General features: G+C 43.3%; 47 protein-coding genes and 2 pseudogenes. 29 read left to right on the top strand and 20 right to left on the bottom strand.

Annotation, left to right across the window (positions count from 1 at the left end; translation table 11 throughout):
• Positions 1-924: 924 nt before the first annotated feature.
• The 3 genes from H140_RS0108885 to H140_RS0108875 all read right to left on the bottom strand — a co-directional run bounded on the left by H140_RS0108885 (position 925) and on the right by H140_RS0108875 (position 4,023).
• The gene (locus H140_RS0108885; protein ID WP_026348976.1) at positions 925-1,566 is read right to left on the bottom strand and encodes a MarC family protein; all 642 of its coding nucleotides are present in this window, start codon (positions 1,564-1,566) and stop codon (positions 925-927) included.
• A gap of 278 nt (positions 1,567-1,844) precedes the next feature.
• Positions 1,845-2,705 carry a carboxylating nicotinate-nucleotide diphosphorylase gene (gene nadC, locus H140_RS0108880; protein WP_019673307.1) on the bottom strand — a complete coding sequence of 287 codons (861 nt, stop codon included), beginning with the start codon at positions 2,703-2,705 and terminating at the stop codon, positions 1,845-1,847.
• 259 nt (positions 2,706-2,964) lie between these two features.
• The gene (locus H140_RS0108875) at positions 2,965-4,023 is read right to left on the bottom strand and encodes an NUDIX hydrolase (protein WP_019673306.1); all 1,059 of its coding nucleotides are present in this window, start codon (positions 4,021-4,023) and stop codon (positions 2,965-2,967) included.
• A 316-nt stretch (positions 4,024-4,339) separates the two neighbouring features.
• On the opposite strand from H140_RS0108875, the gene nadA reads away from it, so the two are divergent.
• From nadA to H140_RS0108860, 3 genes are all read left to right on the top strand, one after another.
• Positions 4,340-5,524 carry a quinolinate synthase NadA gene (gene nadA / locus H140_RS0108870; RefSeq protein WP_019673305.1) on the top strand — a complete coding sequence of 395 codons (1,185 nt, stop codon included), beginning with the start codon at positions 4,340-4,342 and terminating at the stop codon, positions 5,522-5,524.
• A 248-nt stretch (positions 5,525-5,772) separates the two neighbouring features.
• Positions 5,773-7,500 carry an L-aspartate oxidase gene (gene nadB / locus H140_RS0108865; protein WP_019673304.1) on the top strand — a complete coding sequence of 576 codons (1,728 nt, stop codon included), beginning with the start codon at positions 5,773-5,775 and terminating at the stop codon, positions 7,498-7,500.
• A 537-nt stretch (positions 7,501-8,037) separates the two neighbouring features.
• Positions 8,038-8,955, top strand: coding sequence for a LysO family transporter (locus tag H140_RS0108860; RefSeq protein ID WP_019673303.1), 918 nt, complete (start codon positions 8,038-8,040; stop codon positions 8,953-8,955).
• A 6-nt stretch (positions 8,956-8,961) separates the two neighbouring features.
• On the opposite strand, the gene H140_RS15195 is transcribed toward H140_RS0108860, so the two are convergent.
• From H140_RS15195 to H140_RS0108845, 3 genes are all read right to left on the bottom strand, one after another.
• Entirely contained in the window at positions 8,962-9,705 is a 744-nt protein-coding gene (locus H140_RS15195; protein ID WP_019673302.1) for a PIN domain-containing protein, read from the bottom strand.
• A gap of 78 nt (positions 9,706-9,783) precedes the next feature.
• A complete protein-coding gene (locus H140_RS0108850) occupies positions 9,784-11,052 on the bottom strand; it encodes an FAD-dependent monooxygenase (RefSeq protein ID WP_019673301.1) in 1,269 nt (422 codons plus the stop codon).
• A 140-nt stretch (positions 11,053-11,192) separates the two neighbouring features.
• Positions 11,193-12,626 (bottom strand): UbiH/UbiF/VisC/COQ6 family ubiquinone biosynthesis hydroxylase, encoded by a 1,434-nt coding sequence (locus H140_RS0108845; protein ID WP_019673300.1) that lies wholly within the window; start codon positions 12,624-12,626, stop codon positions 11,193-11,195.
• Positions 12,627-13,163: 537 nt separating this feature from the next.
• On the opposite strand from H140_RS0108845, the gene H140_RS0108840 reads away from it, so the two are divergent.
• From H140_RS0108840 to H140_RS0108825, 4 genes are all read left to right on the top strand, one after another.
• Positions 13,164-14,279, top strand: coding sequence for a PhoH family protein (locus H140_RS0108840; protein WP_019673299.1), 1,116 nt, complete (start codon positions 13,164-13,166; stop codon positions 14,277-14,279).
• 336 nt (positions 14,280-14,615) lie between these two features.
• Entirely contained in the window at positions 14,616-15,170 is a 555-nt protein-coding gene (gene ybeY / locus H140_RS0108835; RefSeq protein ID WP_019673298.1) for an rRNA maturation RNase YbeY, read from the top strand.
• Positions 15,171-15,407: 237 nt separating this feature from the next.
• A complete protein-coding gene (locus tag H140_RS0108830) occupies positions 15,408-15,836 on the top strand; it encodes an Hsp20/alpha crystallin family protein (RefSeq protein WP_019673297.1) in 429 nt (142 codons plus the stop codon).
• A 129-nt stretch (positions 15,837-15,965) separates the two neighbouring features.
• Entirely contained in the window at positions 15,966-17,525 is a 1,560-nt protein-coding gene (locus H140_RS0108825; protein ID WP_019673296.1) for a lytic murein transglycosylase, read from the top strand.
• A 191-nt stretch (positions 17,526-17,716) separates the two neighbouring features.
• Here the strand turns inward: H140_RS0108825 and H140_RS0108820 are convergent, their stop codons facing one another.
• The 3 genes from H140_RS0108820 to fumC form a co-directional block, all read right to left on the bottom strand.
• Positions 17,717-18,640 carry a lysozyme inhibitor LprI family protein gene (locus tag H140_RS0108820; protein WP_019673295.1) on the bottom strand — a complete coding sequence of 308 codons (924 nt, stop codon included), beginning with the start codon at positions 18,638-18,640 and terminating at the stop codon, positions 17,717-17,719.
• Between the two features lie 270 nt (positions 18,641-18,910).
• The gene (locus H140_RS0108815; protein ID WP_019673294.1) at positions 18,911-19,351 is read right to left on the bottom strand and encodes an ACP-like domain-containing protein; all 441 of its coding nucleotides are present in this window, start codon (positions 19,349-19,351) and stop codon (positions 18,911-18,913) included.
• 414 nt (positions 19,352-19,765) lie between these two features.
• Positions 19,766-21,154 carry a class II fumarate hydratase gene (gene fumC / locus H140_RS0108810; protein ID WP_019673293.1) on the bottom strand — a complete coding sequence of 463 codons (1,389 nt, stop codon included), beginning with the start codon at positions 21,152-21,154 and terminating at the stop codon, positions 19,766-19,768.
• Positions 21,155-21,390: 236 nt separating this feature from the next.
• On the opposite strand from fumC, the gene H140_RS0108805 reads away from it, so the two are divergent.
• The 3 genes from H140_RS0108805 to H140_RS0108795 are packed head-to-tail and all read left to right on the top strand — an operon-like array spanning position 21,391 to position 22,811.
• Positions 21,391-22,020 (top strand): 5-formyltetrahydrofolate cyclo-ligase, encoded by a 630-nt coding sequence (locus H140_RS0108805; protein ID WP_019673292.1) that lies wholly within the window; start codon positions 21,391-21,393, stop codon positions 22,018-22,020.
• Positions 22,021-22,029: 9 nt separating this feature from the next.
• Positions 22,030-22,356 (top strand): hypothetical protein, encoded by a 327-nt coding sequence (locus H140_RS0108800; protein ID WP_019673291.1) that lies wholly within the window; start codon positions 22,030-22,032, stop codon positions 22,354-22,356.
• Positions 22,357-22,379: 23 nt separating this feature from the next.
• Positions 22,380-22,811 carry a hypothetical protein gene (locus H140_RS0108795; RefSeq protein ID WP_019673290.1) on the top strand — a complete coding sequence of 144 codons (432 nt, stop codon included), beginning with the start codon at positions 22,380-22,382 and terminating at the stop codon, positions 22,809-22,811.
• Between the two features lie 82 nt (positions 22,812-22,893).
• On the opposite strand, the gene H140_RS0108790 is transcribed toward H140_RS0108795, so the two are convergent.
• A complete protein-coding gene (locus H140_RS0108790; protein WP_019673289.1) occupies positions 22,894-24,357 on the bottom strand; it encodes a Na+/H+ antiporter family protein in 1,464 nt (487 codons plus the stop codon).
• Between the two features lie 273 nt (positions 24,358-24,630).
• Here H140_RS0108790 and H140_RS16505 point away from each other — a divergent pair.
• The 7 genes and pseudogenes from H140_RS16505 to H140_RS0108755 form a co-directional block, all read left to right on the top strand.
• Positions 24,631-25,266: pseudogene (locus tag H140_RS16505) on the top strand (LON peptidase substrate-binding domain-containing protein); the annotation flags it as partial.
• 65 nt (positions 25,267-25,331) lie between these two features.
• A pseudogene (locus tag H140_RS16500) lies at positions 25,332-26,189 on the top strand (S16 family serine protease); the annotation flags it as partial.
• A gap of 629 nt (positions 26,190-26,818) precedes the next feature.
• The gene (locus H140_RS0108775; protein WP_019673288.1) at positions 26,819-27,367 is read left to right on the top strand and encodes a superoxide dismutase family protein; all 549 of its coding nucleotides are present in this window, start codon (positions 26,819-26,821) and stop codon (positions 27,365-27,367) included.
• Positions 27,368-27,978: 611 nt separating this feature from the next.
• On the top strand, positions 27,979-29,034 hold the full coding sequence (gene recA / locus H140_RS0108770; RefSeq protein WP_019673287.1) for a recombinase RecA: 1,056 nt from the start codon (positions 27,979-27,981) through the stop codon (positions 29,032-29,034).
• Between the two features lie 166 nt (positions 29,035-29,200).
• Complete coding sequence (locus H140_RS0108765; RefSeq protein ID WP_019673286.1) at positions 29,201-30,373, top strand: regulatory protein RecX; 1,173 nt, start codon at positions 29,201-29,203, stop codon at positions 30,371-30,373.
• Between the two features lie 152 nt (positions 30,374-30,525).
• Positions 30,526-32,280 carry an Hsp70 family protein gene (locus tag H140_RS0108760; RefSeq protein WP_019673285.1) on the top strand — a complete coding sequence of 585 codons (1,755 nt, stop codon included), beginning with the start codon at positions 30,526-30,528 and terminating at the stop codon, positions 32,278-32,280.
• A 51-nt stretch (positions 32,281-32,331) separates the two neighbouring features.
• Positions 32,332-34,197 (top strand): J domain-containing protein, encoded by a 1,866-nt coding sequence (locus H140_RS0108755; protein WP_019673284.1) that lies wholly within the window; start codon positions 32,332-32,334, stop codon positions 34,195-34,197.
• Between the two features lie 13 nt (positions 34,198-34,210).
• Here H140_RS0108755 and H140_RS0108750 read toward each other — a convergent pair whose 3' ends face one another.
• Positions 34,211-34,780, bottom strand: coding sequence for a GNAT family N-acetyltransferase (locus tag H140_RS0108750; RefSeq protein ID WP_019673283.1), 570 nt, complete (start codon positions 34,778-34,780; stop codon positions 34,211-34,213).
• 180 nt (positions 34,781-34,960) lie between these two features.
• Between H140_RS0108750 and truD the strand changes: the two genes are divergently transcribed.
• Complete coding sequence (gene truD / locus H140_RS0108745) at positions 34,961-36,178, top strand: tRNA pseudouridine(13) synthase TruD (protein ID WP_019673282.1); 1,218 nt, start codon at positions 34,961-34,963, stop codon at positions 36,176-36,178.
• Between the two features lie 94 nt (positions 36,179-36,272).
• On the opposite strand, the gene H140_RS0108740 is transcribed toward truD, so the two are convergent.
• Entirely contained in the window at positions 36,273-37,265 is a 993-nt protein-coding gene (locus H140_RS0108740; protein WP_019673281.1) for a PHP domain-containing protein, read from the bottom strand.
• Positions 37,266-37,539: 274 nt separating this feature from the next.
• Here H140_RS0108740 and ispZ point away from each other — a divergent pair, with 274 nt between their 5' ends.
• The 4 genes from ispZ to mnmC all read left to right on the top strand — a co-directional run bounded on the left by ispZ (position 37,540) and on the right by mnmC (position 41,464).
• Positions 37,540-38,097 (top strand): septation protein IspZ, encoded by a 558-nt coding sequence (gene ispZ / locus H140_RS0108735; RefSeq protein ID WP_019673280.1) that lies wholly within the window; start codon positions 37,540-37,542, stop codon positions 38,095-38,097.
• 74 nt (positions 38,098-38,171) lie between these two features.
• The gene (locus H140_RS0108730) at positions 38,172-38,462 is read left to right on the top strand and encodes a YciI family protein (protein ID WP_019673279.1); all 291 of its coding nucleotides are present in this window, start codon (positions 38,172-38,174) and stop codon (positions 38,460-38,462) included.
• Between the two features lie 51 nt (positions 38,463-38,513).
• Positions 38,514-39,059 (top strand): hypothetical protein, encoded by a 546-nt coding sequence (locus H140_RS16250; protein ID WP_019673278.1) that lies wholly within the window; start codon positions 38,514-38,516, stop codon positions 39,057-39,059.
• Positions 39,060-39,184: 125 nt separating this feature from the next.
• Positions 39,185-41,464, top strand: a complete 2,280-nt coding sequence (mnmC, locus tag H140_RS0108720; RefSeq protein ID WP_019673277.1) for an FAD-dependent 5-carboxymethylaminomethyl-2-thiouridine(34) oxidoreductase MnmC — start codon at positions 39,185-39,187, stop codon at positions 41,462-41,464.
• A 283-nt stretch (positions 41,465-41,747) separates the two neighbouring features.
• Here the strand turns inward: mnmC and H140_RS0108715 are convergent, their stop codons facing one another.
• The 3 genes from H140_RS0108715 to H140_RS15895 form a co-directional block, all read right to left on the bottom strand.
• On the bottom strand, positions 41,748-42,554 hold the full coding sequence (locus H140_RS0108715; protein WP_019673276.1) for a tRNA threonylcarbamoyladenosine dehydratase: 807 nt from the start codon (positions 42,552-42,554) through the stop codon (positions 41,748-41,750).
• Positions 42,555-42,609: 55 nt separating this feature from the next.
• The gene (locus H140_RS0108710; protein WP_019673275.1) at positions 42,610-43,512 is read right to left on the bottom strand and encodes a TatD family hydrolase; all 903 of its coding nucleotides are present in this window, start codon (positions 43,510-43,512) and stop codon (positions 42,610-42,612) included.
• A gap of 78 nt (positions 43,513-43,590) precedes the next feature.
• Complete coding sequence (locus H140_RS15895) at positions 43,591-43,761, bottom strand: hypothetical protein (protein ID WP_019673274.1); 171 nt, start codon at positions 43,759-43,761, stop codon at positions 43,591-43,593.
• Positions 43,762-43,941: 180 nt separating this feature from the next.
• On the opposite strand from H140_RS15895, the gene H140_RS0108700 reads away from it, so the two are divergent.
• Positions 43,942-45,381 carry a pyridoxal phosphate-dependent decarboxylase family protein gene (locus H140_RS0108700; protein WP_019673273.1) on the top strand — a complete coding sequence of 480 codons (1,440 nt, stop codon included), beginning with the start codon at positions 43,942-43,944 and terminating at the stop codon, positions 45,379-45,381.
• A 160-nt stretch (positions 45,382-45,541) separates the two neighbouring features.
• Here H140_RS0108700 and ssb read toward each other — a convergent pair whose 3' ends face one another.
• Both ssb and H140_RS0108690 read right to left on the bottom strand, forming a co-directional pair.
• Positions 45,542-46,135 (bottom strand): single-stranded DNA-binding protein, encoded by a 594-nt coding sequence (ssb, locus tag H140_RS0108695; RefSeq protein WP_019673272.1) that lies wholly within the window; start codon positions 46,133-46,135, stop codon positions 45,542-45,544.
• Between the two features lie 221 nt (positions 46,136-46,356).
• Positions 46,357-47,721, bottom strand: a complete 1,365-nt coding sequence (locus H140_RS0108690) for an MFS transporter (RefSeq protein ID WP_019673271.1) — start codon at positions 47,719-47,721, stop codon at positions 46,357-46,359.
• A gap of 315 nt (positions 47,722-48,036) precedes the next feature.
• On the opposite strand from H140_RS0108690, the gene uvrA reads away from it, so the two are divergent.
• Together uvrA and H140_RS0108680 are read left to right on the top strand one after the other, a co-directional pair.
• On the top strand, positions 48,037-51,015 hold the full coding sequence (gene uvrA / locus H140_RS0108685; RefSeq protein ID WP_019673270.1) for an excinuclease ABC subunit UvrA: 2,979 nt from the start codon (positions 48,037-48,039) through the stop codon (positions 51,013-51,015).
• Positions 51,016-51,136: 121 nt separating this feature from the next.
• Positions 51,137-52,438 (top strand): IS4 family transposase, encoded by a 1,302-nt coding sequence (locus tag H140_RS0108680; protein WP_019673269.1) that lies wholly within the window; start codon positions 51,137-51,139, stop codon positions 52,436-52,438.
• Positions 52,439-52,608: 170 nt separating this feature from the next.
• On the opposite strand, the gene H140_RS15890 is transcribed toward H140_RS0108680, so the two are convergent.
• The 3 genes from H140_RS15890 to H140_RS0108665 form a co-directional block, all read right to left on the bottom strand.
• Positions 52,609-52,782, bottom strand: coding sequence for a hypothetical protein (locus H140_RS15890; protein WP_019673268.1), 174 nt, complete (start codon positions 52,780-52,782; stop codon positions 52,609-52,611).
• 50 nt (positions 52,783-52,832) lie between these two features.
• Positions 52,833-53,234: a hypothetical protein gene (locus H140_RS16125; protein ID WP_019673267.1), complete on the bottom strand. Its 402-nt coding sequence runs from the start codon at positions 53,232-53,234 to the stop codon at positions 52,833-52,835.
• A gap of 149 nt (positions 53,235-53,383) precedes the next feature.
• Positions 53,384-53,548, bottom strand: coding sequence for a type II toxin-antitoxin system HicA family toxin (locus tag H140_RS0108665; protein WP_228127167.1), 165 nt, complete (start codon positions 53,546-53,548; stop codon positions 53,384-53,386).
• Between the two features lie 622 nt (positions 53,549-54,170).
• Between H140_RS0108665 and H140_RS0108655 the strand changes: the two genes are divergently transcribed.
• From H140_RS0108655 to H140_RS0108645, 4 genes are all read left to right on the top strand, one after another.
• Positions 54,171-55,853 carry a hypothetical protein gene (locus H140_RS0108655; protein WP_019673265.1) on the top strand — a complete coding sequence of 561 codons (1,683 nt, stop codon included), beginning with the start codon at positions 54,171-54,173 and terminating at the stop codon, positions 55,851-55,853.
• Between the two features lie 224 nt (positions 55,854-56,077).
• Entirely contained in the window at positions 56,078-56,986 is a 909-nt protein-coding gene (locus tag H140_RS14320) for an NAD(P)-binding domain-containing protein (RefSeq protein WP_019673264.1), read from the top strand.
• A 74-nt stretch (positions 56,987-57,060) separates the two neighbouring features.
• Positions 57,061-57,357: a hypothetical protein gene (locus H140_RS14315; RefSeq protein ID WP_019673263.1), complete on the top strand. Its 297-nt coding sequence runs from the start codon at positions 57,061-57,063 to the stop codon at positions 57,355-57,357.
• 104 nt (positions 57,358-57,461) lie between these two features.
• The coding region (locus tag H140_RS0108645) for a helix-turn-helix domain-containing protein (protein WP_019673262.1) at positions 57,462-57,671 on the top strand (210 nt) is incomplete at its 3' end.

Genomic DNA, 57,671 nt, shown 5'->3' with positions numbered 1-57,671 from the left:
TTTCCTGTACCTACGCCAACACTACCTCCAATGCTACGTTGTTCATTAGTAGCAGTGTTGGTGATATCTTGGGTCGTTAAGGTGTCGGTGGTGAAGTTAAGGGTGCCACTGCTTTGATTGCCCTCACTATCGGTTTGGATATTGGCGATAATACCGCCTATGTTGGTGGTGTCGCCTGCTTTGAAGGATTGCTTATCACCTCTATCGATGATGCCGCTTAATTCAGCTGCGGTAACGCTTTGTGAGCTACCATTGGCTTTGTTGGCGCCTAGGCTGCCACCTGTAGGTGTACCACCTGATAGATTAATGCCTATGTTAGCCCCTGAGCTGTTGTTACTGCTTTTACTGGTGTCTTGTACGGTTTCAATGTGAAGTTTATTTGTGGTATAGCTACCCGAATTAGCACCGCTTATGTCAATAACCCCACCCTTTAAGGTGGTTGTATTGGCATGACCGCTTAGACTGTCAACATTGAGGTTGGTATTAACTTGCGTAGTACTACTACCTTGAGAGCTGCTGTTTTGAGTGCTTAAACCTAAGCTTACATTGCCTGCGGTATTGATGCTGGCTGTTTGAGCGTTGGTTTTGCTATTGCTTGAGCTGGTAGTGGTGTTGGTACCTGATTTGAGGGTTAAACTGATTAGATCATCGACATTTAAGTTACCAAGATTGCCTGAAGCACCTTTAAAGGTAGCGTCATCACTGACTAAAGTGGTGTTGGCAGCTTGTAGTTGAGTACCTTAACACTTCCCTGCGCTGGCCATTGGGCTTCAGTTTTAAAATACTGGTTGCTTAACGGGGTAGGTTTGGTTGTTGACGCAAGCTTAGCCAATAGTCGCTGCGCCAGTGGCTGGCTAAGATAGACGTGGATAGCGGGATTGGCTTCATACCTATTGGGTATTTGAAGCCTTGATGAGTTACCAGTTATAGTAATTGTGGGAAGATGGTACGCAAGCCGCTCACCAAAATTTCGATAGAAACCGCAGCTAGAAGCATCCCCATGATTCGACTAATAATATTTAGGCCTGTATCACCTAGGATACGGCTGATACGGGCGGCGGCTGTTAATGCTAAGTAACAAAACACTGAAATCATCAGGCCAGCGATAATAATCGCCAGCTTTTGATGCCAGTCAGTGACTTGTGCTGAATAAATGATAACTGTGGATATGCCACCTGGACCAACCATCATCGGAATAGCTAAAGGCACGACCGCTGCCGCTGTGCTACCGATGCTCTCAACGCTGTCGTCAAAGTCAACGTTTTCTTGATCGGGTTTGACTGGGTTGCCCTCACCATTCATCATATTGATGGCAATTAATAGTACCAAGATGCCGCCTGCAACTTGGAACGAGCCTATGGAAATACCCAAGGCACGTAATAGCAGCTCGCCTGCAAGCGTAAAGAATAAGACCGTAATAAAGACAGTCAAACTACTAATACGTGCAAATCGACGCCTGTCGGCACTACTATAACCACGGGTTAAATCTAAAAAAAGCGTTAATGCGCTAAAGGGATTGATTAGCACCAAAAAAGCTAGGATGATTTTGACAATTTGGGTGTCCATATCCATAACGGGCGCCTCAGTTTGCAAACGGGGGGGCGATTTTAACACAATCGCTAGATACATCCCAATTTTTAGTGATTCAGTAGCAAGACAAGGTGTCAATTTTTATTTAGGATCAATGTTTATAGGACTTACGCAAAAATACGATTTCAAGGCTTTAAAAGCGACTGGTTATTATTTATGGAGCGTCTGTCTCTACCTTCAGAGGATTCATAAATGATTACCAGTTGCCATAATATCTACTCGCACCTAGCTCCTAATTTATCTAGGGTTAATGTTTATGCAGAAAAATCCATCCCAATATCTAGTGCCGTAGTGCTGTGGGTCAGATAACCCATAGCGATATAGTCCACACCAGTTTTGGCCACTGCAAGTACGCTATCTGGGGTGATGCCACCTGATGCTTCGGTTTTTATACGACCATTAGGGTGATTGTGGCACATAGCTACTGCTTGACGCAAGGTGTCTGGATGCATATTGTCTAATAAAATTAATTCCGCACCAGCATCAAGCGCTTGTTGCAGTTGCTCCAAAGTATCCACTTCTATCTCAATTGGAATTAAATGCCCAGCCAACTGCTTTGCTTGAGCAATTGCACTGGGGATGTTGCCTGCTATTGCAATATGATTGTCTTTAATCAAAATAGCATCATCCAATCCCAAGCGATGGTTGCGACCACCGCCACAGCGTACGGCATACTTTTGGATGGTGCGCAAACCAGGAATGGTCTTACGTGTGCAGGTGATTTGTGTGGGATAGTCAGCTACCAAATCTACGACCTTGCGTGTGGCGGTTGCGATACCGCTAAGATGGGTCATAAAATTCAATGCGGTGCGCTCTGCTGTTAATAGATTGCGCGCATTACCACTAATGGTTGCCAATACTTGACCTTTGGATACCCAAGCGCCATCATGCGTATCGGCGCTAAACTCGATGGATGCATCCACCTGTGCAAATGCCAACCTTGCCAAGTCCAGTCCACAAACCACCCCATCGTCACGAACGGTTAATGTCAGTGTCGCTTGTTTGTCTACTGGGATAGTCGCTTGCGAGGTGACATCACCACGTCTTCCTAAGTCCTCAAGTAAGGCCGCTTGAACCAAGGGGATAAGCAGTACATCATTTAGCGCTGGCTCCATAATTTCCTTATCCTCATCCCTAGACTTAGCCAAGTCCGATGATGTTGTGCGCTGTACGGTAGAGGTGATTGACATAAAGTGTCCCTTTTTTATCGGTCATCAATGTTGTAAAGAATATCAATGTTGTAAAAACCATCAATATTAAATAGGATGGGTATGAAATATAACAGCTATTTAATACTCAAGTTGAGCATAAATATAACCAACAAATAAAGTATTGGCAATAAAAAACCCATATAATCTTTATGAAAACTCAGCGTTACGCCCTATTACTCTTGGGTAGCTTGCTGTCCATTAACAAACTTTGTAACTCAATATCGAAGCGGAAGCGATAAAGCTTAGCGGGTCGCCCTCGTCCTGTTTGCCGACTATTGCCTGTTGGCTCCAGCAAATTTTGACTTTCAAGCAGTCGTCTAAAGTTTTGCTTGTGTAGTGGTACGCCTGATAAAGCTTCCACACTTTGTTGCAACTGCAATAAAGTAAACTCTTCTGGCATCAAGCCAAAAATCAGCGGACGATACTCAATCTTAGCTCGCAAGCGTGATATGGCAGTGGCAATCACCCGCCTATGATCATAGTACATGGGCTCACCGATAACTTGTTGCCAATGTTCAGGTAGTTTTGTGGCATTGTAAAAAGGTGACTCAGGTATCAATCCCGCCTCATACAGCATTTCATAACGCAATAGCGCATGCTCTGCTACCCACTTGGTAAACATCTCATTGGTACTTTGTCTATGGTTACCCTCATTTAACACCATATCTCGAAACGCTATGTCTTGCTCCCAATCTCCACCCCAACATAGATATATACGCTGTAAACGCTTTTTTACTTCCGTTTTATTTACAGCTGCATACGCCCACTGTTTTAGTTGCTCGCCAATTTGCATACTGTATTGCTTGGCAACTTTATCTGAGTAATCCTCCCAAGGAAAATAATCATACCAATCTCGCCATAGCGCAGTTCGGCTCTGGGTGCTATTTGCTTCTGATAATGATGACTCCGCATGAGACTCTTGTACCAAGCCCATATAGCTCACATAAACCAGCGCATGACCCTCTTTATTACGTCGGTTGGTATCAACAAAAGTATAAAGCTGCTCAATATAACCCAAAGGCTGCTGTGTCTGTTCTTCTACCCATTGTCGCACACCTGCTTGTAAGGAGCGATGCAGCGGCATTAAAGGCCCATTGGGCAATAACTTGCCTTCTGCTACCGTTAATACTCGGGCTTTGTTGGCAGTAATAGCAATCAACACCGCAACTACTTCAGTAGTGCCGCTACCTTGGCTATGGGCGTGGGAAAACGACAGGCTCATGACTCTCATTAATAGATTTAAAGGACAGCCTTAGTATAACGTTTAATGATTATAATTACACGAGGTCTGCACCTTGGGCTCTACATTTTTATCGAACAATGCCGTTAGTAGTATGCAACATACTCTCCCACCTAGCTACCCTCATACCTAATTAAAAGCATCCTCTGTGTTATTACAGCGCTGTAACAATTTATGTAAAAAAAATGTTGTAATTATGCTCAAAATGAGCATAATTATAGTCATCTCTTAAATAGAGTCATTTCTTATTTTAAGTTGAAAAACTGCATACCTTTTTTTACGTTACAGGGATTTTACGATGACCAGGTCACAAGCTAGCTCAACAGCGCCCGCTGAAAAAGTAGATTTCTTCGCCTATGAGGCACCAACGCTCTCTCAAAGCAATCAATCTATAATCAATAGCATTGATATAGACTACGCTAAAGCCAAAATACCCGCAGAGCTATCACGCAGTGAGCGCCAACAGGTTGTTGAAAACATCAAACATTTACTAAAACAACATAATGCTGTGCTAGTCGCTCACTACTATGTTGACCCCTACATTCAGGATTTGGCATTAGAGACAGGCGGCTGCGTAGGCGACTCATTAGAGATGGCCCGCTTTGGTAAAGAGCATGACGCTGATACTTTGGTCGTTGCTGGCGTGCGCTTTATGGGTGAGTCAGCAAAAATATTGAGTATGGAAAAAACCGTACTTATGGCTGACTTAGAAGCTGAGTGTTCACTAGATTTGGGGTGTCCAATTGACGAATTTAGTGCATTTTGTGACCAGCACCCAGATCGTACTGTGGTGGTTTATGCCAATACCAGTGCTGAAGTCAAAGCCCGAGCAGATTGGGTTGTGACCTCCTCTGTCGGTCTTGAAATCGTGAGCCACCTCCATGAACAAGGCGAAAAAATTATTTGGGGCCCAGATCGTCATTTGGGTAAATACATTCAAAAAGAAACCGGGGCTGATATGTTGCTATGGCAAGGCTCATGTATTGTTCACAATGAGTTCAAAGCCAAAGAATTAGAGCAGCTAAAAGCACAATACCCTGATGCAGTGGTCTTGGTACACCCTGAGTCACCAGATAGCGTGGTTGAGCTTGCCGATGTGGTGGGTTCTACCAGCAAGCTATTAAATGCGACTAAAGAGATGGACGCCAAAACTTTTATTGTTGGCACCGATCTTGGCATCTTGCATGAAATGCAAAAGCATTCTCCCGACAAGCTATTTTTAGCGGCACCGACTGCTGGCGAAAGTGCGACCTGTAAAAGCTGTGCTTTTTGCCCTTGGATGGCAATGAATGGTCTCAAAGGTATTGAGCAATGCTTAGAAAATGGTAGCGGTGAAATCCATTTAAATCCTGAGCTAGCAGAAGCGGCGTTAAAACCTCTACAACGTATGCTCGACTTCGCTGCCAAACAAAAGCGTCGAGTAGCTGCCAGTGGTGATATCGTTAAAGATCGTGAACTTTATAAACACGTAGGCCCTGCTTAGAAGCCTTGCCTAGCAGATAATACCAAATCTGAAAATTAAGATATCGAGGAAAAAGAGTGCAAACGCTACAAGTAGTAGGTTTAGCGAGTTTGACAAAGATAGGTTATTTTTCAGAAAAGGTATAAGATTTAAACGCTGATTATTGATCAAATAAGAGACTAATTATGTCCGCATCACAATCCTGTACATCTTCTCAGCATTTAACGTCATCAAAGGTGGAGTTAGAACACGATAGATCTCAATCTATAATGACGCAACACTGTGATGTATTGATTATCGGTGCTGGATTGGCAGGGCTGAGCACCGCCTTATCTCTACCTAGTCATCTTAAAGTAGTTGTTTTGGCAAAAGAGGGGCTACAAGCTTGCTCTAGCCACTACGCACAGGGGGGTATTGCTGCCGTTATAGATGAGGAGGATAGTGTTGCCGAGCATGTCCAAGATACCTTAATTGCTGGTGATGGGCTGTGTGATGTTAATGCAACCACTCAAATATTAACGCAAGGTGCCAATGCCATAGATTGGCTACTTAAACATGACGTGCCTTTTACCACCAATGCACCTTTTACTACCAATGCACCTTTTACCGCCAATACGCATGACAAAAATATTGATTCAAGTCTATCAAAAAATGCCACGTTGAGAGACTTACATCTAACCAAAGAAGGTGGACATGGTCATCGGCGTGTGGTACATGCTGATGATGCCACTGGTAAGCACATCATGCACACCTTGCATCAGCAAGCACTTGTAGCAACACATATCCAGCTACTTGCTTATCATGAGGCCCTCTCGTTAATCACGGACAATGACCGCTGTGTCGGTGCTGTCGCCATCAATCGTCACACCAATCGCTTGCTACAATTTGATAGCCAGGCTGTGGTACTAGCCAGCGGTGGACTGGGGCAATTGTTTGATCGTGCCACTGCGCCTAGTGTCTGTCTCGGTGATGGCATCATGATGGCGTGGGAGGCTGGCTGTCGCTTGGCAAACCTTGAGTTTATTCAGTTTCATCCGACTGGTCTGGTATATCAAGATCAAGAGGGTAATAATAGTAATTTTTTAATCTCTGAAGCGGTACGTGGTGAAGGTGGTTATCTGCGTTGTCCCTTGACGCATCAGCGCTTTATGCTGGCTTATGATAGCCGTGCAGAGTTGGCGCCACGAGATATTGTGGCACGTGCCATTGCCAATGAGATTGAGAAAAATGGACTTGGCTTTGTGCATTTAGATATTACCCATCAGCCTGCTAGCTTTATCCGTGAACATTTCCCTGATATTTATGCACACTGTTTAGCACTTGGTATTGATATTACCTGTGATCCAATCCCAGTTGCGCCCACTGCGCATTATACTTGCGGCGGCGTGCTGACCACTGCCCAAGGCCAAACCGATATTCAAGGCTTGTATGCTGTTGGTGAAGTTGCCAATACTGGACTACATGGCGCCAATCGCTTGGCCAGTAACTCATTATTAGAGTGTGTGGTGGTCGGTCGTGCCATTGCTTCGCATGTGCCCATGTATTTACAGCACGCTCAAGACTGGCAACCACCAACCGCAACGACTTCGCTTGTACTTACTGCACCAGTGGCTAGTACACAAATCTTCGCGACCAGCTCGGACAGCCTTGCTTACTCTACATCTTGTGACTTTAGCCTGACAGCGTTAAAGCAGTTGATGACGGCTAATATGGGTATCAAACGTACCAAAAGCAAATTGCAACAAGCGCTGTCTCAGATTGATACTTGGCGTGCAACTTGTCGTCTCGATTTACAACAAAATCGGCTACTTACGCTTGCAAGCTTACTGTTACAAACAGCGCTTAATCGCCAAGAAAGCCGTGGTGGTCATTATCGCAATGATTATCCTGCTCATGCCTCTGACTTAAGCTTAACATCGGGGTTGGATTCACATTTGACCTCAATCCATCAGCCTGCCATGAGTGTGGTGATACCAAGTATCGCATCGCATCCTTAATCCTGAACCACAGTTGTTACTTCTTATTCTTCTCGCCTAAAGTTAGGTTGCTAGCTTGTACCAAAACTAAAAATTATGATATCGAGGAAAATGAGTGCAAAGGCTACAAGTAGTAGGCTAAGCGAGTTTGACAAAGGTAGGTTATTTTTCAGAAAAGGTATGATGCCATGCCTCTGATTGCTACTATAATCCTTTGGTAGTTCGCTGACTAGATATCAAATCTAGGGTGACCTGGCTAGGGTGGCCTGTTGTTGCCGAGGGACGAGGCGCGCGCCACTGTGGATAGAAACACGGGGTGTGAAGACGCATATTTCGTAGGGTGGTAATGTTCCAGATGTTGAGGCTGGTTTTTTTGTTTTTTGCTTTTGTTTTTATCAGGTCTATGCAGGGCTTTGTTGACGATGGTATTCGATTATTCTCTCCTGCCTGTGGTAGAATCGCTCATTGCGTTTTAGAGTCTAAATGTTTTGACCTTGAATAAAGGGACGCTGTCATCTGCTAAACCCAAATCTTAACCTCTATCTGTGTGCGTCTATCATGCAAAATCTTGACAATCTGCTTACGCTTATTTTGATATTAACACCTTTGTTTGTCGGCTTTGCATTGCCACTGAATAGGGCCTTTATGCGCTATGCTGAGCTGTCGCTAGGTTATTTTGTTTATGTCATTCTTACTTTAATCGGTATTGAGCTGGCTCAGGTGCAAGGCTTGGGTAGCCAAGTTATGGATATTTTGCTGTATGTTAGTGTCTTGTCAGTGCTGACTATCGGCTGTGGCTTGGTGGGTTTGATGGTATTTGATTGTTTATTGCCTTGGCGTCCTACGCTAAAAGAGGGGGGCGTTGAGCACAAGGTTAGTATTCGTGGCAGCTTAGTTCAGGTGTTTTGCGTGGTGGTTGGTTATGTTATCGGTCTGTTTTTGCCGTATGACTATCTGCCACCAGATAATACGATGACTGTCTTATTAATGATATTAATTTTGCTAGTCGGTATCGGACTTAAAGCTTCAGGCATTACTTTAAAAGAGGTATTACTTAGTAAGCGTGGGATGCAGACTAGTATTGTTTTCACCTTGTCTGTGCTGGTCGGTGGTATGATATTTTCGATGTTTTTTGAGGATGTTTCGCTCACACAAGGGCTGGCAATGTCATCTGGCTTTGGATGGTATTCACTATCGGCGATTGTGATGACTGATGCTTATGGTGCAGTTTGGGGTAGTGTGGCGCTGTTTAATGACTTGGTGCGTGAGTTTTTTGCGTTGTTATTTATTCCGCTATTTATGCGCCGTTACCCCTCGGCAGCTGTCGGTCTTGGTGGTGCGACCAGTTTGGACTTTACGCTGCCGGTAATTCAGCAATCTGGCGGCTTGGGCATTGTGCCACTTGCCATTAGTTTTGGCTTTATTATTAATATCGTCGCTCCTGTGCTGATGGTGCTGTTTGCGTCGTTTGGGTAAGGACGTTTAAAAACGATAGTCAATCTTATTATTTTGCTCCATGTAGACATGCTGCTTTTTAACCAGTTTCTTAATGATTTTTTCAATCATGGCCGCATCAGCGTCAGGCAGTTTGTCTTGTAGATAGTTCGTCAAACTCTGTTTGTTTTTAGGTCTAGAATTTGCAATTTGCTTTTCAAGCAAAGCAAGGGCTCGTTTATAGGATTTTTTATACCGCTTTTTGCGCTGTTTTTTAAGCTGTTTACGCTGTACTTTATCGACAGAATTTTTATCCTGCTGCTTTTTGTCTGCTTGCTTTTCCTGCAACTTTTGAGATAGTTGCTTTTTCTGTGATTGTTGAGCTTGCTGCTTTTTATCTGACTGCTTTGGTTGCTGTTGAATCTGCAGCTGCGCAACTGTGTCAACCACTCGTATCACATTGGACACAATTTCACTTTGATTTAAGTGTTTAATTAATCTGTCATAACCACCATCACGCGCCAGCACCTGAATCTTTGCCTGTGGATCTAAAGCCAAAATGTGACCCAAATGATAGGCTAAATAGAGATCTAGCGCATTTTTACCACCATAAGGCATTTTGATGATGTGGATATTTTTAGTTTGAAATTCGAGCAAAGACTCTACCAGCTGTAATGGCAAATTCTTTTGCTGTTGCACCCCTAAAAACAGCCAAACATGACAGTCTTTCACATCCAGTTGCTTGAAGCTGGTGGGTTGAATGCTTTCGTAGTCAATTAAAATATGCTGCATAGCCAAATCCTTTTCTAGTTAAGCACCTTTTTGCTGACACAATTTTTTATTTGAAAATTAGATACTAAAGCCAGTCGTCTACAGCCCACTCGCCTTCTGAGTGAAAAATCGCATTAACGGTCTAATTTTGCCGACCTGATACATACCCTCACTGCGGATTTGTTGCACTGGACGCAAGGCAGCAAAATTACCAGCAAACAGCCAGTTTATCAATGAAAAGCTGTGCATCATGACAGCATTATGCGGACGGCGTGTGCGCTCATAACGGCGTAAGGTAGCAAGCTTGCCCCAACATCTACCACCACTACGCTGATAATCCTCATTCAGTATATCAACCAGTGCTGCCACATCTAACATACCTAAATTTAGACCCTGACCAGCTAAAGGATGCACGCCATGTGCAGCATCACCAATCAAGGCTAAGTTGTCTTTGACATAGTGCTTGGCATGTTGTGCCGTCAACGGGAAGCTAGCAATAGATTCAATCTGCTTGATATCGCCCAGCGCATACTGACTGGCCGCTGCCAGCTCTTGACGCAAGGTCTCAACATCGCCTTCTTTGACTAAGTCTAATAGCTCACGTGCACGATTGCTCGGTAAGCTCCACACCACAGATTGCCAATGCTGTGGATTGGCTTTATCTTGCTCGGTAATATCCGCCAAGGGTAATAAGGCTAGCGTGCCGGTCGGCAGCATCAGCTGTCTTGCGGTCGCTTGATGCGGCTGCTCGGTGTTAATGGCACAGCAAATGGCAATTTGATGATAGTCTAAAGTATCCAGCTGAATACTGACCTGCTGGCGCACCATTGAACCTCGACCATCTGCGCCAATAAGTAGCTTGGCTTGATATGCCTGACCATTATCGAGATGCACTCGATAGCCTTGCTGCGCCCCAAACCAATCCAACTCTGTCACTTTGTGACCACTGACGACTGTTAAATACTGGCGTACTGACTCTTGCTGCATACATTGGTATAAGGCGTGCTCAATCACAAACGGCTCAACCATGCTACCTAGTAGCTTCGGTATCTGCTCATCGCCAAACTTCAGTTCACCTTTGCCATCTTGCTGCCACACTTGCATTTGAGTGTAATCAGCTTTACGTCCTGACTGACTAATCAGTTGCCAAGCACCGACCTGCTTTAACAGCTCAATGCTGGCAATGCTTAACGCAAATACGCGGGCATCACGTTGCTCAAGCTTGTATTGCCACTGTGCATCCGTTAACGCTGGTCGGGCATCGATTAAGGTCACTGGTTGCTGCTGCAACGCCAGCTTTAATGCCAGTGTGGCACCGACGATACCACCGCCAATAATGAGAGTATCTGTTGCGGTTACTGTTGCCATAAAAATCATCCAAAACTTGGAATAGGGGCTGTATAGAATTGATTTACGGAACTAATAAATGAATGCTATACAACCTCTAATAAAAATAAAAAATAATAAGGTGAAAACATTAAAACTATCAGGTTAAATTAACCATACCGCTAGGACTTTAACCCCATGGCATAAGTGGCCACCAATGGCTTCACATGTGGCAACTTATCAAACGCAAGCAGTGCCACATTACGAGCCAGCTTCACGGCAGGATTTGGATGAGTAAAGCCTAATACCACCGCATCACAGAAGCGAATGACACGCTTTTGATCGGTCTGGCGTGCCTGCTCATATTTTTTGAGCATCTGTGCATCGCCAATGTCGCCACCTCTATGCACTTGATTGGCCAGCATTTTGGCCAGTACATGCGCATCACGCATACACAAGTTAAAGCCTTGACCTGCCACAGGATGCAGGGTGTGTGCCGCATTACCCATAATGACGATACGACCATCGACTTGCTGCTTGGCCAATACTCGCGTTAATGGATATGCGCCACGTCGACCGGCCTTAATAAAGCGGCCAGCGCGTTGACCAAACGCCTTCTGTAAGGTCGCCAAGAATAAGTCATCATCATCTAGATACTGCTGCTCTTCACCGCTTTTGCACACCCAGACCACAGAGCGACGATAGCCTGCTTGCGTTGGATTATTGCCATCACCATCTGCATCGGTCAATGGCAATACCGCCAATGGACCAGCTGGGCTAAAGCGTTCAATGGCGATATGCTCGTGCGGCTTATCGGTTTGCACCACACCCACAATCGCAGATTGTCCATAATCGTAGTCTTTGGTACCGATGTTCAACAAGTTACGCACTGTCGAATCTCGACCATCACAGGCAACCAGTACATCAGCACTCAAGGTCTGCTGTTTGGCACTATCGGTATCATACACAATACTGGCTGACGCAGGCGTTTGAGTCACTTCGGTAACGCTGGCACCATCAATTAAGGTGATTAATGGATTTTGCTGTACCGCCAATAACAGCTTGCGACCGAGCCAAGCATTTTCCATCACCTGACCAAAAGATTCGACATTTTCTTCCTCTTTCGTCAGTTGTGCTTTACCAAAGCTGCCCTGCTCACTAATTTGTACCGCATCGATGCGGCAAGCATGGCTTTGTAGCTCATCCCACAGACCGATTTCTTGATAAATTTGCACGGTGCGACGTGACAATGCCGTGTTACGACTGTCTAAATAATGGGTACGCTGGGCGTCGTCTTTAGGACTAATTTTTGGATAGGTATTTTTCTCAAGCAAGGTGCTGGCAATGCCCTCATTGGCCAGCAACAAGGCAAACGATAGCCCGACATGACCACCGCCAACAATAAGCACTTTTTGCTCGCTAACTGCTTGGCTGATTGTTTTTGGTTCTGTTGTTGGTGTTGCTACTGTTTGAGATGCTTGCGTTGTATTTACAGCTTGTGTAGCTTGTTCGGTTTGCGCTTTCGGCTGCTGCTGATTATAAGCTGAACTGCTGGCAGCGGTTGCTGCTTGAGTGCTACTTGCTTTTGCTATTGTCGTGCTAGTTTTGGACTTCATAACATCCCTCACATCAGTTAAATAACTCAATTAGATCATATAGTCGTAATGTTTGTTTTGCGTAAGATTCGCTTAGAGGCTGCATAGATGATACCCTTAATTCCCCATCGTTTGTAGTGATTAAAAGTCTTTTTGGTCATTACCTATATTTATCAACCGTCTCTATCCTGTCCATCTAAGCTAAGCCTTCTTTCTTTGCTTAACCCCTCTGTCGCTACTGTCATCATTGATAACTAATACCTTTTCTGAGAAATAACCTATCTTTATCAAACTCGCTAAACCTACTACTTGTAGCCTTTGCACGCCTTTTACTCGATATCTTAATTTTTAGATTTGGTATAACAATGCTACTAAATAACAGATAACAATTAAAAAAACACTAACTGTGAACAACGCCTTAAAACAAACCTGCTGAATCAAAACAAGGAACCACTTGAATTTTAACAATGAACGGCCATAATAAAAGACATAGCCAACAAATTTAACCTAAAATACCTCATTAAACCAATACATTCGATAAGACAAAAGGAAGCTCACTTGACTGGTACTGTCACTCGTAAAGTAAACTTAGACTTTTTAACCTCACCACAGCTAAGAACCTTGGTTGGTGAGTATAATAATCACTTAAAATACATCCAAGATCGCTTAGGCATTCATATCAACCAGCGCCAACACAAGTTTATCTTATCTGGAGATTTAACGGCTGTTGAGCGTGGTGACTTTATCCTAAACAAGCTAGCAGATGAGGCGCAAACCACAGATGATTTGCGCCCAGAAGAGTTGCACCTTATCATTCAAGCAAGTATGTCCCGTGATGCTGATAACTTTGCCTCTCCAGCGGTGCCATCAAAACAGGAAGATAACAATAGCGAGGACATTGCTTATGATGCTGAGGCCAATTATGACAGTATTGCACTCAAAACACGTAAAGGCAAAATCATCCCTCGTGGTGGCAACCAACAGCGCTATGTAAAGCGTATCTTGACCTCAGATGTCTCCTTTGGTGTCGGCCCTGCTGGTACGGGTAAGACTTATCTAGCGGTGGCTTGCGCAGTGGATATGCTTGAGCGCAACGAGATTGAGCGTATTTTGCTGGTGCGTCCTGCGGTTGAAGCTGGTGAAAAGCTGGGCTTTTTACCCGGCGATTTGACTCAAAAAATTGACCCCTATTTACGTCCTTTATACGATGCGCTTTATGAAATGCTTGGCTTTGAAAAGGTGGGAAAACTGATTGAAAAACAAATCATTGAGATTGCACCCTTAGCCTATATGCGTGGTCGTACCCTGAACAACTCTTTTGTCATTCTAGATGAGGCGCAAAACACCACTCCAGAGCAGATGAAAATGTTCTTAACCCGTTTAGGCTTTGGCTCACGGGCGGTAATTACTGGGGATGTGACTCAGGTTGACTTACCCCGTGGTCACAAGTCTGGTCTGGCGCAAGCGTTACAAATCTTGGGCAAAATTGATGAAATTCACATCACTAAGTTTGACTCAAAAGACGTGGTACGCCATCAGTTGGTACAGAAGATTGTTGAAGCCTACGGCGAATGGGATGAAGAACAAGAGGCGATAAAAGAAGCACGCAAGCAAGCCCGCCGAGCTGAGCAAGAGCGCAAACAGGCGGAAGCGGAAGCAAATAATAAGTCTTAATCTTCAATAGACTTTCTGCGTTTATCAACTGTTATTTCTGCGTTTATCAGCTGTTAAATGTGAAGCACTGTGTTTATTATTAGCTAACAAGTCGGAGTCTCTCTGGCTTGTTGTGTTTTAAGACCTATGTTTTAGACGTATACTTTAGTTCAGCAAGCCTATTACCATCATAAATAGGACTTACGCAAAAATATGATTTCAAGACTTTAAAAGCGACTGGTTATTATTTATGGAGCGTCTGGCTCTACCTTCAGAGGATTCATAAATGATGACCAGTTGCCATAATATCTACTCGTACGTAAGTCCTAATAAATACCGATCGGAAACCCTTATATTATGAGTAGCTCCCTATCTCCTACCATCGACATCAGCGCATCAGGCGCTGTCGCTGACACTGTATTAGATCAATACTATTCACTGGCGCATATTCAAAAAGTGTTAACCACCAGCTTAGATTATATGAGTGCACAATCGGTTGACTTCCCTTATTTTGAAGATCTGGCCGAAGATGAGTGGTCACAAAAGCCAAAACAGTTAGGGGTTTATTTAACCGATGCTAACGAAGGTCGAGCGCTTAACCTTGAAGCCCGTGACAAAGATTATGCCACCAACATCCTTTCCTATCCAAGTGACCTGCCCGCCTTTATCTTAGCGGAAATGCCGAGCATACCACTGGGTGAGCTGATCATTTGTCATGAAGTGGTTGAGCAACAAGCCTCTGAGCAAAACAAACCGATTACAGAGCATGCGACCCATTTACTGGTGCATGGCATCTTGCATTTATTAGGCTTTGATCACGAGCTTGGACAGGCTGAACAAGATGAAATGGAAGGCTTTGAGATTGCCATTTTAAAGAAGCTTGGTATTAGCAATCCTTATGTTGCGCGCTGATTTGCAGGTATGACATATTGGTTATCAATTTTTATCAGTTACTCACTGATATCCATTAGACTTCAGGACTCAAGTTATCTATTCAAGTTACATACTAATAACAATTAAGACTGAATTATTCTTATATTTTGTGAGTCATATAACTTGAAATTATCAATACCATCCTCATATATAAGGTAAGACAGACATAAACTGTCCCTTCATAACAACAGAATAACCAAATATGAGGATAGTAATATGAACAAATTAGTCACTAGAAATTCAATCTTTGATAGCCTATTTGATGAGATGACACCTGGCTTCTTTATGCGTCCACTACATGGTGATGCCCTACCAACTGCCGGTCAAATCAAAATTGACGTCAGTGAAAAAGACGACACTTACTACATTAACGCAGAAGTGCCAGGCGTGGCCAAAGAAGATATCGACTTATCTATCTCAGGCGACGTGGTCTCTATCAGTGCTGAAATCGAGCAGCGTGATGAGCAAAAAGATGGCAACAAAGTCTTACGCAGTGAGCGCTACTATGGCTCAGTATCACGCAGCTTCCAGTTACCTGAAAAGGTTGATGTGGATAAAGCTGAAGCCGCTTATGAAAACGGTGTGTTACAACTGGTATTACCAAAGCAATCCAGCTCATTAAGCAAAAAGCTTGAAATTAAATAAACAGACAACTGTTTAGTATTTCAGCCTAATTAGTCAGTTTAACTGGCGTTAAAAAAGACACATGATATGATATCGTGTGTCTTTTTTTATGCCTTAATTTTTTAGTCAAACTATTTTAAGTTGCCCTTTATGTCGTTAACTCCTATTCCCTCTAGTCATAAGCCATTTAATCGCAGCGCTTATTTTCATCTCCCTCTTGCCTTAGGTCTACTCGCCACTGTCTACATCCATCCAGCATTGGCGGCGTCAGAGACAGCGCCGACGACGACTCAAACAACGCAAAGCAGCGACTTAAACAGCTCTGACAGCTTGGACAATCAGCAGTTCCAAGCTTGCTTAGATGAACTGGCACAAAGCGATGCCTTTGCCAGTGTACAGACCACCTTTAATCAGTATCGTCCAATGACAGCCGATCCTAGCGTCATAAAAGCACTGAATTATCAGCCAGAGTTTCGCAAACAGCCGTGGGATTACTTGGCAAGCTTGGTTGATCTTGAACGGGTCAATGACGGCATTGCAGCCAGCGAACGCTATGCAGATATCTTGCAAGGCATCGAAGAACAATACGGGGTCAACCGCTATGACGTGCTTGGCGTATGGGGTGTCGAGTCTGACTTTGGCACTAAGTTGGGTCAAAAGGACGTCATCAATTCACTGGCGACGTTATCCTGCTTTGATCGACGCCAAAGCTATTTCCGAGGTGAGTACGCCAGTGCGTTAAAGATTCTTCAAAATGGCGATATCAACGCAGAGGATTTTAAAGGCTCTTGGGCAGGTGCTTTTGGGCAAACTCAATTTATGCCTGCTACCTTTTTGGAATTGGCGCAAGACTTTGACGGTGACGGACGCAAAGATTTGGTCAACAGCCAAGCCGATGCCCTCGCCTCTACCGCTAATTTTCTCAAAAAAAGAGGCTATCAAGCCAATCAGCCTTGGGGCTATGAAGTGCGCTTGCCAGCAGATTTGGAAGCCTCTAGCGACCGTAAAAACAAACAGCCCATGTCACATTGGCGCAGCTTAGGCATTACCTTACCCGATGGTCGTCCCTTGCCAGATGACTTGGCACAAGCAGGTTTATTGTTGCCGGCCGGTGCTGAAGGTCCTGCCTTCTTAGTGGGGCGTAATTTTGATGCCTTTTATGCTTACAATGCGTCAGAAAACTATGCCTTAGCCATCGGTCATCTGTCACAGCTGATTGCCCAAAAAAGCAATCAGGTCAGCTTTGCCACCCCTTGGCCAACCGATGATCCAGGTTTGAGCCGCAAGCAGTCACGTGAGGTGCAACAGGCGTTACATGACTTAGGTTATGACATTGGCGAGGTAGACGGTTTTATCGGTGATGGCACGCGCAAAGCGATTCAGCAATATCAGACTGATAACAACTTGGAGGCAGATGGCAAAGCAGGACAAAAAATCTATCAGCATTTAATGCAGGCGGTAGAAAAGTTGCCTAACAGACAGTCGCCAGCGGCTATAAGCGATGATGCCAGTCAGATGAGTGCTCCTACACAGACAGCCAGTGGCGCAAGCGATGGCCAAAATATTGATGGTAGCTCTCCTGAAAATGAAGATAGTTCAGCCTCCTCTTCTCGCTTGTTACCCAGCAAAGGGGTGATGGCAATTATCATTAGTTTGCTTATTTTATTGTCGATCATTTTGGTCAACAAGTTTAAGCGTCCTAAACCTTAATTTGCTTAATCATTATCATCATAATTAATGCACAAAAAGCCAGACTTAGTCTGGCTTTTTGCTACTACTTTTAACTAACTCTTATTACTAATACATCCTAAACTATTGCAACTTATTAGCTAATTATTAGCTAATTATTAATCGACAGTCACTCTATCCATTCATATCACAGTAAGTAAATAAATAAGTGATTAATAGTTATCGAAGTAGCTTTTAAGCTCATAATAACGCTCGCCTAGCATTCTAGTAATACACTGCATTCTTACGATTTCTTGACGAGCAGGCTCAGCGCTTCTGGCTTCATCGACACAGACTTCATCACGATATTTAACCCACTCTTGTTGCTCATAAGTGATAGAGTCTTGCGCCTCTTTTGAGCCTCTAGCCCAAAGCTTATTAAACTCGCTACGCTTATAATCCATCTCAGCTTTCACTTTTGCTTGCTCAGCTGCAATGCTGGCCAGCTCACTTTGGGCTTGTGAAGTGGCGGCTTGCTCTGCCTTTTCTGCTTCAATCATGGCTTGCGCTGCAGCTTTACCTTCTTGTGCTTTTAGCTTTTGGATATTACTCTTTTGGTTCGAATCTACCACAACAGTTGCTAAGAAGGTAGACAAGTCACCGCCATTTTGCATCTCAACAAAGATAACCTCGCCGTCATCCGTTGGCTGTACTGAATACTCTGCTTCATAGCTTATGGCATTGGCGTCTAACGTAATATCTTGCTGATAAGCATCTTCTTCAACATCCAGCTCATCATGATAGTCTCTGGTATAGTTGGCTTTTTGGATCATATCAACTGGGATGGTTACCTTTAGCGTACCCATACAAAAGTTCTTTGTACTGGCAGGGTCATCTTTTGTTGTGCGAATACGAGACAAGTCCATCGCTAACTGGTTGATACTGGCTCGAATATTTGAGCCTGACGTTCTTGTTGAAAAGACATCACTATAATCTCTAGCCTCTGAATTAATAGATTTTTGTAACGCTTCAATCACCAGCGTGGTGGCACTAGGATCACTACACTCGACTTTTTTACTGCCACCCATAACTTGGCCACAGCCTACAGCCATTAACACCGTACTTAACAAGGCTACTTTTGATAAACTTTTATACATGAGCTATTCCTAATATCAACTATGTTTCAAATTCAGCGACTGTGACTAATTAAATTTTACAAACTTATAATATAATAGTAACAAATTATCCAGTTTTTAGAAATAGTTAGTTTGATTTGGGCTTGATAGCAATGTGGCAGTAACAGTCACTAATCTTTTATCCTAACCAATAAAAAAACCTTACCAGCCTAAACTGATAAGGTTTATTTAAAAGTACATTTAATCTAAAAAGCATTTAGCTTGCTTGATTAAACAAATCGGTTAAAAAAATTAGCCTTTAATTTTCTTAATAGATTTGGCGTCGCAGCCTTTATAAAGGAATTCACTGTTCGCATTTTGAATGTTGACGCTTGATTTGTGATAGTTATTTAGACGTAGGGTATCACTCATAATGCTAAAGTTTTCTTCATCTCCAAATACGGTTTGCACATCGTCTGAGCGTCCAAGGTTAATCGGTAAGAATCTAGTTTTACCGTTTAGATAGGCTTCTGCGTAGGTCGGTAGGTTTTGTTTATTAAAGCCATATTTGACGCTGATTTTGCCATTATTTTGGCACGTATAGTTGACTTGTCTAACTTTCACCGCTGTATCATGGCTTGTTGCAGGATCCATAACTTGGTCTGTGTAAGCGAACGCTGAACCTGAAGCTAAGGCAGTCGCTGCAAGACCAGCAGCAGTAACGATTGACATAAATTTGTTTGAAACTTTCATGGTATTTCCTCTTATAGAAAATGTAATGGATAAATAACGGTTAATAGCCAACTTTATTATTCAGAGATATTCAGATTATTATTAACAATTTTTATTTAAATTTGGTATAAAAAATAATTAGTTTTTATTGAATATAAAATGACAATTAGATGAGCTATTTATAGCCCTATTCATCAATTATTTGTATTAACCTTTATGTGACTTAGTATATTAGAAAAAAAATTTACCACTGTTATAAATGATAGTTTGTCTTGTTGTCACAACGTAAATTTTATTACCCATTTTTATTAAAACACTCAAACATTGTCCATAAAAAGAAGACCTTACCAACATGGCAAGGTCTTCTTCTTTTACAATCTGCTGTGGTAAAAGACCGTGAAACAAAGCAGGTTCAGCAGTCAGTAACAGCCTAATTTATTTAGGATGCACCATATCAGCAGGGATTACCCACTCATCAAACTGGGCTTCTGTTAACAGCTCAAGCTCGACCGCAACTTGCTTCAAAGTTTTGTTTTCTTTGTAAGCAGTTTTGGCAATCTTCGCCGCATTTTCATAACCCACATGACGGTTCAATGCAGTCACTAACATTAGTGAATTGTGTAAGAAGGCATCGATTTTTTCTTGTACTGGCTCAATACCAACCGCACAATGATCGTTAAAGCTGTTACAGGCATCGCCTAGTAATTTGATAGATTGTAATAAGTTATAAGCGATAACTGGCTTAAATACGTTTAGCTCAAAGTTACCTGATGCACCTGCCATGCTAATGGTAGTGTCATTACCCATTACTTGCGCCACAACCATAGTCATTGCTTCTGACTGAGTTGGGTTGACTTTACCTGGCATGATAGATGAGCCTGGCTCATTTTCAGGGATGGTTAATTCACCAAGACCACAGCGAGGGCCTGAGGCTAACCAGCGCACATCGTTGGCAATTTTGTTTAAGCTGGCCGCTAGAGTTTTTAAGGCACCTGATGCAAATACTTCGGCATCACGTGCTGCTAACGCTTCAAATTTGTTTGGCGCAGTCACAAATGGTAGACCCGTTAACTCTGATAACTGAGCCGCTGCTTTTACCGCATAGTCTGGGTGTGAGTTTAGACCAGTACCAACCGCTGTACCGCCTAGTGGCAGCTGATATAAGCCGTCTAATGCATTGTCAATACGTACTAGCGCATGGTCTAACTGACTCACATAGCCGCTAAATTCTTGACCTAAAGTCAATGGCGTTGCATCTTGTAAGTGAGTACGACCAATTTTCACGATGCTGTCAAATTCTTTCGCTTTTTTGTCCAGCGTATCACGCAGCGCTTTTACTGCTGGGATAAGTAGGCTGTTGATTTGACGCGCAGCTGCCACACGAATGGCGGTTGGGAAGCTGTCGTTAGTTGATTGGGCATGATTAACATGGTCATTTGGATGCACTGGCTTGTATGTACCTCGTGGGTTGCCAGCAATTTCATTGGCACGGTTGGCAAGCACCTCGTTCATGTTCATGTTTGACTGTGTGCCTGAGCCAGTTTGCCATACCACCAATGGGAACTGGTCGGTAAGGCCGCCATTAATCACTTCGTCAGCCGCTTGTACGATAAGGTCACGCTGTGCTTCTTCGATACGACCTAAGCTGGCGTTAGTAATAGCAGCTGCTTTTTTGACCAGTGCCATCGCTTCAATCATTGGACGTGGTAGCGTTTCGCCACCGATTTTGAAGTTTTCACGGCTGCGCTGAGTTTGTGCACCCCAATACGCATCCTGTGGTACTTCCACATTACCCATGGTGTCTTTTTCGGTACGAGTTGACATACTGTCTCCTTTTTTATTTAGGGTCTATCAAAATGATGTTGAGCTTATAATTGAGAATAAAATCCTCTCTGACTCAAGAAAAAATAATCGTAAATATGATAGCATGACTAACAGGCAAACGCATGAAAAGCTGCCCTAATCATACGCCATCATACGCTGAGTTAACCAAATAATTCAAGCAGATTGGCGTATCAGTTTTTAATAGGTAATTTATAACAAACGATAGTAAATACACTATGAAAAATAATATACCATCTGGCAGTCCGTCTCGCCAAGACATCAGCCGTCAACGCCTCGCTTTAACCACTCAGCAGCGCCGTACGGCCAGTGCCCTCGCCAGCCGCTTCTTACCCAAGCTCACCCCTCGCCTGCCCAAAGGCGCAAAAGTAGGTATCTATATTGATGCCTTTGGTGAGTTGCCGACCCAGCCGATTTTAAGCTGGTGTCAGCGCATGGGATACAGCGCTTATATCCCTGTGGTTAATAGCTTGGGAAAAGATAACAAGCACATCCGCTTTACTCCAGTTTTTCACAGCAAACTTATCAATATCCCTACTCTGCGTCACAACTTTGGGATGAGAGAGTCAAAACAACGCCATTATCTTTGGGCAGATGAGTTAGATTTGATCCTATGTCCATTGGTCGCCGCTGATGAACAAGGCAATCGTATGGGGATGGGTGGCGGCTTTTATGACACCACGCTTGCTAGGTCTTATCAATACAGTAGCTCCCAATTTTTACGCAGACACCCACTGCGTGTCGGTTGGTGTTACGAGTTTCAAGTGGTTGAACAATTAGACACCCAACCTTGGGATGTGCCTTTAAATGCACTGATTACCCCAGAAAAGATACGCTGGTTTTCATAAGGCCAAAATATGACAAAACATTTAAATACCAAATCTTTCACTACCAAGCCTTTAAACAGTGATGAGCAGAGTAAACACAAGCATTCGAACCTAAAAACCGAAAGCCCAAATACTGAGAGCACTGAGAGTGTTGCAGACAAGGTAGACAAGCATCTACAAAGCCTAGAAAACAGCAGCCAAGTAGCACAGCAGCGTCAACTGTCACCTGAGTCACAGTTATTTACCGAGGATGAGTTGGCGTATTTAATTAATCCTGACCGATTAAAGGCGTTAATGAAAAATGGCGACGACTTTTTGGGTTATTTAACCGCTGAAATTGATAAGTTTGAAGATTAAAAAACCGCTTAATTAAGGACACTATGAAAAATACAAGGCAGTATTTACCAAGTCTGATAAACTCTATCAAAGCCCATCCGTTTAAAGTTGTGTTTGTCATTTTGTGGGCAGTGTTCGTCTATCAGATTATCATGGCAGGCTATCGCCCCAACCCTTTTGCCTTGCGTTATATGGATAGCCCTGAACCACAGCCTTACGCGACCAGCTTAGTGGTCACTTTAAATGTCATAATGCTGTTGCATCTTGCTGTGCTCGTTGCGATCGATTGTTATATGCGCAGTCGCTGGAAGTTTGGGTTAATGCTGATCGTTAGCCTGCCCCTGATGTTTTTCTTTGGGATGATGATTATGCACGCCCCGCCTGCCTTGGTATGGATGATGATGTGGACGGTATTAGCTTGTGCCTATCTGTTATTAACCTGCATTTGGCAAGTGTGTCGCTATTTATATAATTAGACTTAATCTCAAACACAAAAAAGCGAGTCCCGAACCATCGACACTCGCTTTTTTATTCAAGTTTTATTACTAAAACAATAGGTTACAGCACCATCGCCGCAATCCAGCCAAAAATAAGTAGCGGGATATTAAAGTGTAAGAAGGTTGGAATCACACTGTCTTTAATATGGTCGTGCTGACCATCTACACCCAAACCTGATGTCGGGCCAAGCGTTGAGTCAGAAGCAGGAGAGCCTGCATCCCCAAGCGCCCCTGCCGTACCGATAATAGCCACCGTTGCCAGTGGTGAAAAGCCCATCGCCATACACAGTGGCACATAAATGGCGGCAATAATCGGAATGGTCGAAAACGAAGAACCAATGCCCATGGTCACAATAAGCCCAATCGCCAACATTACCAAGGCTGCAATACCTTTATTACCTGCAAACAGCTCTGTTGCTCCTTCAATAAGTGGTGCAATCTGATCTGTGGCTTTCATCACTTCCGCAAAACCTTGCGCGGTAATCATAATAAAGCCAATCATCGCCATCAGCTTGATGCCTTCATTAAAGACGCTGTCCGCTTCATTCCACTTCACTACCCCTGTGGCCATAAATACGCCAAAACCAAATAGTGAGCCTAATAACAACGACTCAGTGTAAAGCTGTACCACAAAAGCCGTCACAATCGCCAACAGTGCTATCAGCGTCTTGCTTTTACTTGATGCAGAAGCGGATGCTGCCGCTTGCGTCAATTCATCTGATTTTGACACACCATTTATTGCAGTATTATGTGCCTTATTATCTTTAACACCATTAACACCATTAGCATCATTAGCATCATTAGTATTTTTAGTGTCACTAGTTGCAGCACCATACTGATCACCACCTGCTACCTGTGCCCCTAAACGATACACTCTAGGCTTACGGTATGTAAAGAAAATAGCCATTAGCAAACCCACTAACATACCCAAAGCAGGAATAGCCATCGCTTGCATCACTGAGATATTTTCGACATTCATGCCCGCTTCTGCAACGTTCTTTAGCATGATTTGCTTTAAGTAAATCTCACCAAAGCCATAAGGGATAAACATATAAGTGGTGACCAAACCAAAGGTCATTAAACACGCCAGCAAGCGTCTATCTACCTGAAGACGATTAAATACTCCTAATAAAGGTGGGATAATCAATGGAATAAAGGCAATATGAATAGGGATAAGGTTTTGGCTAAACACACTCATTAGTACTAGGCCAAAAAATAACGCCCATTTAATCGATTTCGTGCCACCCTCATTGCTATTAATACGGTTAATCACCCCGTTTGATAACGATTGTGGCAACCCTGAATGGGCAATGGCGACCGCAAACGCACCAAGTAACGCATAAGATAAGGCAATTTGTGCGCCATTTTTAATCCCATCTTGAAACGCCGCCAAAGTCGCATCAACACCTAGACCGCCAACCAAACCGCCGACCATGGCGCCGATTAACAAACTGAGTACCACGTGCACTCTGGCCAGTGATAGCCCTAGCATCACTATCACCGCCAATAATACCGCATTTACCATATTTTATTCCTTATCAACAAAGACCCTAACGTTACAATCAAACGCTGTTCAGAAAAAATAGCGACACATCCCTTCTATTTTACCTGATTTTTGCACTATAAGCGCTTGCTAACATGACAACTCATATAATAAAACTTGCAATTAGGGCAGATAACCACCATTTAGATAGACATAACACCACTTAAAAAGACATAGCATAGACAACATCATTGAACAAAAACATCATTGAACAAAGATGAAAACAAGATTTGTGTCACACGATAAGGAAACAATATGAGTAAATCCGATAAAGATTATGACAGCACCATCGAGCAGACGTTTGGTAACAATACCGATGCGAGTCAGGATGATGAGCAAACTCAAAGCACCATCGAAAACGCTGCTGATGCTGACATAACCACAGATTCAGAGCCAACGGATGTGGCACAGGATGCACAAGAAGAGACTTTGCCTCTGCTTGCACTACGTGACGTGGTGGTGTATCCACACATGCAAATTGCCCTATTTGTTGGTCGTCAGCCGTCAGTTGAGGCGATCGAAGTTGCGCAGGAGAAGCATGACAGCTTAGTGTTGGTCGTCTCACAAAAAGACTCACTGACCGAAGATATTGAGCAAGACAACTTATATGAATATGGTACTGTGTGCCGTATCGTTAGCACCATGCCACATGATAGCGACCAAAACTGCATTAAGGTACTGATTGAAGGCGTATATCGAGTACAGCTGACAGAAGTTACTGACCAAGGTGAATATTTAAGCGGTAGCTTTAAGCGCAGCGACATCACCTTGACCATGGATGATGAACAACAACAAAATACCATGGATGCATTGCGTAGCCTATTTGCTAGCTATGCTGAAGCCCGCCTACGCAATAGTCGTGAGCTCATCCGAGTCACAGATCGTATTGAAGATCTACTAGAGCTGGTATATTTTATCGCCACCCGTGTCTCTATGGATCTTGACAGCAAAATGACGAAATCGAAATCGTCCCAGAGGCTCTACATAGCATCGTTCAGCGCTATACCCGTGAAGCCGGTGTGCGTAACCTTGAGCGTGAGGTCAATAAAATTTGCCGTAAGGTGGTGCGTGAATCGGTTGAAAAGTATGGCGTCAAGCCCTCGAAAAAGACCAAAATTGACACCGTGGTTGTTGATAATACAAACATCAGTGACTATCTGGGTGTGCATCAATACGACTTTGGTTTGGCTGAAGAAAAACCTGAAATTGGTCGCGTCACTGGTCTTGCTTGGACCAGCGTTGGCGGTGAGCTGCTTACTATCGAAGCCATCACCATGCCGGGCAAAGGCGAGTTGGTTTACACCGGCTCATTGGGTGATGTGATGAAGGAGTCGATTCGTGCGGCGATGAGTGTGGTGCGTGCCCGTGGTGATATGCTGGGCGTGGACTATGAGACGTTCAAGTCAAAAGACATACACGTTCACATGCCTGAGGGTGCAACGCCAAAAGATGGACCATCTGCTGGTATTGCATTGACCACAGCCTTAGTGTCTGCCTTGACTGGCATTGCGATTCGTCCCGACATTGCGATGACAGGTGAGGTGACCTTACGTGGCAAGGTATTGCGTATTGGTGGTTTAAAAGAAAAACTACTGGCTGCGCATCGTGGCGGCATTAAGCATGTATTGATACCTGAGTCTAACGAGCGTGATTTGGTTGATATTCCTGATAATGTTAAAGAAGGCTTGACTATTCAGCCAGTCTCAACCATTGACGAGGTGCTTAAAGAAGCGTTGGTATCCATGCCAAAACCGCTTAATCCTGCAAAAGTTGCGGTTGACACCACCAAGTCAACTAAGGCACTACGCAGCTAAGGTAGGTCTGTCATTTATGGCAGCACCACGATTGTTTTTTATACAAATCAGTTAGAGATAAAAGCCGCTTAAGAGTTACTTGAGCGGTTTTTTTGTTGCTCAAATTATGGCTACCCTATTACTCACAACTCTACTCACCTGATTCACCTGATTTACCAGATTCGGCTGATTCGGCTTTTTTGCCTTACTCATCTCATCGCATTCATAGGTAAAAAAGATAAAAATGACGATACAAAAGTGAACACCTAAAGAAATCTAAAATGGTTACAAGGCTACCGAGCGCAAGTACTACAAATGTAGGCTTAGCGAGACACCGCGTTTAGTATTTCGCCGACTATAACCCATTGTCTACTATTGATAAAGTAAATGAGACTGCCTATACTAAACAGATAGGTAGCATATATATAACTCGATAATAATAACCAACAAAGCGGTGAAAAACTGACACATTTTATGATTGTCTCGATAAATAATGAGTCATTTAACCGCTTAGCTGTTTATTGCTTTAGCTACTCATTATTTTATTTAACGACTCACTATTTGAGTTATTTCACTATTTTAGTTATTCACTACTTTGATTATTCCAATAACACTTAACACCCATCAAAACCTAACTTAAGGAGCATACAATGAAAAAACTACTTGCCACTGGTGCTTTACTGGCCTCTGCTATCGCACTATCAGCGTGTCAAACTACCGCAAACCCTGATATAGCTGAGAATAAGCTTCCCGTATTAAAATCACAGATCTATACCGTTGATGGCAGTGCACAACACCTAGGAGATATGTATTTGCGCCCTGTCGATGGCGGTGTTCAAGTATTTGGCGAGCTAAGAGGCCTAACTCCTGGATCTACGGTTGCAGTCCATATCCATGAAAAAGGCAGCTGTGCTGATATGGGTAATGCTGCAGGTGGTCACTTTAACCCTTATAATAAGCCACATGGTCATCCAAGTAGTTCTGAAAGCCATGCTGGTGATCTGCCAAACGTTACTGCTGATGCTAATGGTGTAGGTACCATGAACTTCGTCAAAAAAGGTATTTCAGTTTCACAAACAGCACCAGGTAGTGTCTATAATCGTACCTTTATCGTTCATGCTGGTGCAGACGACTATACCAGTCAGCCAACAGGTAATGCTGGAGGACGTATCGGCTGTGGTCTTATCAAAAGCTATTAAGCTGTTTTGATCACTTAATCAGTTGCTTTATTAGTTAGTTGATAAATTGGTTAATGAGTTAATCAGTTGCTTTATAAACTGATAGATTGATTTATTAATTGATAAACGGCTAAATCAATACACACTGTTGTTGCCATCCTTTGTATCTCTCGTCCTAAAATAGGATGACAGCAAAAAGCCAGTCGCTACCTCATGACTGGCTTTTTTATGGTTTAATATCAGAATAACGCGACAGCAGTTGTCGAGTATTGTGATACTTGCCCTATCCAATATGGCCAGATTTGTTATACTTATCACCTCAATACGGTTACCCCATAACAGCAGTGGCAACCGGTTAAACTCTCATTTATTTCTCTCTTGCATAGATACTTTTATCGATAATATGTGTTATGTTTATTAATCATACTACATAAAAAATTTAGTCTTACCACTTACTATCTGTTACTAACAGCACACGACAAATTATCAAGCAAACACTTAATTTTATACTCTCATTAACTTTATAATTTTATTAACTTTATAATCTTATTAACCTCATAAACTTACTAATTTTATAATCTGACTGACTTTCTTATTTCATAAAACCAAATCACTTCTCTTAGGATATTATTATGGACGACAACAAAGCCAAAGCGCTAAAAGCGGCACTTGGTCAAATCGAAAAACAATTTGGTAAAAACACCATCATGCATTTAGGGGATAACTCTGCCGCCTTAGATGTGGATGTGGTGTCAACTGGCTCACTTGGCCTAGACATCGCTCTAGGTATTGGCGGTCTACCCAAGGGACGTATTATTGAAATTTACGGCCCTGAAAGCTCGGGTAAAACCACCCTAACCTTGCAAGCCATCGCCGAATGTCAAAAGCAAGGCGGTACCTGTGCCTTTATCGATGCTGAACATGCGCTAGACCCAATTTATGCCCGTAAACTTGGCGTCAATACCGATGAGTTATTGGTATCACAACCAGATAACGGTGAGCAAGCACTAGAGATTACCGATATGTTGGTGCGCTCAGGAGCGCTAGATATGATCGTTATTGACTCAGTGGCAGCACTTACCCCACGTGCCGAAATTGAAGGCGAAATGGGCGACAGCCACATGGGGCTACAAGCCCGCTTAATGAGTCAGGCGCTGCGTAAAATCACAGGTAACGCCAAGCGCTCAAACTGTATGGTTATCTTTATTAACCAAATCCGTATGAAAATTGGCGTTATGTTCGGCTCACCAGAGACCACAACCGGTGGTAATGCCCTGAAATTCTACGCCTCGGTTCGATTAGATATTCGCCGTATCGGTGCAGTGAAAAGCGGTGATGAAATTATTGGTAACCAAACTCGAGTCAAAGTTATTAAAAACAAAATGGCACCGCCATTCCGTCAAGCAGAGTTCGAGATCACCTATGGCGAAGGCACCAACCACTTAGCGGAAGTCATCGACTTAGGCGTTGAAATCGGCGTCGTTGGGAAAGCAGGCGCTTGGTATAGCTATGGCGATGAAAAAATCGGTCAAGGTAAAGCCAACTCTGTATTGTTCTTAAAAGACAACCCACACATTGCTGAAGAAATCGAAGCCAAAATCCGTGCCGAAAAGCTGGCAACTCCAAAAGCTGAGGGTAACGAAGAAGAGGCAGCTGAAGTTGAAACTGCATCAACGCCAGAAGCTTAAATAATGATTTAATTTAATGGCCTTAGGCAGGATGAGTACTTGATGATTAGCAGGTATTCATCCTTTTTGGTTTAAGCGACTTTGGTTTAAGAGGCTTATAAATTTAAGTCTTTCATATTGAAGGTTTTTTCATTTAAGATTTTTTTTAGTTTTGGGCTGACAAAAAATGGAGATAAAAACACTTGCACAAATCCTCGCTGAAAACTCGGATAAAGCCCCTAAACAAAACAAACCCAAAAAGCAGAAAAAGACTGGGCGAATCGAACATCAGCAATACCGCAGCCATCAAACAAATCAGGCACAGTCATCTGCTGCTCGGCATCGTCCTGCGTCCCGTTTAAGCGATGATCCTTATACCTCACCCAATACAACGACTGATAATCTAGATAACTTATATAACTTAGATAACTTAGATAATGTGGAACCAAACAGCGCTGATGGGTTCATATCAGAAGCAGCCACCTCATCTACAACAAACAGCAAACGCCGCAAATCGAAAAAGAAAAAGCAGTTTCACCCAGCCTCACCCTATCAGCCAAAGATAGGACTGGCAGATCCGGTCAAAGAAGTCGATCCCAATAGTATTAAAAGCTTATTGGCACAGGTAAAAGCGGAAGCGGAAACCAAGCAAGTTCAAACCACTAAACTTGATTCAGAGTTAAATACAGCGCCCAATACAGACAGCTCACTTGAGGGCTCAACAGACAACTCACCAACAGACAACTCATCAACAGATAGCTCAATTGACAATCTGCCAGCAGCCTTAAAGGTGTATCTAAAAACGCCTGAGCAACGAGAAGCCGAAAAAGAAGCGATCAAAGCCGAAAGCCGACTGCGTTGGCTCGCCTTTTATTACCTGTCTCGCCGTGAACACTCAGCGCAAGAGCTAAAAGACAAGCTGATTGCCAAAGAGCAAGACCCTGAGAGAATTGATGCGCTGTTAGAAGAGTTTCGTGAAAAAGGCTATCAAAGCGACTATCGCACCGCCATCATGCTTATCCGTGAAGGTATCCGCAAGCGTTATGGGCGAGTGCGTATCAAAAATGACTTTTATAAACGTAAAGTCGATATGCCGACCAATATCGATGAACTGATTGACATGGCGATGGATGACAATGAAGCTTTTGTCGATGTGCTGTCTGATAACGAGCTGGTTGACGGCGTGGATTGGCTGCGCTTGGCGGTCGAAGCCCGTGTCAAAAAATATGGCGATGAGATTCCAACCGAGCCAAAAATCAAAGCTCGGCAACTGCGCTTTTTACAATATCGAGGTTTTAAGCCCAATATCTGCTTTGAGGCGATTAAATATAACTTACAGACCTTGGATGAGCGATTTTAAGCTGCGGTTATGGTTTAAATTTGACTATAATATTGGCTTAGCGCTAACGTCTTCTCAGGAAACTAAAGCCTTAATAATAACCAATAAACAGCGACAACACACAGCATAGATACAACAAAATAGATAATACAACAAAAAATAGGGACTAATCCGTGAGCAACACATCCTCCCCAATTATCGGTATCGATCTAGGCACCACCAACAGTCTAGTGGCTATCTGGCAAGACGAGCAAGCAACCCTTATTCCAAATGCCTTGGGGCGCCCTCTTACCCCCTCTGTGGTTAGTATTGAGGACGACGGCACCATTTTAATTGGTCAAGCTGCCAAAGAACGCCTGATTAGCCATCCACAACAAACCGCCAGCGTCTTTAAACGCTTTATGGGTAGTCAAAAAACCTACCGTCTCAATCTGGCAGCAGGGCAAGGCCAACATAAATTTAGCCCAGAAGAGCTGTCTTCTTTGCTGTTAAGTACGCTCAAGGCGGATGCAGAAGCCTATTTAAATTGTGCAGTGACCGATGCGGTGATTACCGTACCTGCTTATTTTAATGACTACCAACGTCAAGCCACCAAAAGTGCCGCCCAGCTAGCCGGCCTAAATGTGCGTCGCCTACTTAACGAGCCAACCGCTGCCGCCATGGCCTATGGCTTACATGAGAGCGGTAATGATCGTAAATTTTTGGTACTAGATTTAGGCGGTGGTACCTTTGATGTCACCTTATTAGAGCTGTTTTCGGGCATTATGGAAGTGCGTGCCAGCGCCGGTGACAACACCCTTGGCGGCGAGGATTTTACTCAAATACTCATCGATGGCTTTATCACCCATCAACAAACTATCGACGCCAAGCTAAATGCTGATTTTTGGCAGCCACATCTACCACTACTGTATGCGGTTGCTGAAAATGGCAAACGCGAACTGAGCAGCAACAACAGCACCACACTGCGCTTAACTCTTGATGACACTGCTTATGAGTGGCAAGTCACTGCCAGTGCTTATGAAGCGCTGGCCGAACCTTTGCTACAACGCTTTCGGCAGCCGATTGAGCGTGCGGTACGTGATGCCAAGTTGCGTATTAAAGAGCTTGACGATGTGGTCTTGGTCGGTGGTGCCACACGCATGCCCTTATTTCGTCAACTGATGACCCGACTGCTTGGTCGATTTCCATCAGTCGGTCTAAACCCAGATGAAACCATTGCCATCGGTGCTGCCATTCAGGCAGGTTTGGTTGCAGAAGATGCTGCGCTGGATGATGTGATTTTGACTGATGTGTCCCCCTACTCATTGGGCGTCGATACCAGTATCGAGCTGGGTAATAATCAGTATCAACACGGCGTATTTGCACCGATTATCGAGCGCAATACTGTGATACCGACCAGCAAAGTGCATACCTTTTATCCGATGCAAGATCGCCAAAGCGAGGTGCTGTTTAATATTTATCAAGGTGAGGCACGCTTAATCCAAGATAATATTAAAATCGGTGAAATGAGCATCAAACTACCGGCCAAATACTGGGGAAAAGCCAAGCAATTACCCATTGATGTGCGTTTTTCGTATGATGTCAATGGGCTGCTAGAAGTCGATATCGACGTGGAAGACAGTGCTGAGACCTATAATTTGGTGATTCAAAATGGTGCCAGGCACATTGACGATGCTGAAATGCAGCGCTCAAGAAAAAAGCTTAGCCAATTAAAGATTCATCCGCGTGATCAAGCCAAAAACCGTAATCTACTGGCTCGAGCTGAGCGCTTATATACCCAGCGCCTTGGCTTTGAACGTGAGCAATTGGCACGCCTGATTGGCTGGTATGAATCAGTACTTGATGCGCAAGATGAGATTAAAATCCGTCAGGCCAGTAGTGAATTACAAAAAAGCTTAGACCAGTTTGAAAAAGATGAGTGGTTTTAATCGTTTAAATAGCTTAACCGCCTTTACCTCTGACCTGCTTGAGTAGCAAACATGACTGAAACCTGCTGGGATATCCTAGGCATAGCGCCCACCGCTGATGAAAAAACAATTAAAAAGGCCTATGCGCTTAAACTAAGAGACAATAAGCCAGATAAAAACCCAGCTGGCTTTCGTGCGCTGCGCGAGGCTTATGAGCAGGCATTGGATGAGCGTTTGCTTTGGGAGACAAACAAGAACAGCTTTGATTATCATGGGGATAAAGATACAGACAACGCTGATAATGAAATTTTCTATGGCGAATCTAAATTTGACCTAGCACACACTGTAGAATTGTCAGCGACCTCTAATGAGGAAGTTATTGATAAGTTGACCCTAGTGATTGAGGGTAATAGTTACTATTTTCAGACTACTGAGCTTTTTGAGTCCACTGAAGGCAGTGACCAAGATAGCAATGTATTACAGCAAGCACAGCAACAATTAATCGAATGGCACCAGCAGTGGCAGCACTGTATTAACGCTGGCTTGAGCGAGGACGAAAACGAAGACGCAAAAGATAAACATACTGACATCGACACCCAACTAACCCGTTGCTTAACCGAACAGTTTAAGCAACTTACCGAGCTGCCACTCGATGCGCTAGAGGATTATGAAAAAGCGCTGATTATCTTTTTTGATGACCATCTTAAAGCCTATCCCAATGCTTATACGCTGGCCAAATCTCAGTTTAACTGGCATCAATATTTTAATGTTTGGCAGCAGCCAGAATACCCTTGGTATTTACTACAGCAGGTCGAGGAAGGCTACTGCGCCAGCACTCACTTTATCAATAAACTTCAGTTTCAAAAATACATGGCCAAAGCATACCCTGTGGTATATCAATATTGGAATTTTGGCCTGCCTTATGGAAAAGCACCCGACCGTTGGCAGTTTTTTAAACGGCTTTGGTTCCCGATATCAGCGCCTGAGTTAAATGATCAGATCAATGCACTACAAGAGGATATGCTGTCTAAGACCGCCGGCGATGCCATAGATAATAAACAATTAAACTATCCACAACTGCTGATATTAAAGCAGCGCCTAACACCCTTGGGAATGGTTCGGTGGACAGACTTTGTATTTATTGCGCTGGGTGTGGGTGCGGTCATTTCCAGTTTAGCCCTGATATTTCCTTACCACTCGGCATTATATGATTATATCGGTGTAGTGACTGTGCTAAGCCTGACCTATTTGTACTGGCAGCTGCACGTGAGTTATTTGATAAATCCAGAATATAATAGTCTCAGTCAAACTGTTCGTTTTGGCTGGGCGGCTATCAGTCTGCTGTTATGGGTTTTATCTGCTGGTTATAACGTGATTGCTGATTATATACCTGTTACTGATTATGTGGCTGGTTATATGGCTAATGATGCGGCTGGTTATGTGGCTGTAACTGGGACACTCTTTAATCATTATTACGGCGCCCATCTTGCTGGCTGTAGCGCACTGTTGGCGCTGACTAGCTTTATGCGTCCGGCTCATTTAAAGCACATCCTTTGGATGAGTGCCTTTTGCCTAATACTGTTTACCACCATCCTACCTTGGACGCTTGAACTCACTAACAATCTTGATTATCTGGTACCCGAAGCTGGTGATATTACACCGCTGGTTTGGCTTGCGCCCATGCTACCTGTGCTGCTGATGACCCTTGGCTCCTACGTTTATCCGCTAAGATGGCTGATCAAGATTGGCAAACATATATTGACTATGTTTAGCTTAGGCTCTGCGTTATTGGCGTTTATTCTGCTGCTCACCGGCTCAGATGTTTTTACCTCAAACTATTTGTTATTAACGCTGCTGGTGCTGCTGTTTGCTATGGTATTACTGTTTATGCTGATGTTTGTGACCACCAATCACTTTAATGAGCCGGATATGTTTTAGCCGCTAAGATTTATTATTCGGCCAGCTTCACCATCTCTAATAGGCGTAAATCTGCAACCTTAGGCTCACCATTATTGCTATCAACTGGGAAAGGCTGGCTGTTGCCACTCAGCTGATAGCCTCGGCGCTCATAATAGGCTTGCAAATCTGGGCGCTGCGACAAGATGCTCATGGTTAGGCGTACCTTATCACTGTCAGTACCTAAATGACGGGTTGCGAAAGTCTCTGCTGCTTGCAATACTTGATTGCCCATGCCTTGACCTTGCAAACTTGGATCTACCGCAAATAAGCCAATATAGGCACTGTTAGACTCAGGTTTAAAAGTGACCGAGATACACGCTAATAGCTTACCGGTTTCTTCATTTTCTGTACTCTCTGCTATAAGCTCTGGATAAACAAAGAAGTAATTGTTTGGATCTGCCAAAATCGACTTGATTTCTGCCACTGTGGTGCGAATACCAGCGACCAAACTCGACTCATTGGTCCAACCCACATCACTACGAAAGGTCAAATTTAGCAGCTCAACGATGGCATCAGCATCTTCGGCAGTGGCTTGACGTAAGAACAAATCTGAATGAGACATAATGGCTCCAAAATAAGATTAATAATATAGATGCCTATTAAAACATTGACTCTTATCAAATAAAAATAGCATTAACGTAAATACACTTACCTAATTTAACCCCATTTTAGTTTAAACTAGCAGGATTAACTCTTCTAGATTAACTCCTCTACTCTTTATCTATTATTCTTAGAGCCTTTTATGACCAATATCGACCAAGCAAATCAACACCAGCATCAGAATCAACAGCCTATTGATACCACTCAGTTTCCTGACATTACACAAAGCCAAATTAGCAAATTAACAAATACTGGCAATTTACCTCAGCCCTACCCAGCACCGATTGCTAGCGCCTCATTTAAACAAACGCCCAGTGACTTTCAGGTCGATGAGGTATTAGATATCGATTTAAGTGGCGAGGGTGAGCATTTGTGGTTACTGATTAAAAAGACCAGTATGAACACCTTGTTTGTGGCACAGCAATTGGCAAAATGGGCAAAAATACCCAACCGTGACGTTGGCTACTCTGGGCTTAAAGACCGTCAAGCAGTGACTACCCAATGGTTTAGCTTACGCATTCCCAAAGGTGAATTGCCAAAGATGGGGTTTGCCGAATTTATTTATCAAAACCGGTCTACGGCTTACAATACTGCTGATGATAGTTCGTTAGAGGCGCTTGAAGTATTAAAGCAAGTTTGGCACAGCAAAAAGCTACATAAAGGGGCGCATAAAGCCAACCGCTTTTTGATTCGCTTACAAGAGTTAGTATTTGCAGACAAGCAAGCGGTTGACAGCATGTTAGAGACAATAAAAACCCAAGGTGTGCCCAATTATTTTGGTGAACAGCGTTTTGGGCGTAATGGCAGCAATATTGCCACTGCGCTGGAATGGTTTGAGCAAGGTACCATTCATGGGCGCAAACCGCATCCGAAAAAAAGCCGTGATTTGCAATCTTTACTGCTATCCTCTGCGCGCAGTGCTATTTTTAACCAAATCCTTGCCAAACGGGTGACAAACGGCAGTTGGAATACGGCACTTGCAGGTGATGTATTTAATCTGGATGGCTCAGGCTCGGTGTTTACGGTTGCACAGATTGATCAAGAAATACACGACAGACTCGCCAGCGGCGACATTCACCCTACCGGGCCATTATGGGGTATTAACAATGATAAAGTCAGTGCAGAGGCTCAAGCGTTAGAACAGAAAATTGTCAATGATGACCCTATTTTACAGCGACTGGCACAGGGCTTAGATAACAAACAGATTAAGACCATGCGCCGAGCTCTACGCCTCCCCGTGAGTGAATTAAACTGGTCATGGGATGAGATGGATAATACCCTTGTTTTAGATTTCACTCTAGCAACTGGCAGCTTTGCGACCAGTGTATTAGCCAATTTAGTGGCGCAGTTGGACAGTTAAATTATTAATACTTGAATGGTTTAGCGCTCACAAACTAAAGGCTAAGCCCTTATACACTAAATTAACAAAAGCCAAACTCGCAAACGCTAAGCCCTCAGCTCTCGAACATATCGGCAATCACCAACTGTTGCCCCTCGGCTAAGCGTGGCACATCACCAAGCTTACGCCAAGGCATACTACTCCCATGAAAGTCACTGCCTATCGACACCAATAGCTCATGTTGAGCAATCGTACGATCTATCATGCGACGTTTGCTAATGGGTTCATCATTGCTCGGTAACTCACAGCCATCTCCGCCAAGCTCGGCAAATTCAGCTATTAGTTTGCGGACTCGGGTCGCTGATAAATTATAACGAGTTGGATGCGCCAGCACTGCTTTGCCACCACAGCGATGAATCAGCTCAATCGTCTCTTGCATGGTTAAGGTTTCAATGGGCACATAAGCCGCTTTGTTATCGGCCAAATATTTATCGAATGCCTTTTGCATGGTTGGTACAATTTCTTTTTCTAACAGCACTTTGGCAATATGCGCTCGCCCGACCGCATCAGCATTGCCATCGGCTTTGGCCAATACTGCCGTCCACAATTCATCAAACTCAAAATCAGTCAGCTCAGCCAGTTTTTCAACAATCATGCGTCCACGGTTGCCACGACTGGTCTGAATATGGGTTAAGGTGGCATTCATTTGCTCAAAGTCACTAAAGCCTAGACCCAATACATGAATGATTTTGTCTTTTTCTTTATTTTTGCCATAACCGCCAGTAAGCGTGTGCTGGCAGCTAATCTCTACCCCATTAATTAGCGTAATACCCAAACGCTCGGCTTCTGCTTTGGCTTCAGCAATCCCTGACAAGGTATCGTGATCGGTTAATGCAAAAATATCGATGTTGGCCTCATGCGCCTTTTGTAATAACTGGGTAGGACTGTTGCTGCCATCGGAGCAGGTGCTGTGACTGTGTAGATCTATACGTTGATAGGCACCTGCGTGTTGGGCAATGTGTTGCGACTGTGAATGGGGTTGGTTGCCATCGCCTAGGGTATTGGCGTGACTGTTTTTGACTAACTGCTGTGTCTTACTATCAACCATGTTTTATATTTTGTCCATGTTTTATATTCTATTGTGTTGCTTTCTATTCATTCGACTCTATATGCTATTGTAACGCTTAATTATTAGGGCTGTATAGAATTCATTTACGCAACTAATAAATAAATTCTATACAGTCCTTTGATATGAAAATAATAGCAACACTTGTCGTCAATTCTATCAAAACAGCGACCTTGGCTTTTTTTTAAGGCTAAGGGCGTGTAAACTATCGACTTTAGTAGTCTCCTACCTCTTTTAATTTATTATTGTGATTTCTATGAAAGCATTGCTAGATTTAGTTCCGTTAGTTGCCTTTTTTATTGTGGCCAAAACTCAAGGTATTTTGGCCGGTGCTGGCGCTATTTTGATTGCTACGGTGGCGGTAGCAGCGGTACATATGGTGACCCAAAAAGGCAAACTGACCAAACAACAAGCCGTTACCTTGGTGTTAACTGTCTTGTTCTGTGGGTTAACCTTATTATTCCATGATGATATTTATTTAAAATGGAAATCCACCGTCATCAATGGGGTATTTGCTATTGCGCTCTTGATTAGCGTTGGCCTTGGTAAACCTTTATTAGAAATGGGGATGAAAAGCATATTCAAACTAACCCCAGCAGGTTGGAACAAACTAACCTATGCTTGGACCGGTTACTTTATCTTTATGGCCATCTTGCAGTACTATTTTGCGTTTCACACCAGCGAAGAAACGTGGGTGAACTTTAAAACTTGGGGCTGGATTCCAGTGATGTTGATCTTCTTAATCGGTCAGTTTGTGGTGTTAAAAAATCACATGAATCCTGAGATTGCCGACGAAAACACGCGAAAAAAATAGCACCTTCTAGGGCGTGTCCTTATTATCTCACTTATTCCTTTATCTTACCCCTTTATCTTACTCTGGAGTATTCGATGCCTGCTTTTATGATTGTTGGACATGAGGTTGCCAACCCCACTGAACTTAGACAACAAACCCGCCCTGAGCACGTCGCCCGTTTAAAACAACTGGCGGCAGAAGGACGAATTATTGTTGCTGGCCCAACCCCAATTGAACATGGCGCTGATGCCATGTCAGGCAGCTTGATTGTGGCAGAATTTGATAACCTGCAAGCAGCGCAAGACTGGGCCAATGAAGAGCCTTTTTTAAAAGCTGGTATTTATAGCCATGTCGATATTCGCCCCTTTGTCCAAGTATTGCCCTAAGCTAAAAAATTTGAAAACCACGCCAACTTTCTGATTCTGGAATCCCTCACCATGCCTGCAACTCGCTTGCCTTGCACCGCTCAATCTACTCATAGCGCACCAGCTGCCGCTAAGACTTTCGCTACGAAAGCCTCAACTTTTGCCGCCAAACCCTTAGCTGCTCTGCTACTTCTGGCTTGCACCACAACCTTGATACCAATGACGGCTATGGCTGTCACCGAGACCTATGTAGCTGCTTCAGACCCACAAGTAGCACCAGCTGCTGCCAGCCCCTTTAACCAAACTGACGATACCAATAATAACGGTGCTGCTAACCCTGAAGCCCCTGCTGATATGCCCAATGCGCTAGACAATCCAGACAGTCTTGCTAGCAATATGCAACCTAGTGATGCGGACCTATCTGCCGCCAATCAAGAATTATTGAGTCGTAATGCACAGTTACAGCGTGATGTTAATGACCTGGAAACCCAAGTCAATGTCTTAATTAATGAGCGCAGTGGGCAACTGTTTATGTATGGTGCGGTAACCGTTGCTGTGTCTTTTATTCTGGGCTTGGTGTTGGGTGGCTTTATTTTTAGTCGCCGTGAGCGCTGGTAGGTGTAGCACTATGGCTAAAAGGTAGTACTATGGCTAAGAGATAGTACTATGGCTAAGAGATAGTACTATGGCTAAGAGATAGTAGTAGGTTGTTGTTGATTAATTGTGAGTTGGAGAGTAAGAATATGACAAAAAAAATGCAACCTTCAGCAACCAAAACACAGGTAATCACCCCTGCAAGCCTGTCATGGCGTGCCGACGAACAAGGACATTTGGTACCTGTCTCTGATCTGTTCGGTGATGTCTACTATTCTTTGGTCGATGGTTTGGCAGAGTCACGTTATGTGTTTGTTGAACAAAATAACCTGCCAGCCCGCTTTGAGCAGCTGTTTCAACAGGCTCTATACAGTTCTAACGCTCTATACAGTTCTAACGCTCTACACAGCTCTAACGCTCTACACAGCTCTAACGCTCTACACAGTTCTAATAAAGACAATAATCACAACCAAGATCAGCCACGGCTCATAGCCAGTCGTAACAAATCACACTTTACCATTGCCGAATTGGGCTTTGGTACAGGGTTAAACGTATTGGTAACTTGGCAATTGTGGCGCCAAACTCAGCAGCAGTTTGCTCAGCAAGCATCTGAACAGCAAGCATTTGCACAACAGATAAACACCACACCAACCCCGCATCTACATTTAATTAGTACCGAAAAGTTTCCACTGACTCATGAAGATCTGAGTCGCAGCCTCGCCAGCTGGCAACAAGTGGACAATAGCCTAACGCCTTATATCGAACAACTCTTGGCACTGTATCCTACTCTAATCGCTGGCTGTCATCGCCTGCACTTGGCAGCAGATGTGACCTTAGACTTGTGGCTTGGTGATGCTGCGAACAGCTTACAGCAGCTTGCGACAAGTCCCATACACCCCGACTCTCCATCACAGCATCAGCCTTATATTGACGCTTGGTATCTTGATGGCTTTGCACCATCTTGCAATGAATCATTATGGGCACAGCAAGTCTTTGCCCAAATCGCACGTTTGTCTACCACTGGTACCACAGCAGCGACTTTTAGCAGTGCTGGCGTGGTCAGAAGAGGGTTGGCTGACGTAGGATTTAGCGTCAATAAAGTGAAAGGCTTTGGGCGTAAACGAGAAATGGTTACTGCCGTCGTTAATCAACCTGATCCACAACAGCTGTCTGTATCAGAGTTAGAGAGCCAACAAGCAGAAAGCCAACCCAATAACCATAAAAACGACTATCAACAAGTCGCCGTCATCGGTGCAGGTGTTTCTGGGCTTATGGCAGCATGGAGTTTGGCGCAACATGGGTTGCAAGTTACCTTACTCGATAAAGCTGCCCCACTCTCAGGCGCTTCTGGCAATCCACGAGCGCTGTTAGCACCGAAGATGACACCGCTAGCGCATGTGGCAGAGCACTTACATAGCATCGGCTATCTATACAGCCAGCGCTTGTATCGACAGCTCGACAGTGCGACTGTGACTGCAAATGACCCCATATTTAGTGCGGTGGGCACCTTAGATTTGCTGACCAAAGCCAATGTCAGTATCGAACAAATTGCTGATTATCCACAGCAAATGGCCACTACTTTAAGCCATAAAGATGCACAGCAACTAAGCGGATTAGTCCATCAAGACTTGCAACATAACCTATACTTACCGCAAGCAGGACTGCTCAATCCACGTGCGCTGGCCGATAAGGTATTAAGCCATCCCAATATTGATTTTGTGCAAGCAAATGTAGATCAGATAACACCAATTTCCACTCATCCTGATCAAACAGTTGCGGACAAAGTGCAGCTTACTTGTGGTGAGCACACACCACTAACAGCGGATGCAGTGATTATTGCGGCCGCCTTTGCCAGTAAAGCGCTAGATGAGCGTATTTTTGAGTTCCGTAAAATTCGTGGTCAGTTGTCTTGGTTTGAGCCGACTGCCGAACAGCTAGAGCGTTTACCAAAACTGCCGCTAAAATATGGCGGTTATTGCGCCCAATTTGTGCCAACTGCGGGCGATGAGCGTGTCAACCCAGTGCATCCAGAGAAGCCAACCTTTTTGTTGGGTGCCAGCTTTGTGCGCAATCAGACAGAGACGGACATTCGTGACTCTGAACACCAAGTCAATCATGACAAGCTAATCACTGCCCTTCCAGAGCTTGCAGAGGTGTTGGCTGACAGTTCGCTTAAGGGTTGGGATGGTTGGCAGGCACGAGTTGGTATTCGTGCGCAAACCCCTGACTACCATCCTTTGGTGGGGTCGGTCGATGAAGACGGTTTGATTTGGACGCTAAGTGGGATGGGCTCTAAGGGCTATGCTTTTGCGCCAATTTGTGCTGAAGTATTGGCAGATATGATGACAGGTCGCTTTTGTGCGTTGCCTAGCATTTTAATCGATAGAGTGTCGGTACAGCGTAAGGTGTTACAAAAGCCGTTGCCTTAAAGAGGTCGAGGTCAAGACGTAAAGCGTTTAAGACGTAAAATGTTAACAAGTCCCACTTACTCCTTACCTGATACCTTACAAAAAAGGCCTGAGGTTTTGCGTCATCAAAAGTCAATGTGTCATCAAAAAGCAAAACATGGCGCTTGTCGCCGAGGGACGAGGCGCGCGCCACTGTGGATAGAAATACGGAATGTGAAGACGCATATTTGGTCGGTGGTAATATTCCAGATGTTGAGGCTAGCTTTTTTTTGCTTTTGCTTTTTTGTTGTTTTTTTGGGTGTGGTCAGCTGTTGCTCAGTAGCGCTAGTGTTTCGCTGACCATGACCATGCCGACCACTGAGGTGACCGCCACAGCTGAGCCATAGCCACCGCAGTGTAAACCGCCTGTTTGAACACTGCCGTCCGCTGATTTGTTTACGATGGGTGGTTGGGTGGAATAGACGCATTTGATGCCAAATTTTTGTTTTAACTGCGTGTTGATGCCATGCTCGTGACGTAGCTTTGTGCGTAGTCGTGCCAGCAAGGGGTCTTGGTAGGTGTCTTTGAGGTCGCTGACTGTAATCTGTGATGGGTCGGTCTTACCGCCTGCTCCACCAGCACAAATCAGTTTTAGCTTGTTAAAACGGCAATGTAATGCAATCGCTAGCTTCGCTGACATATCATCGGTGCAGTCTAATATAATCGTGGCTTCACCGTCAGCTTGTCTTTGTTTTGCTAGTGTACGACTGGGTAATAAGTCGGCCACATTGTCTGTGGTCAAAAAGTCATCGACCAAGGTTAGCTGAGCTTTGGGGTTGATTTGGCGGATGCGCTTGGCCATTTCTTCAATTTTACTGTTGCCAAAACTGCTATCTAGCGCAGGCAATTGACGGTTGACATTGGATGCGACCAATACATCCATATCAATCAAGGTCAATTTACCAATGGCTGTGCGAGCCAGCCCTTCGGCAACCCAAGTACCTACACCACCAACACCGATGACGATGACATGGGCGTTTTCAAAGTTATGAAAGCTGTGTTCTCCATATAAGGTCTTTGTGCCCTTAAAACGGCGGTCGTATTGGGTGTTGTCAACAGAAGATGTGGTCATAACGGCATACTTATCGATAGGTTTGAAAAAATGAGTCAAAAATTGAAAAAGTTTATTATACAGGATATGCCCAATCAACTTTTAATGCTTCGCAACTGTTTTGCCAGACTTGCTTGGCTAGTTTGGACGTCTCTACTTCAAGTAGCTCACTGAGGCTATCTAATACAGCAGGCAAGTTGGCAGGCACATTGCGAGTCGGCGTCTGTCCTTGCTGGTAACACACTGGCGTCATATCAGGGCAGTCGGTTTCAAGTACCAAGCACTCTAATCCATAAGCGTCAACTGCGGTGCAAATGGCACGGCGTAGTTTTTTGGCATTGGGATTGGTCACTTGTCCTGTTACGCCAAGCTTAAAGCCAAGTTTGACAAAGGCTTTGGCTTCTTGCTCACCGCCACTAAAGCTGTGTGCGATGCCACCAAGTTGATGTGCGTCATACTTATGTTGCTTGAGTATCGCCAAGGACTCGGCGTGGGCTTTGCGAATATGCAATAGTACGGGTAGCTGATGCTCGACTGCCATGTCCAATTGCGCTTGAAAAAACTGTGTCTGCTTTGCCAGCGACTCTTTGGTTTTTAGGTCAGCTGTAAACGTATCTAAGCCTATTTCGCCGATTGCCAGATGCGGATGTCGTTGCAAAAACTGCTGTAACTGCTCTAAATCTGCTTCCGTATGTTGAGCGATATAAGCAGGATGCAGGCCCGAAGCAAGGTGTGCTTTGGGGACTGACAAGCCGTTTTTTGACTGCTCAGCCAACTGTTGCTTGGTCAACCGCATTCGGTCAAAGTATTTTGCCAGATAACCTATTAACAATAAGTGACGTAAGCCTAAGTCGTAAGCACAAGTGGCCAAGTCAATTCTATCATTATCAAAGACAAAATCATCAAAGTGCGTATGGGTGTCGATTAATGGATAGTATGCGTTGTGTCCTATCCTCTGATTATTTTGACCATTAGCCATAATATACTATCATTACCTCAAGATATTAAAAAAGTGTGTGATTATTACTCTTTAACCCACCGTACCGCCTTTATTATCCTATTGCTCAGACTGTGTTTTAGGCGCTTTGGAGAACTGAGATGATTTAGAAACTGGCTTGCGGTCAGCCCCATTATCAACTTGACGCTGTGACTGGCGACTACTGCGTCTAGGAATAAGCAATAGTGCCAATCCCACCACACTTAACTTTACCAGTTTTGAATAACGCATAACTACTCCTGTATCATAAATATACAACAACAACACATAACAAAAGCCAAAAACTAATACGTTATAATTTTACCTCTATCTAAGGCGTGTTTTTTTTATTTGCACCCTGTCATTTTGATAGGTTGAAAATAAAAAACATACCCTAATAACTGTACACAACAAAAATAAGGGCGAATAATTATGACAAAAACGAACCATGACTTTACGTTGTTTCAATGGGGAGAAGCAGAAAAAACCCTTCAAAAAATCATGCCTATCATGGTAGAAGAACAAATGAATGTGGCGAACATTGACATTATCAATCCGTTACCAGAAGACAAACAGCAAGATATCAAAGACATCCCTTTTTTGGAAGAACCTCGCTCCGCTGATGAGGTTATACAAGATATGCGTGACTTGGTATATAAGTACCGCACGATGCAAAATAACCCAAAATTCTTCTCATTTATTCCACTTGCGTTATCACCAATATCAGTAGTCGGTGAGACGATTAATGCCTTTTACTCACCTTATGGTGGTAGCCACACTCTAAGCCAAGGTATGGCAGTCGCTGAAAAAAGACTACTTAACTGGATGGGTAAGCAAGTCGGCTATCCAGTCAAAGAGCTTGGTGGCTTATTTGTGTCTGGTGGCTCTATGGCCAACTTAACTGCCTCTATTGTTGCTCGTGATGAAAAACTAAAAGACACCGAACTCTACAAAGGGACAGTTTATGTGTCAGACCAAACCCACTCTTCCGTTGCTAAAGGCATCCGAGTGATGGGGATCCCAAATGCCAACATTCGTAAAGTAAAAACCAATGAGCGCTTTCAGATTATCCCAGAAGACCTCAAAAGACAAATCGAACAAGACAAAAAAGACGGTTATATTCCTTTTTTAATCGTTGGTACCGCTGGTACAACTAATACGGGAACCATAGATCCACTACATCAGCTAGCAGATATCAGTGAAGCGTATGATATGTGGCTACATATTGATGGGGCGTATGGTGCTAGTGCATTGCTCTCCTCTCATCGTGAGTTGTTAGATGGTATTGAGCGTAGTGACTCCATCAGCTGGGATGGACATAAGTGGCTATTCCAGTCTTATGGCTGTGCCGTCGTCATTTGTAAAGACCGTCAGGCCATGGCTCGTACCTTTAATGAGAACCCAGAATACTTAACAGACATTAAGTCTGACGACTCTAATATTAACTTTTGGGATATGGGTATTGAGCTCACTGCTCCAGCTCGTGGGATGCGCTTATGGTACACCTTACAGCGTGTCGGACTAAAAGAGATGCGCCGTGCAATAGATGTCGGGTTTGACAATGCGGCGTACTTTGAGACGCTATTTAAGCAAGAAGATTATTTTGAGATCGTCTCTCCTGCCCAGCTCAGTATCGTTAATATACGCTATACTGATAAGCATCATAGCGAAGAAGAACTGAATCAAATCAACCATAAGCTTTCTGAGATGGCAACTGAGCGTAATGATGCCATTTACTACACCACCACTTTAAATGGAAAAACGGTATTAAGGTTTTGTACCATTAACCCACTACTTACCAAAGAAGGGGTGGAAGATGTGGTAGCAAACCTTAAAAAGGATATTGCCGCTTTAGGGTTGGTTAAGCTTTAGGGTTCCCCACAGCCTACCCAAAGAGTTGAGACTGGGGTAAATCTTGCTTTTGTACTTACACCGTAAATTATGCTAGCACGGCAAAGACCCCGCTATTTGGCGGGGTCTTTATAGTTCTAGGTTCTAGGTTCTAGGTAATTAGTAATAGATAAAGCATCTTTTAAAACGGAATATCATCATCCTTAGGCGTATCTGTCATGCCACCTGCTGGCACTGACGTTTGATTATTGAACGCTGGGGCTTGTGGTTGCTGTGGTTGTTGAGCTGGTGAGTTTTGGGCAAAAGTATTTTGGTTTGGCGTATTCGCAGATGCTGCCATGCCACCTTGTGGTGCACCTTGACCACCATAGCTGCCTGGCTGACCTTGAAGTCCGCCCTGATTTTGTTGATGGAAGCTACCTGGCGCATTTTGATTGCTACCAACACTGTCTAACATCTGCATTTGATCCGCACGAATTTCAGTGATGTAACGATCTTGACCGTTTTGATCTTGCCACTTGCGAGTACGTAGGCTACCTTCAATGTATACCTTGCTGCCTTTGCGCAAGTACTGAGCGGCAATCTCGCCCAAACGATTGAATAACACAATACGATGCCACTCTGTCGCTTCACGCTTTTCGCCAGTCTGCTTGTCTGTCCACTGCTCTGAGGTGGCTACCGAGATATTTGTTACGCTACCACCGTTACTAAATTGACGGCTCTCAGGATCAGCTCCTAAGTTACCAACAATAATGACCTTATTAACTCCACGCATAAGATTTCCTTTTTATGTTATAAAAATTGTATATGACTATTGTATATGACTAAGGCATGCCCTAGGGCACCTAATACTTCACTCGCAACTCTTGGTGTAGGCTATGGCTTTAGCTTGGCATTTTTACAAACAAGTATATTTAGCTGGGCTATCAGCCGAAGCCTACATCGAATCTTTATGAGTTAAGGGTGGGGTACTTAATCACTTTACCTAGTTTTTGATTAAATATCTAGCTTAGTTTCTGTCAGCTGCGACAGCAATTGTCGTGAATTTTTGGTAAGCATTAATTTGTTAAGCTTCAAATAAGCCACGCCATCTTTTGGCATCACCACCACCTCATCTACCCCTTCAAGACTCATGACTTGCTGTGACCAGTCTTGAATGTCCGCCTGCTCAGGAATGGCTAAGGTGGTGCTGGTCAAATAAGGGGGCTGCGTAATCGGCAAAATAAACCCTAATGCCAGCGCCATGATACCCGCAAGCACACCCCACGATAGCATGGATGTATGGTTTAACAAAATACCACCTAAGGCACCGCCAAAAAATGCGCCCAAAAACTGACTCGATGAGTTAAGACCCATTGCTGTGGCTTTATTGGCAACAGGGGCTTTTTTGGATATCCAAGAAGGAATGGTCGCCTCTAATAAGTTAAAGCCAATAAAATACAACCCCAATCCCACAACTAAACCAATGCCATATTCGCTGCCCACTATCAAACTGAGTAGTGCCGCCACCATTAAGGCAACCGCTGCTAAAAATACTTGACGCATTTTTTGCTTCTTTTCGGCAATAATGATAAACGGAATGGCGATGGCAAATCCAATAAATAACAAGGGTAAATAGACCATACCCTGCTGACGCACCGTTAATCCTAATACCTCAGAAAGCTGCTGAGGTACGATGACAAAGATGGCGGTCAGGGTTAGATGCAGTGCAAATATACCGATATGTAAGCGATTTAGGTCACTGATGCGTAAGATGTATTTTAGCTGCTGTCCTATCGACTGGTTGGCTAGGTTGTGCTTCAAGACTCGCAACGGGGTAGGCACCAGCATAAGTAATAGCATGGCTGCTAGAGCAAAGGCGGCGGTCAACCAAAACAACCCTGACATACCAAGACTGGCGACCATCATAGGCCCTAACGCAAACGACAGCATAATCGAGGTGGCAATGGTTAATCCCATCATCGCCATCGCTTTGGTGCGGACTTGCTCACGAGTCACATCCGCTAGCAGTGCCATTAATACCGCAGAGACGGCACCACTGCCTGCCAGCGCACGCCCAATAATCACTTGATAAATACTATCTGCCGTTGCTGCCACTACGCCACCGAGTGCGAATAATAATAATCCCAAAAAAATCATCGGTTTACGAGGGAATTTGTCAGCAGCGAGGCTCATGGGTATCTGAAAAATAGCCTGCCCCAATCCATACACACCAATCGCCAAACCTATCAAAAACGGGGTGGCATGAGCATAATCATGACCATAAACGGAAAATACGGGCACAATCATAAATAGCCCGATCATGCGCAGTGCAAAAATACCACCAATACCTGCTATGGCGCGTTTTTCAATACCATTCATAGTGTTCCTTGTTCGCAAGATTTTGCCTATTATAATAGATTGAGCAGGTTTATGCGCTTAGCTTTTGCTTTTCGCTGAGGGACGAAGCGCGCGCCACTGTGGATAAAAACTTGGGAGGTGAAGACGCATATTTTGTAGGGTGGTAGTATTCCAGATGTTGAGGCTAGTTTTTTGTTGTTTTTGTTTGTTAGAGATTGTTGGTTTGGTTCTCATTCGCCTCTTGAATTTTGGGAAATTAAGACCCATAAACAGGATGACTGACAGATTTTTTTGTTTTTATTTTATCTCATCTATCGCATAGGTTTTGTACTGTATATGGCACATGAACACATCAAGATTCGCGGTGCTCGCACCCATAATTTGAAAAATATTGACCTAGATATTCCACGTGATAAGTTCGTGGTTATTACTGGTTTATCAGGCTCAGGTAAGTCATCATTGGCGTTTGATACCTTGTATGCTGAAGGTCAACGTCGCTATGTGGAAAGCTTGTCGGCGTATGCTCGTCAGTTTTTGTCACAGATGGATAAGCCGGAGGTCGATAGTATTGAAGGTTTGTCGCCTGCGATTGCCATTGAACAAAAGTCGACCAACCACAACCCACGCTCAACAGTGGGCACTATTACCGAGATTTATGACTATCTGCGCCTGCTGTATGCACGTGTTGGTACGCCATATTGCCCTGTTCATAATGAGCCGATGGTGGCACAAACCATTACCGAAATGGTCGATGAAATCATGGCGTTGCCAGAAGGCACTAAGCTGATGATCTTGGCGCCTGTGATTCGTGATCGCAAAGGTGAGCATGTGGTGTTACTTGAGCAGCTGGTCGGGCAAGGCTTTGTACGGGTGCGTATCGATGGTCATGTGTATGATATGGACGAGATACCGACACTGGAGAAGAATAAAAAACATACCATTGAGGTGGTGGTTGACCGCTTCAAGGTGCGTGATGACTTAGGTAACCGAGTTGCTGAAAGTTTGGAAACTGCCCTACGCTTAGGCAGTGACTTGGCTATTTTGCATTATATGGATGGCAATCCAAACCCAGATGCGTCGAATAAAGACAGTGATGATCAAATATTATCCGCCAAGCACTCATGCCCGATCTGTGATAGAGCGGTGTCAGAGCTTGAACCACGTCTGTTTAGTTTTAACAATCCGTATGGGGCGTGTCCTGCCTGTGATGGTCTGGGTAAGCGTCAATACTTCTCTGCTGAAAAGCTGATAACCAATCCTGAAAAATCACTAAATCAAGGGGCGATAAATGGTTGGGACAGACGCCATGCCTACTACTTTGGTTTATTGACAACAGTTGCTAAGCATTACGCTATCGATATGGATATACCTTGGCAAGAGATTGACAAAAAACATCGTGATATTATTTTAAATGGCTCGGGTAAAGAAAAAATCCAATTTAACTTCACCGATGAGCGTGGACGTAAAACTAAAAAGACCACCCCATTTGAGGGTATCCTGCCCTATCTTGAGCGCCGTTATGCCAAGACCCAAAGCAACTATGTGCGTGATGAGCTTGCCAAATATCTGGCAGATACTACCTGTAACGTCTGTGACGGTGCTCGTCTCAATGAGATTGCCCGTAACGTACGTGTCGATGGCAAAGGCATTGCTGATATCGTGCAAATGTCAATTGGGGATGCTGCCGACTATTATAAAGACTTACAAATGAGTGGCGCTAAAGGTGAAATCAGTGAAAAGATTTTTAAGGAAATCAACGAGCGTCTTAATTTCTTAGTCAGTGTCGGTCTTGATTACTTAAACCTTGCCCGCTCTGCCGAAACCTTATCAGGCGGTGAAGCCCAGCGTATCCGTCTTGCCAGCCAAATCGGTGCAGGGCTTATGGGCGTGATGTATGTACTTGATGAGCCGTCAATTGGTCTGCATCAACGTGATAATGATAGATTACTCCAAACCCTAACTCGCCTGCGTGACTTGGGTAATACGGTGCTCGTGGTTGAGCACGATGAAGATGCGATTCGTCAGGCTGACCACGTAATTGATATCGGTGTTGGTGCTGGCGTGCATGGCGGTCACGTGATTGCGCAAGGTACGATGCAAGATATTATGAAGGTTGAGGAGTCTTTGACTGGTCAATACCTGTCTGGCAAAAGAGAAATTGCCATTCCAAAGACCCGTCATAAAGCCAAAACCATCGACCTGAATAATCCGCCTGAAAAAGTACGTATTATGCCGATGGGTAAAGCCAAAGCTGCTGCCGCGAAGAAGGCCGCAAAAAACGCTAAGCCCAAACCCAAAAAGATTGTGCCAATGCAGATTGAGCTTAAAGGCGCCAATGGCAATAACCTTCAAGATGTCGACTTAACCCTACCTATTGGGACTTTTACTTGTATCACAGGGGTGTCTGGATCTGGTAAATCTACCTTGATTAACCGCACCTTGATGCCATTGGCAGCGACTCAGCTCAATAATGCGTCAACCCTAATCCCTGACAAATATGACAGCATCACAGGGCTTGAATACTTAGACAAAATGGTTGATATCGACCAAAGCCCGATTGGCCGTACCCCACGCTCAAACCCTGCGACATACACAGGCGTATTCACCCCAATCCGTGATTTGTTCTCACAAACACCAGAGGCAAAAGCCCGTGGTTACAAGGCGGGTCGCTTTAGCTTTAACGTCAAAGGCGGTCGCTGTGAGACCTGTCAAGGTGATGGCCTGATTAAGGTTGAGATGCACTTCTTACCCGATATGTACGTGCCTTGTGACAGCTGTCATGGCAAGCGCTATAACCGTGAGACCCTTGAGATTCACTACAAAGGCAAGAGCATTGCCGATGTACTCGACATGACGGTAGAAGACGCCACTGAGTTTTTCTCTGCCATTCCTCCGATTCATCGTCGCCTGCAAGCCTTGATGGATGTGGGCTTAAGCTATATTCGCCTAGGTCAGTCTGCGCCTACCCTATCTGGTGGTGAAGCTCAGCGTGTCAAGCTGGCTCGTGAGCTTGCCAAGCGTGATACTGGTCAGACGCTGTATATCTTGGATGAGCCGACCACAGGTCTTCATTTCCATGATATCTACAAACTACTCAACATCCTGCATACCTTACGTGATAAGGGCAACACTATTGTGGTGATTGAGCATAACCTTGATGTGATTAAGACTGCGGACTGGATTGTTGATTTGGGACCTGAAGGTGGTAAAAACGGCGGTATGATTATCGCTGAGGGCACGCCTGAGCAAGTGGCTGAGAATAAAGACTCGTTTACGGGTCAGTTTTTGAAGCCGATGCTGGAGAAAGCGTCGTAAACTTTTAATATGATTTTGAATTAGAAAAAGCCCCCAAATGGGGTAATGCCAGTCAGTTAAGGCAAAAACTCAATAAAAGTAATAAAATAGCCCATCTAATAAGTAGATGGGCTATTTTACTATGAGACTACAAGAAGCTATTAATGAGACGCATAAAAGGATCCCAGACACCCTAGAACAATTTAGTGAATTAATAGACCCTGACTGGATACAGCAGGCCTTAGAATATACCGGCAAAGCGAGCATTAGAAGGCGGAAGCTACCTGCCGAACACGTTGTTTGGCTAGTCATAGGTACAGCCTTATATCGAAACCGTTCCATCTGGTATATCACAGAGCAAATGCGGCTTAATCTAGATTCACAGGCCTGCGTACCCAGTGCTGTGGTACAAGCAAGACAACGCCTCGGGCATGAACCTCTAAAGCAACTATTTCATCAACTAAGTGCTCACTACCAAACAGAATCACTAGCCCAGCAACAAGACTTCATGGGACTTAGCGTCCAAGCCGTAGATGGAGTCGTATACTCATTACCCTATACTGATGAAAACCTTCAGCACTTTAGCTCAAGCAAAGGTAGGACCAAAGAGGCGCCTTATCCACAAATGCGTTCGGTATGCCTTATCAATACTGACACACATGAGATCATTGACACAACTCTTGGAGATATGGGTCAAGGAGAAATCACCTTAGCGCGTCAGTTAAACGTTCAAGACAACAGCATTACGCTCTTTGATAGAGCCTATTTCTCAGCAGACCTACTGATTAGTTGGCAACAAGCCCATCCAAATAGCCACTGGCTGATGCGGGCTAAAGATAATCTGCGTTACAGTGTGATTAAAACCTTTAGTGAAGGGGACTACTTGATACAAATGCCAGTATCTCCTCAGGCCCAAAAGAAAAACCCAAACCTACCCGATACGTGGCAAGCTCGATTAATTGAGTGTAGTGATGAGGGTAAGACAAGACGATACATAACCTCTTTAATAGATGATAAACGCTTTACTAAGGATAAAGTGGCACAGCTGTACTTGCAGCGCTGGGAGATCGAGATGGCGTATCGAGAAATTAAGTCTGATTTACAGCAGGGGCTATTATTAAGAAGTAAGCTGCCACAGCTTGTGTTACAAGAGTTCTGGGGGCTTATGATTGCTTATAATCTAATAAGACGTTTGATGCGCTATATGGCAGTTAGAGCTAAGGTTAGCCCTCTACGAATTAGCTTTCACATGGCGTCTATTACGATTGTTGATCTGTTACGGTTTGCGCCTTTACAGGCTGCAGGTCTCTTCCCTAAATTGTTAGATGCACTTTTAGAGGAGGGGAAGTTGTTTGTTATTCCTGAACGCAGAAAGCGATCTTGCCCTAGGGTGGTTAAGGGTAAACCACAGAAGTATCCCAAAAAAAATACCAGTCAGCGTTAACTGACTGGCATTACCCAAATGGGGGCTTTTTTTATGCAAAACAGCTTAAAACACTTTAAACGAAAGTCATTTAACGTAATGTCTGTTATGCGAAACTGGGCGCTTAATAATGTTATTTAATGAATAAAATAATACGTTTTTTACGCGTACAATTAATTATGCCCATCAGACTATTTATCTAGTTCATCGAGAGCTTTTCTCGCTTTTTCGGCAGTATTATAGGATTTTTTAGCATTATGGTAATGCTTGCCTCCCTCGCCATTCTTAGCTTTAGCCCACTCTTTATCACCTTTTTGCATATTATGCTCGATTACTTTTTCATAAGTTTCTTTTGAAGCTGCCATTAGTCGACTCCTTTTATTAAATGTTAAATCTCATGTGAGATAGTTTTTTACTATTGCTTACCTTTAGTTATAGCAGTGCTGGTTGCTGCACCTCCTAAAGCCCCCGTTCCAGTTATAACAGCTGACCCACCAGCCATGCCAAGCCCACCAGAAGCTACAGAACCACCACCAAGAGCTGCTAAAGAGGCACTAGTTGCAGCAGCACCTGACAAGCTGCTAATAGCTGTTCCTGTACTAGCTGCGCCTAATAAACCTGCCCCACCAGCTGCCGTTGCTATTGCAGGAGCAGCTACAAAAGATAACCCACCTGTCGCTGCCGTAGCTATAGCCGTACTTGCAATAGGATGATCTTTAGCTGTATCAACTGCCTTACTTGCAAAAATACCTACGTCTTCTGCTATAAAGCTTAATTCATACGCTAAACCGCCAAAAACATCACCAAAAATACTCATAAAAAAACCTCCGATTATTAATTTAATTTTCATCATCTACAATGAATACTTACAAGCACTTAAGCTCACTTCATACTTTAAGTTGCGTAAAAGTAGTGATGCACTGTAAGTATAAGTATAAGAATCAAAATCAACATTTGACTTTGAATTTAAATACGAACTCCTACCAACTTTGATATCGAACGTAAGACACCAGGGCTTACCTCTTTAGAACTATGAAAAGGGATGGTTAACAGCCCCCCTATTTTGGGGTGTTTAAAGTGGTAGTGACTACCTTTAATACGATCTAAAACCCACCCTTTTTTTTCTACCATTTTAATTAACTTAGTACATTTCATTATAGACTCCTTAGTTTAGTGCTTACTAAGGATATATATGAACCTAGTCCTTAGTTGTGGATGTTTATATTCAATATTTTTATCTCCATAGATCGTTTGAGAAAGGTCTACCAATATCATTAAAGATAAAAACTGTAATTTCTTTAATAGTTTCTTTCATGTCGCACCTCAGATTATCAATTAGTCTCTTAACTCTTCCACAACCACTCGAACAGTCTCTTCTATAACAACAATAGCTATTGCCTTTAAAAATTTTTCCATATTAATAACCTTTAATTTTAAGTTGGTTTAACTGACTTGCTTGTCAGTGATTAAATATTAGCGTATCATCGCTATCTAAGTCAACAACTAATTTATACGCAAAAATATTTTTTAAAAATAACTGATTAGCATTTATATAAATATAAGGTATGATAATTTAAAATTTAATATTTTTGACTCACCTTTTATTAAAATTAATTTGATATATGTGTAATATAATCATTTTTTATATTAATAATAGTGATGCAAATTAACAATGATCTTGATATAATGGGTTGAAAATATCAGTGAAAAATTAACAAATTATTTTGTTATTAAATGTAAACAGGAGATGGCTATGCATGCTGAGAAAAGTAGTATTGATTCAATTGTAGGGTTGAACCTTGATGACTTAGAGGTTCAGGTGAACAATGTTTGGAAAATGGTTTGGGAGCAAGTATTGCTTTTAGCTCTTTATTCTCGCAGACAATATTTGGGAAAAGGGGATGGGGCTGATGCAATAAACTTTAGACAAAGAATTAAACTGATCAGCCTGATGGATGAGTTAAAGAAGAAAAAGTTATTAGGGGGTTTAGAAGATATCTATCAGACGGTTATAGATAAGGTCGAAAGCAACAGTGGTAGTAATAAGGTTTTAGAAGTACTATTTGATGATAAAGACGATCAAAAAATAATTTACGCACAGCAAAGTAAAACTAAAAAAGAAATAATTCGCGATGAAATTGAAAAAAATGGAATTGCATTCTCATCAACTACTAAAGAGATGCAGTATAGCTATTATGCTATGTACAAGTCTCTTAAGGATTTAGTAGGTTTGCTACAGCTTGCGTCAAGCTATGGCAATCCAGATGTCAAACAAGATTTTTATAACTTTATTAGATATCTCATTGAGAAGGATATGTCTGAATGGAGCTACGAGCCTCCTGAACAACTATTAACTAACAAGTCAAATCAAGAGTTAACAGACGAGCAATACATAAGACAGCACTTAGATATTCTAAAAAAATTAGTTAATACGGAAGACAGACGAAAAGAGATAATCAGTAATTTCTATGAGGAACTGATTGTTGGTAGAAAAGATGATTTTAGTGGCGAGATGATACTTGGTATAGGTGCGTGGGCTAAAAATGTCTTTAACTTTACGGCTTTAAATATAAATAAAGAAAACAAAAACACCAGTGGGTTCTATGCAATAAACGAAGATGCTTCAGATATTACTGTGACTCTTAATAAGGCACAGCTTAAAGATATTATGCATTTAGGTTTATTAAAGCCCTTATTCGATGAAATAGCGCTTAAGTCAGAATTACTGATCTCAAAGAAGGAAAATGAATATATTAAAGATATTTTTAGACATGATGCAAGTAGCGCCTTAAAAGCGATAAGTGAGTGGTATACCCAAAATAGTGTAGGCTTATTCGTGCGCTCTAACCAAATACCTAGGTTAATCGCTCACTTGCTAAGTTTCGATATAGAAAATCATAGAGGTATTTATGATACACATATTGGAGGTATTAACCTATATGATAGAGCACTAAATGGTTTTATAAATCCAAAGAAGGCAAGTGAGAAAAACTTGCAAGTCTTTCTTGTTATGAAGTACTGCTTATACCAGGGTCAGCCTTTAGGCTTTTTATATACCAACTTGTTACGCAGAGTTAATGTGAACAAGGATCTAAATACAGCTGAGCAAAGCATAAAAGTTATTCAAGATTTAAATAATATACCCTTGGAACTAGATACGAGACGTAACGCTTTGTTTGAAGAATGGGGTAACCTAGAAGCTCATCAAGGTGATGTAGATTCTGAAACTAGTTTAGATGAGAAACTATACAATCGGATGATGAATAGATTCAAAAGGACGCCTAAATATACGAATAGTAAGGGTAAGTCAGTAGATTATTTTAGTGATAAGTTGCTGGAGGAACTAGTAACAAGGCAAAAGCACCAAACAAGAGATAAGACTGTAACTTATCCGTTTAGTTCTAACTTCCCATTACCTCTGTGGGTAAAAATTTAAGTTGTAAATAAGTATTTAAATTAGGATGAAAGCTTTTATTAAAAAATAAAGGCTCTCATTCATAATGTTTGTGAGTCACAACTCTAATTTATTTTAATATAACAGTATATGTGTGCTGTACGTATGAAGAAAATACACCTGAACAGATGGGCAGAACATTAACATATCAGTATCAGCTCCTAATTCTACAAAAGAAGATACAAGTAACAAGAAAAAGGAAGACTATGACCTCAAAACCAACCACCAAAATATTCGACGTCATCATCATCGGTGGTGGTCAAGCAGGCTTGGCGGTGGGTTACTATCTAAGACGTGCCAATTTAAAACAAGCTAACCTCGACTTTATTATCCTTGACAATCAGCCTCGAAGCGGTGGCGCTTGGCAACACTTTTGGCCATCTTTACGACTGTTCTCGCCAGCCACAGTCAGTTCATTACCGGGCAAAATGATGACCGCCGTTAAAGACCAAGACAGCCCCTATCTTGATGACGTCTTAACCTATTTAGACACCTACGAAAAACATTATAAGTTACCTATCTATCGACCCTATGACGTACAAAGCGTCGAGCGTGATGATGAAAACGACTGCTTAAGAGTAAGCGATGGTAAAATTACGTGGCTTGCTAGAACAGTCGTTAGTGCCACTAGCATTTGGAGCAATCCTTATATTCCAGAGATTGAAGGACGACAAACATTCCAAGGTGAACAAATCCACTCCGCTCATTATGCAGGCATTGAAAACTATAAAGACAAACGTGTCTTGGTGGTTGGTGCGGGTAACTCAGGCGCACAGATATTTGCAGAGTTGGTACAAGTGGCAGATGCCAGTTGGGTAACACGAGAAGAACCACAATTTTTGCCCGATGATGTTGACGGTCGTGTCTTATTCGAAAGAGCCACCAAGCGTGTTCAAAACGCTAGTAGTGGCGATACTCAAGGCGAAGACAATGCACAGCAAGCGCCCAAAGGCAATATCGTGATGATGCCGCTGGTTAAAGCTGCACGAGATAAAGGCTTGCTCACTACTCAGCCTATGTTTCAGCGTTTAACTAGGGCGTGTCTTCAATTGGATTATGTGGCTAAAAATTTGATAGATTTTTGTCAAACAAGGATAATTACGCAGTTAATATAGATATATTAACTAGAAATTAGACACAGTTTGGCGGAAATATAGCTATTTTTAGTCCATAAATTATAAAGTTCCAAATGAAGACACGCCCTAAGCAAGGCGTAGTATGGCAAGATGGTACTAAGGAATCCATCGATGCGATTATTTGGTGTACTGGCTTTCATCCTGAACTTGAGCACCTAGCACCGCTGGATGTGATAGAAGATGACGGAACCATATTAAATAAGCAGGGGCAAGCGGTTAAAGAGCCTCGTTTGTGGTTATTTGGCTATGGCGATTGGGTCAGCCCTGCTTCAGCGACTATTATCGGTGCTGGGCGTAGTGCAAGGGAGAATGTGCCGGCTTTGGTAGAGTTTTTAAACGACAACGCCTAAGTGACTAGATATTCAGCTGACGACTAACAATTTTATTGCGTCTAAGTAATCGAACAGAAATACATTATAATAGCAATTTTCCATAACAGACATAAAAAGCCATCATGAAGATAAGACAAATAGAACTAACCGATGCCGAGCGTAAAGCACTAGACCACGGGTATAAACACGGAAAAACAGCCAGTTATCGAAAACGTTGTCACATTATACTGCTAAAAAGTGATGGCAGAATAGCCAAAGACATCGCACAAATAACCGACACCAACATTCAAAGCGTATACAATTGGCTCAACCGTTATGACGCCGAAGGCATA

Origin of the sequence: Psychrobacter lutiphocae DSM 21542 (assembly GCF_000382145.1) — a bacterium.
Taxonomy (GTDB): Bacteria; Pseudomonadota; Gammaproteobacteria; order Pseudomonadales; family Moraxellaceae; genus Psychrobacter; species Psychrobacter lutiphocae.
The sequence above is the reverse complement of the archived record's forward strand: the minus strand, read 5'-3'. Positions and strand labels throughout refer to the sequence as shown.

Excerpts from the sequence above, each read along its gene's own strand:
- H140_RS0108885 (WP_026348976.1), bottom strand. The coding sequence starts at position 1,566 with ATGGACACCCAAATTGTCAAAATCATCCTAGCTTTTTTGGTGCTAATC.
- nadC (WP_019673307.1), bottom strand. The coding sequence starts at position 2,705 with ATGGAGCCAGCGCTAAATGATGTACTGCTTATCCCCTTGGTTCAAGCG.
- H140_RS0108875 (WP_019673306.1), bottom strand. The coding sequence starts at position 4,023 with ATGAGCCTGTCGTTTTCCCACGCCCATAGCCAAGGTAGCGGCACTACT.
- nadA (WP_019673305.1), top strand. The coding sequence starts at position 4,340 with ATGACCAGGTCACAAGCTAGCTCAACAGCGCCCGCTGAAAAAGTAGAT.
- nadB (WP_019673304.1), top strand. The coding sequence starts at position 5,773 with ATGACGCAACACTGTGATGTATTGATTATCGGTGCTGGATTGGCAGGG.
- H140_RS0108860 (WP_019673303.1), top strand. The coding sequence starts at position 8,038 with ATGCAAAATCTTGACAATCTGCTTACGCTTATTTTGATATTAACACCT.
- H140_RS15195 (WP_019673302.1), bottom strand. The coding sequence starts at position 9,705 with ATGCAGCATATTTTAATTGACTACGAAAGCATTCAACCCACCAGCTTC.
- H140_RS0108850 (WP_019673301.1), bottom strand. The coding sequence starts at position 11,052 with ATGGCAACAGTAACCGCAACAGATACTCTCATTATTGGCGGTGGTATC.
- H140_RS0108845 (WP_019673300.1), bottom strand. The coding sequence starts at position 12,626 with ATGAAGTCCAAAACTAGCACGACAATAGCAAAAGCAAGTAGCACTCAA.
- ybeY (WP_019673298.1), top strand. The coding sequence starts at position 14,616 with ATGAGTAGCTCCCTATCTCCTACCATCGACATCAGCGCATCAGGCGCT.
- H140_RS0108830 (WP_019673297.1), top strand. The coding sequence starts at position 15,408 with ATGAACAAATTAGTCACTAGAAATTCAATCTTTGATAGCCTATTTGAT.
- H140_RS0108825 (WP_019673296.1), top strand. The coding sequence starts at position 15,966 with ATGTCGTTAACTCCTATTCCCTCTAGTCATAAGCCATTTAATCGCAGC.
- H140_RS0108820 (WP_019673295.1), bottom strand. The coding sequence starts at position 18,640 with ATGTATAAAAGTTTATCAAAAGTAGCCTTGTTAAGTACGGTGTTAATG.
- H140_RS0108815 (WP_019673294.1), bottom strand. The coding sequence starts at position 19,351 with ATGAAAGTTTCAAACAAATTTATGTCAATCGTTACTGCTGCTGGTCTT.
- fumC (WP_019673293.1), bottom strand. The coding sequence starts at position 21,154 with ATGTCAACTCGTACCGAAAAAGACACCATGGGTAATGTGGAAGTACCA.
- H140_RS0108805 (WP_019673292.1), top strand. The coding sequence starts at position 21,391 with ATGAAAAATAATATACCATCTGGCAGTCCGTCTCGCCAAGACATCAGC.
- H140_RS0108800 (WP_019673291.1), top strand. The coding sequence starts at position 22,030 with ATGACAAAACATTTAAATACCAAATCTTTCACTACCAAGCCTTTAAAC.
- H140_RS0108795 (WP_019673290.1), top strand. The coding sequence starts at position 22,380 with ATGAAAAATACAAGGCAGTATTTACCAAGTCTGATAAACTCTATCAAA.
- H140_RS0108790 (WP_019673289.1), bottom strand. The coding sequence starts at position 24,357 with ATGGTAAATGCGGTATTATTGGCGGTGATAGTGATGCTAGGGCTATCA.
- H140_RS0108775 (WP_019673288.1), top strand. The coding sequence starts at position 26,819 with ATGAAAAAACTACTTGCCACTGGTGCTTTACTGGCCTCTGCTATCGCA.
- recA (WP_019673287.1), top strand. The coding sequence starts at position 27,979 with ATGGACGACAACAAAGCCAAAGCGCTAAAAGCGGCACTTGGTCAAATC.
- H140_RS0108765 (WP_019673286.1), top strand. The coding sequence starts at position 29,201 with ATGGAGATAAAAACACTTGCACAAATCCTCGCTGAAAACTCGGATAAA.
- H140_RS0108755 (WP_019673284.1), top strand. The coding sequence starts at position 32,332 with ATGACTGAAACCTGCTGGGATATCCTAGGCATAGCGCCCACCGCTGAT.
- H140_RS0108750 (WP_019673283.1), bottom strand. The coding sequence starts at position 34,780 with ATGTCTCATTCAGATTTGTTCTTACGTCAAGCCACTGCCGAAGATGCT.
- truD (WP_019673282.1), top strand. The coding sequence starts at position 34,961 with ATGACCAATATCGACCAAGCAAATCAACACCAGCATCAGAATCAACAG.
- H140_RS0108740 (WP_019673281.1), bottom strand. The coding sequence starts at position 37,265 with ATGGTTGATAGTAAGACACAGCAGTTAGTCAAAAACAGTCACGCCAAT.
- ispZ (WP_019673280.1), top strand. The coding sequence starts at position 37,540 with ATGAAAGCATTGCTAGATTTAGTTCCGTTAGTTGCCTTTTTTATTGTG.
- H140_RS0108730 (WP_019673279.1), top strand. The coding sequence starts at position 38,172 with ATGCCTGCTTTTATGATTGTTGGACATGAGGTTGCCAACCCCACTGAA.
- H140_RS16250 (WP_019673278.1), top strand. The coding sequence starts at position 38,514 with ATGCCTGCAACTCGCTTGCCTTGCACCGCTCAATCTACTCATAGCGCA.
- mnmC (WP_019673277.1), top strand. The coding sequence starts at position 39,185 with ATGACAAAAAAAATGCAACCTTCAGCAACCAAAACACAGGTAATCACC.
- H140_RS0108715 (WP_019673276.1), bottom strand. The coding sequence starts at position 42,554 with ATGACCACATCTTCTGTTGACAACACCCAATACGACCGCCGTTTTAAG.
- H140_RS0108710 (WP_019673275.1), bottom strand. The coding sequence starts at position 43,512 with ATGGCTAATGGTCAAAATAATCAGAGGATAGGACACAACGCATACTAT.
- H140_RS15895 (WP_019673274.1), bottom strand. The coding sequence starts at position 43,761 with ATGCGTTATTCAAAACTGGTAAAGTTAAGTGTGGTGGGATTGGCACTA.
- H140_RS0108700 (WP_019673273.1), top strand. The coding sequence starts at position 43,942 with ATGACAAAAACGAACCATGACTTTACGTTGTTTCAATGGGGAGAAGCA.
- ssb (WP_019673272.1), bottom strand. The coding sequence starts at position 46,135 with ATGCGTGGAGTTAATAAGGTCATTATTGTTGGTAACTTAGGAGCTGAT.
- H140_RS0108690 (WP_019673271.1), bottom strand. The coding sequence starts at position 47,721 with ATGAATGGTATTGAAAAACGCGCCATAGCAGGTATTGGTGGTATTTTT.
- uvrA (WP_019673270.1), top strand. The coding sequence starts at position 48,037 with ATGGCACATGAACACATCAAGATTCGCGGTGCTCGCACCCATAATTTG.
- H140_RS0108680 (WP_019673269.1), top strand. The coding sequence starts at position 51,137 with ATGAGACTACAAGAAGCTATTAATGAGACGCATAAAAGGATCCCAGAC.
- H140_RS15890 (WP_019673268.1), bottom strand. The coding sequence starts at position 52,782 with ATGGCAGCTTCAAAAGAAACTTATGAAAAAGTAATCGAGCATAATATG.
- H140_RS16125 (WP_019673267.1), bottom strand. The coding sequence starts at position 53,234 with ATGAGTATTTTTGGTGATGTTTTTGGCGGTTTAGCGTATGAATTAAGC.
- H140_RS0108665 (WP_228127167.1), bottom strand. The coding sequence starts at position 53,548 with ATGGTAGAAAAAAAAGGGTGGGTTTTAGATCGTATTAAAGGTAGTCAC.
- H140_RS0108655 (WP_019673265.1), top strand. The coding sequence starts at position 54,171 with ATGCATGCTGAGAAAAGTAGTATTGATTCAATTGTAGGGTTGAACCTT.
- H140_RS14320 (WP_019673264.1), top strand. The coding sequence starts at position 56,078 with ATGACCTCAAAACCAACCACCAAAATATTCGACGTCATCATCATCGGT.
- H140_RS14315 (WP_019673263.1), top strand. The coding sequence starts at position 57,061 with ATGAAGACACGCCCTAAGCAAGGCGTAGTATGGCAAGATGGTACTAAG.